The following is a 57,671-nucleotide window of genomic DNA, read 5'->3' on the forward strand; positions in this document are numbered from 1 at the left end:
ACCTCGCCGCGCGGAAGTGGAACACCCTGGGCGCCATCGCCCGCCGTGAGGGCATCAAGCTCTACACCCACAACCACGACAGCGCCTACGACTTCCTGCTCGACGGCGGCCCGCTCGACGCCCAGGGCCGGCCGACCCGGAGCTCCGGTATCCGGAAGCTGGAGTACTTCCTGAAGGTGACGGACCGCAAGAGCGTCTATCTGGAGCTGGACGTCTTCTGGGCGCACGTGGCCCAGTACAAGTTCCACACGTACACCGCCCACGACGGCTCGCGGCGTGAGAGTGTCTTCGACCCGGCCGGACTCGTGGTCCGCAACACCAACCGCTTCCCGCTCTTCCACGCGAAGGACGGCGTGGTCAATCAGCAGAGCGGCCTGGGCTACGACATGGTGCCCTTCGGCACGGGCGACATCGACTACCGGCGGTTCTTCACACGGGTGGGTGCGAAGAACTACCACAACCCGATGGTCGAGCAGGACACCGCACCGAGCGCGAGCGTTCCCGGTCAGTCCCTGGAGTATGCCCGGATCGGCTACAACAACCTCGCGGCCCTGCGCGCCCGTAACTGACGATGCGTCATGCACATGGCCCGCTCGGCGAGTTGGCGCGGGGCGAGCCCTGGGTGCCCGAAAAGACATGAAATGCAAGGGCGAACTTTCATTGAAAAGTTTGAGACTTTGTCCTTGACGAGTTGAAAGTGGGCGCTCTAGCGTCCAGCTCACGCATTTTGCCTGCGCTTTCACCCGCTAGGCCGGACCAAAGGAGTTCTGAGTGCGCAACAGACGGATCGTCACCCTCGTGGGGGCGGCTGCGTTGGCCGGAGCCGTCGGGCTCCTGCCCCTCTCTCCAGCCCAAGCCGCCCCAGACCCCGTGCCGCCGGCTTCGTCGGACTTCCAGAAGGTCACCCTCAACGATCGCCCGGGCGAGCCCATGGCCCTGGCAGTCCTGCCCGACCGGCGAGTGCTGCACACGGCGCGTACCGGAGAGGTCCGCATCCACGACCCCAAGAGCGGCGTGAACTTCCTCGCCGCCGACATGAAGAAGAGTCCCGCCGGGCTGTACCAGCACGACGAAGAAGGCGTGCAGGGCATCGCCGTCGACCCCGACTTCGCCAAGAACCACTGGGTCTACCTCTACTACTCGCCCCGCCTCGACACCCCCATGGACGACCCGGCCACCCCCGGCGTCAACGAGGGTGACGCACCGCAGTCCGGCACGGCCGAGGACTTCGCCGAGTACAAGGGCGTCACCCGGCTGTCGCGGTTCAAGCTCGCGGGCAACAAGCTCGACTACGCCACCGAGCAGAAGATCATCGACGTGCCGGCGGACCGCGGCCTCTGCTGCCACGTCGGCGGAAAGATCGACTTCGACCACAAGGGCAACCTGTTCCTGTCGACCGGCGACGACACCAATCCGTTCTCCTCCGACGGCTACGCCCCGCTCGACGACCGGCCCGACCGCAACCCGGCCTATGACGCGCGGCGCACCTCGGGCAACACCAACGACCTGCGCGGCAAGGTCCTGCGCATCAAGGTCAAGCGCGACGGCGGCTACGTCATACCGGGCGGCAACCTCTTCGCGCCGGGCACCCCCAAGACCCGTCCGGAGATCTACGCCATGGGTCTGCGCAACCCGTTCCGCTTCGGGGTGGACGACAAGACGGGCGCGGTCTACGTCGGCGACTACTCACCCGACGCCAAAACCGCCAGCCCTGACCGCGGCCCCGCCGGCCAGGGCCGCTGGATGGTCATCGACCGCCCCGCCAACTACGGCTGGCCGTTCTGCGTGACTCGGGACCAGCCGTACCAGGACTACGACTTCGCCACCAAGACCTCCAGCGGCGCGTTCGACTGCGCCAAGCCGGTCAACGACTCGCGACACAACACCGGCCGGAGCGTGCTGCCGCCGGTCACGGACGCGGAGATCGTCTACGGCTACGACGCCTCCCCGACGTTCCCCGAACTCGGCACGGGCGGCATCGGTCCCATGGGCGGCCCGGCGTACCAGTACGACCGGCGGAACAAGGCCCAGAACCGCTGGCCCCAGTACTTCGACGGCAAGCCGCTCTTCTACGAGTGGACCCGCGACCAGATGAAGGCCATCACCCTCGGCAAGAAGAACGAGGTCCGGAAGATCGAGGACGCGATCCCCTCGATCACGACGGACGGCCCGATCGACGCCGAATTCGGCCCGGACGGCGCGCTGTACGTCCTCGAGTACGGCACCGGGTACTTCGCGGAACTGCCCGAGGCCCAGCTCTCCCGCATCGACTTCACCCGGGGCAACCGCACACCGGAGCCCAAGGTCGCCGCGGACGTGGTCAACGGCACCAGCCCGCTGACGGTCCAGCTCTCCAGCGCCGGCACGAAGGACGCCGACGGTGACGCCCTCCGCTACGCCTGGGACTTCGACGCCGACGGCACCGTGGACTCCAGGGAGGCGAACCCGAAGCACACGTTCACCGAGAACGGCGTCTACGACGCCACGCTGAAGGTCACCGACAGCACCGGGCGCTCGGCCTCCGCCTCCGTTCCCGTCGTCGTCGGCAACAAGGCACCGGTCGTCTCACTCACCACCGACCCGGCTCCGCACGGCGGCACGCCGTTCCACTGGGGCGACACGGTCACCTGGCTGGTCACCGTCACCGATGACCAGCCGGTGGACTGCTCGAAGGTCAGCGTCTCGTTCATCCTCGGCCACGACTCGCACGGCCACCCGCTGTCGACGAGCAACGGCTGCTCCGGATCGTTCAAGACGTTCGTGGACGGCGGTCACTCCGGTGCGGACAACCTGAAGGCGGTCTTCAACGCCACCTACACGGACACGCCCCCGGACGGCCTGCCGCCCCTCTCGGGCAGCGCCGAGGTCGCACTGACCCCGGCCGACTGACCGGCAGCGGGGACACCGCGGCGGGGCGCCACCTGGACTGCCCCGTTGCGGTGGCACCGCGACCCGATCCGGGCGGCCTGTCAGGGCCAACTCCTTTGCGATCACAGTGATGTACCGGGCTCGGCTCGTTGTGTCCGGCAGTGCGTCGGCCGATGTACTCGGGTGTGGCATCGGAGAACTGCGATCAGCACGGGTCGCGGTCACCGCCCGCGCGGAACGTGTCCGGGAGGCGTGGCCGCCATCGGGTGCCGCGCTTCGTACAACGGCGCCCGGCCCGCGCAGGTGGTCAAGTTTTTACCCGTGGCCGGTTCCCGGCGGGGGTCCGCCCGGGCGGAGGGGGCGCGGCGGGTTTCGCGCAGGCCAAGTGCGGCCGAAAACCGCGCCCGGAGCAGCCGTTGCCCGTGACGTCCTTGTTGACCGGGCCGATCGCCGGGCGCACCCTCGCAAGTAGATGGCGATAGCACCTTTTTCGCGGGATCGCTTCCTTGACGGGAAACAGCGGGTGGGGGCGGGAACCGCGGGGGCGCACCTGGCGCGGGAGGTAACACATGTGTGGCATCACCGGCTGGATATCCTTCGAGCGCGACCTGGGTTCCGCGGCAGCCGTGTTGGACGCGATGACCGAGACAATGTCCTGCCGGGGCCCCGACGACCGCGGCACCTGGGTCCAGGGCCCAGCCGCCCTTGGGCACCGCAGGCTCGCGATCATCGACCTGCCCGGCGGCCGGCAGCCGATGACCGCCGACACCCCGTACGGGACCGTCGCCCTCGTGTACTCGGGGGAGACCTACAACTTCGAGGAACTGCGCCGCGAACTCATCGGCAGGGGGCACCGGTTCAGCACCTCCTCCGACACCGAGGTGGTGCTGCGCGGCTACCTCGAATGGGGTGACGAGGTCGCCGAACGCCTCAACGGCATGTACGCGTTCGCCGTCTGGGACGGCCGCCGGGACACGCTCGTCCTGATCCGCGACCGCATGGGCATCAAGCCCTTCTACTACCGGCCGACACCCGACGGCGTCCTCTTCGGCTCCGAACCGAAGGCGATCCTCGCCAACCCGCTGGCCCCCGCCCGCGTGACGCTCGACGGACTGCGCGAACTGTTCACCATGGTCAAGACACCCGGCCACGCGATCTGGGACGGCATGGCCGAGGTCGAACCCGGCACCGTCGTCACCGTCGACCGCGAGGGTGTCCACCGCCGGGTCTACTGGGAGCTGGAGACCCGGCCGCACACCGACGACCGCGACACCACCGTCGCCACCGTCCGCTCCCTCCTCGACGACATCGTGCGCCGCCAGCTCGTCGCCGACGTGCCCCGCTGCACCCTGCTCTCCGGCGGCCTCGACTCCTCCGCGATGACCGCCATCGCCGCCCGTCAACTCGGGCGGCATGGCGAGAAGGTGCGCAGTTTCGCCGTCGACTTCGCCGGCCAGACCGACCGCTTCGTCGCCGACGAACTCCGCGGCACTCCCGACACCCCCTTCGTCCACGACGTGGCCCACACCGCCGGGACCGACCACCAGGACATCGTCCTGGACGCCCAGGCCCTCGCCGATCCCGCCATCCGCGAGAAGGTGATCCGGGCCCGCGATCTGCCCGCCGGATTCGGCGACATGGACGCCTCGGTCCTTCTGCTGTTCCGGGCCATCCGTGACCAGTCCACCGTCGCGCTGTCCGGCGAGTCCGCCGACGAGGTCTTCGGCGGCTACCTCCAGTTCTTCGACGAGGAGGCCCGCCGTGGCGGTACCTTCCCCTGGCTGGTGCGCTACGGCCGCCACTTCGGCGACGACGGCGAGGTGCTGAGCCCCGGCCTGCTGGCCTCCCTCGATCTTGACGCGTACATCGCAGACGGCTACCGCACCGCCGTATCGGGCGTCCGGCGCCTCGACGAGGAGAGCGACTTCGAGTACCGGATGCGCCGCGTCTGCAACCTTCACCTCACCCGGTTCGTGCGCATCCTTCTCGACCGCAAGGACCGCGCGAGCATGGCCGTCGGCCTGGAGGTCCGGGTGCCGTTCTGCGACCATCGGCTCGTCGAGTACGTCTACAACACCCCGTGGACACTCAAGTCCTACGACGGCCGGGAGAAGACCCTGCTCAGGGAGGCCACCGCCGACGTCCTCCCGCGGTCCGTCTACGACCGGGTGAAGAGCCCCTACCCGTCCACCCAGGACCCCGAGTACGGGCTGGCGCTCCAGGACCAGGCCAAGGACCTGCTGGCCAGGACCGGCCACCCGGTCTTCGACCTCGTCGACCGCGACCGGCTGCACAGCGCCGCGCACCGTGACCTGTCCGTCCACACCCCGGCCCAACGCCGTGGGCTGGAACGCGCGCTCGACCTGGCCCAGTGGCTCGACCTGTACCGCCCCGAGGTCGTACTCGCCTGACCTCTGGCCCTGGCTGTCGGCGCTCGTCGCCGTACCCGCCCGGACCTGTGGCGGGTGATCGAGCAGCGCGCCGACCGCAGTGTGGTTGTCGAAGTGGGCCACCGGGGTGGCGGCCGACAACATGCGTGACTCTGCCCGGCCACGGTAACCACCGACAGCTGGGGGGAACGCTCGGAGGCCGGTTGCACCTCTGTTTTGCTGACCAGCGGAAGGCCCTGAAGGTGGGGGGCGGACGCCTGGGGACGTGTCATGGGGGTGTGCCGACCGGCTGCGGGGGTGGGGTCGTCGCGGTGCGCCGATACGCGCTGGGGCTGATGCCGCGGACCCGTTTGAACGCCGCGCTGAAAGCGAACGCGTCGGAGTAGCCGACGGTGCGGGCGATCTCCGCGACAGTCGCCGTCTCGCGTTCGGTCAGCAGGTCCGCCGCGAGCGTCATGCGCCAGTGGGTGAGGTAGGTCAGCGGCGGTTCGCCGACGAGGTCGGTGAACCGCTTCGCCAGCGTGGCCCGCGACACCCCGGTCCGGTCGGCGAGCGAGGCAACCGTCCACGGCGCTGCCGGTTCCCCGTGCAGCAGGCGCAGCGCGCCGCCCACCACCGGGTCGCGCCCGGCGGAGTACCAGCCCGGCGGAGTGCCGCCGGGCCGGTCGAAATACTCGCGCAGGGCGCACACCAGCATCCAGTCCAGCAGCCGGTCGAGGACGACCTGCTGGCCCGGCGTGTCGGCGGCGACCTCGGCGGCGAGATGGTCCCACACGGGGTCGGGCCCGCCGCCGGATCCCACGCGCAGTACGTCGGGCAGCGCGTCCAGCAGCCAGCGGCTGATCTCGCCGTGCACCGGGTAGGCGCCGATGACCAGGGTCGTCGTGTCCTCCCCGCCGGTACCGGCGTCGTGCCAGCCGAGCCGGTACCTGGTCCCGCCCTGCTCGGGCGTCGAGCAGAACGCGCCGCACGCGACGGGTTCGGCCCGGGTGCCCACCTCGTCGACGAAGAGGAACGGCGCGGGGCCTCGCACGATCACTGTCTCGCCGGTGTCCAGACGCTCGGGCGGGCGGCGCTCCGGCACGATCCAGCCGCCTCCGGAGAGGACGGTGCACAAGGTCAGCGGCGCGCCGTCCACGAAGTGCAGCGACCAGGGCGGGTTCAGGGTCGAACTGCCGAACAACGAGCCCTGGGCCCGCAGTCCGCGCAGAAGGTCACCGAAAGCATCCACCCGCCAAGGCTAAACGATTCAGACGATTACCCAGGTGATCTGGCTTGTCGCCTATGGAATCGTCCGGGTGCGTGCCGTTGAATCGCTTTCGTGAGCAACGACATCCGAGGACTTCGTCCCGGGGGCCACGGCAGCGGGAAGCCTGGCGGCGCTGAACCCCGCGGGCCCCGGCCCGGCGTACCGGACTCCGGAGGCGGAGCACCGCACGCCATCCTGCCCACCCACACCACCGGTTGACATCCGTCCGTCACGTAACTGGAGCCATCGATGCATACCCTGCTGGTCACCGCCAACCCGGATCCCCGGTCCCTGACGCATTACGTGCTGGGAAGACTTGAGGCAGCGCTGCGACCCAGTTCGGTCGAGATCGCCGACCTCTCCGAGGAGCGGTTCGACCCCCGGTTCACTCAGGCGGATCGGCGGGCGTACCACGAGGGCGGCAACTATCCGGCTGACGTCATGGCTGAGCACCGTCGTCTTGAGCGTGCCACCGATCTCGTGCTGGTCTTCCCCGTGTACTGGTGGTCGATGCCCGCACTGCTGAAGGGGTGGATCGACCGTGTCTTTGTCAACGGCTGGGCCTTCGAGCACTCCCCCGCTTCGGGCCTGCGCCCGCGACTGCAGCACCTCACCACGCATCTTCTGCCCATCGCCGGCGACGACTCCGGTGCGTACGAGCGCCACGGATACGAGAGCGCGCTGCGGACACAGATCGAGCACGGCATCGTCGACTACTGCGGCAGCCGGCGCGGCTCCACAGCGTTCATCCACGAATCCGAACAACTCTCCCCCGAGGCCACGGCGCGAAATGTTGACCGTGCGGTACGGACCATCAGTGAAGCCATCCATGCCCGCGTCGCGGAGTGAGGCGGATCGGACGCCCGTCCCACCGGTGAGATGGCCTTGCCCTGGGCGGCCTCACCGGGCCCGAGTTCCTCGACCGCGTCGCAGGGCTCGGCTGCCGCCTTGACCGACGGGACCTCGTGATGATCGTCCTGAACAAATCCCCAGGTCAGGAGTCACGCGCCGCGCAGCCCGCCCGCGCCACCCAGCTCGGCGCGATGCGGGCCGACATGGGCGACTACTACGTAGTGGTCACCACGGGAGCCGTCTGGCGGAGCGGGGCGGCCGTCGCCCCCGAACACACCGCGCACGGAGGCGGCATCAGCCGCAGCGTCGAACCCGCCATGCTGCCCACCGCCCTCACCCAGGCCCGCAGCGCCGCCGCGGTGGCACGCTCCATGGGCAGCCCGCGCGTGCTGCGCTTCGACGAACTCGGCGTCGAGCGGCTGCTGGTCTCCCTGGCCCAGGGGCCGGAGCTCGCCGGGTACGTCCAGGACGAGCTGGGCCCGGTCCTGGCGCGGGACGCCCGGTCGGCCACACCGCTCCTGCCCACCCTGCGCGTGTACCTGGAAACCGACGGAAACAAGTCGCACGCGGCGGCCACTCTGCACATCCAGAGGCGTACGTTGTACAACCGGCTCGACCGGCTGTCCGCCCTGCTGGGGCGTTCCCTCGAGGACACCGCCACCCGGCAGGCGCTGTTCCTGGCCGTCAAGAGCCTGGCAGAGGACGCTCGGCCTCAACGGCTGGTACACCGCGGGCCCCGACAACGAAGTCCCTCTGGGCAACCTGCAGATGCTCGGCAAGCTCCAGGCCGCCCACGTCAAGGGAGCCCGCTCCTGGGCGCCCACCCTGGCACTGAAGGCCTTCACCGACCGCAGCCTGGACATCTACCTGACCACGGAGGACCTGACCATCGCGGCCAACGCGGTGCGCGTCGCCCCGCACATCGCGGAGGCCTGCCGCTGACACGCACCACCGCATCCACGACCGGACGGCGGGCGGCGGTCGTCCCCGCACCCCACGTCGGTGTTGCCCGCACCCCGGTGACAACCGCGTCCTCGTCACCACCGCCCGGTACGGGTGAAGAGCCCGACAGCGGCCTCCGGCGCGGTGCTCGGCATCCCCGTACCGGTGAAGGGAACGGCGGCCTGCTCCCGGCGCGGCCGACGCTCATGGTGCGAGGACCCCTGAAACCCTCTGACGGGTCAAGTCCGACGGGCTAAGGTGGCGAATGGAGACTGCTTCCGATGCCCTTGGACCTGGCGTCGGTCCGAGGGGAGGGCGAGGTGCCTCGTTGCCGGATGGTCCGCGACGGTGTGCGGGCTCATCTCCGTCCCGCTCCTGAGCGGGGTGTTCGGCTCGACCGCCGCCACGGGCGTGTGTCCGGCCGGTCGGCGTCCGAGGTGCTGCCCGCGTCGCTGCGCGTGTGGCTCGGACTGATCGCGGTCGTCGCCGCGTCGTTGGTCGTCGTGCTCGGGGGCCGGTACGCCGACGACAGCGAGCCCGGCGCGGTGGACGCGCGGATCTGGGCGGCGGTGGACGGTGCGGGGCCGCTGTGGCGGGACGTCGCCCTGGCCACGGACTTCTTGGGGGAGCCCGTGGGAGCGGCGACGCTGGTCGTGGCCGCGGTGACGGGCTGCCTGTTGCTTCGGCGGCCTCGCGCGGCGGTGCTCGTCGTCGCCGGTGCCGGTGTGAGCGTGGGCGCGGCGACGCTGCTCAAGCAGGTGGTGGGTCGTACCATCCACGGCGACGGCAACCTGTCCTATCCGAGCGGGCACACCGCCTTCCTCACCGCGCTCGCCCTCGTGGCGGCGCTGCTCGCGACCGGCCGGCTCGGCCTCGGCAGGGCGGCCGGCGCGCTGCTCGTGCTCGCCGCGGCGCTGGCCGCCGGCGCCGCCATGGGCTGGGCGCAGGTCGTCCTGGGCGCGCACTACCCGACCGACGTCCTCGGCGGCTGGTGCACCGCGCTGGCGGTGGTACCAACGACCGCGTGGCTGGTGGACCGGACGGCCGACGGGACGGCCGACCGGATGACAGGCGCCGGTCGGCCGGAGCGCCGCTGACGGAACGTCAGGTCACGCCAGGCGACGGAACACCGGCTTCACCGGTCGCCCGCCCAGCCAGGGGGTGGGATCGGCCGCGTCAAGTGCCTTCCGGTACACCGCACATGCCTGGGCCACCACGTCGACGGTCCGATCGATGTCGGCGTCGTCGAGCGCGCCGCTCACCACGAACGAGGGGGCCAGCACCCCGCCCGCGAGGAGCCGGCGCAGGAACAGGGTGCGGTACCGCTGCGACGGCCGGCGGTTCTCGTCGAGGGTGGCGAAGACCAGGTTGCTGGCCCGGCCCCGGACGACGACGTGGTCGCCGACGCCCATGCTCGCCGCGGCGTCGCGGACACCGGCGGCCAGCCGCTCGCCGAGGGCGTGCAGTCGCGCGGTGACGCCCTCCTCGACGTAGGTGGTCTGCACGGCCATCGCGGCGGCCAGCGAGTGCGTTTCCGCACCGTGCGTGGTGGACAGCAGGAACACCCGGTCGCCGGGGTGACGCAGGCCGCCGCGCTCCATCAGGTCGCGGCGCCCGGCGAGCGCCGAGACGGCGAACCCGTTGCCCAGCGCCTTGCCGAACGTGGAGAGGTCGGGGACGACGCCGTACAGGCCCTGGGCGCCCGCCTCGGACCAGCGGAATCCGGTGATCATCTCATCGAAGATCAGTACGCAGCCGTGCCGGTCGGCCAGCTCGCGCAGGCCGGCCAGGTACCCGGGAGTGGGGTCCGTCGTGCCCGGACGCGGTCGCAGGCCCGGGGGAGGCCCGGTGTGCGTGGCCGGTTCGAGGATCAGGCAGGCGATCTCGTCCCGGTGCCGGGAGAGCAACTCCTCCGTGGCGGCCAGGTCCCCGTACGGGAACGTCACGGTGAGCTCGTTGGTCGCCGCCGGAACGCCGGCGGACATCGGCGTGGTGCCGATGAACCAGTCGTCGACCGAGAAGAACGGATGGTCGGCGCAGACGGCCACCCGCGGGCGCCCGGTGGCGGCGCGGGCGAGGCGTACCGCGGCGGTGGTGGCGTCGGAGCCGTTCTTCGCGAACTTCACCATCTCCGCGGTCGGCACCGTGGCCAGGAAGCGTTCCGCGGCCTCGGCCTCCACGATGGACGGCCGGACGAAGTTGCTGCCGCGGTCGAGTTCCCGCCGCACGGCCTCGATCACGCGCGGATGGGCGTGACCGAGGCTGACCGAGCGCAGGCCGGAGCCGTACTCGATGTAACGGTTGCCGTCGACGTCCCACACGTGGGCGCCGCGGCCGTGGCTGATGACCGGGGCCAGGTTCTCGGGGTACTGGTCGTCACCCTTGGCGTAGGTGTGCGCGCCCCCGGGGATCACGGCGTGCAGCCGCTCGTTCGCCGCCCGCGACCGGGGGAGGAGGAACTCTCCGGTGTCTTCGGTGTCCACGCCGACCTCAACTCTCTTTCCGCCGCAGGGCATCGGCGAGGCTCGGCGCCTCCCGGTCCCGCCGGGACATCGATGTGACCGGCAGCGGCCAGGGAATGGCGAGCTCCGGATCGTCGAAGGCGATCGTCACGTCCTCCGCCGGGTCGTGCGGGCGGTCGATCCGGTACGAGGTGTCGGCGGTTCCGGTCAGCGACTGGAAGCCGTGGGCACACCCCGCCGGGATGTACAGGGTCGCCTGCGTCTCGCCGGACAACTCGAAGAAGGCCCGCTCGCGGTAGGTCGGCGAGTCCGGCCGCAGGTCCACGACGACGTCGAAGACGCGCCCGTACGAGCACCGCACCAGCTTCGCCTCGCCGTCGCCGGAGCGCAGGTGCAGGCCGCGCAGCACGCCCCGGGCCGAGCGGGACACGCTGTCCTGGACGAAGGCGTTCGGGTCGAGGCCCACCGAGCGGACCACGTCGGCGTCGAAGGTCCGGCAGAAGAAGCCGCGTTCGTCGGCGTACGGCGTCGGCTCGAACAGGTAGGCGCCGGCGATGGCCGGGACTTCGGTCGCTCTCATTCCGGGCGCGTTCATGGAGCCTCCCGCAAGGCGTGGGTGTGGTCGGTCGCCGGGAACAGTGCCGCGGTCAGGGCGGTGAACTGGTGCTCGAGTCGCCTGGCGGCGGCCAGGTTCCGCTCGGTGAGGGTCCGCCGCAGCTCCGCCGAGCGCCTCTCCAGCGCCCGGAACTGCTCCAGCAGCCGGTCGGCGTCGACCTCGCGCGCCGGGTGGCGGTACGCGGCGAGGCCCATGCGCTCCATGAGCGCGTCGCTCTTCGCCGCATAGCTGAGGGCGAGCGTCGGTGTGCCGGCCTTCAGCGCGCAGATCAGGTTGTGGTAGCGGGTCGCCACCACGGTGTCGGCGGCCGCCGTCTCCTCCATCAGGTCGGCCAGCGAGGCCGCCTCCGCGGCGGTGACCAGGGGCGAGTCCACCGCGTCGAGGATCGCGGCGACCACCGGGGCGTCGCACGCGTCGCCGGTGAGCAGCCGGACCGGTCTGCCGTCCTCGACCAGCGCGCGGACGAACCGGGTCGTCCCGTCGAGGTAGCGCCGGTGGATCTCCCCGGCCCGGGCTCGGTCGTCGTCGCCGCCGTGGAAGTCCATGACGCCGACACAGACCGGGCCCGGCGGGCCCGGGGCGCCGCGCGGCGACTCCGCCCGTGGCGTCGGCAGGGCGAACGCGAGGTCCGGGTAGACCTCGTCGCGCGCGGTGTCCACGCCCATCTCCCGCATCGCGTCGCGGGACGGGGTGTCCCGGTACGAGCGGTAGGCCGCCAGCCGCGCCGACCAGCGCACCAGGGCGCGGGTCGACCGGTTGCCGATCGCGGCGGCGCCGACGCCGACCAGCGCGACCGGGGTGCGCAGCAGCCGGCCGCTCGCGCAGAGCAGGAACAGCGCGTACGGGAAGCCCCACGGCCGCAGCGGCAGCGTGGCCTCCAGGACGCCCATGCCGGGCACGAGCACCACGTCGTGCCTGCGTACCCAGGCGGCGGTGCGGACGGCGTCGACGAGTTTGCCCAGCCCCTTCGCCGCGATCGCGCCCGCGCGCGACGCGGTCCGGTACTCCCCGCGGTACCAGTGCAGCCGCGTCGCGGGGATCCCGTACCGTGCCGTGACGACCTCGGGCCCGCCGCACAGCGCGTCCACGACCGCCCCCGGGTGCTCGGCGCGGAGGTACCCGAGCACGGCCTCGAGCGACCCGTCGTTGCCGAGGTTCCCGGACCCGAGCAGGCCGAACACCCCGACGCGCACCGGAGTATCGTCCGCCGGCCTCATGCCGGCCCCCCGGCACGGCCGCCGCGACCGGCGACGAGGGCGTCGACGGAGACGGTGAGCTCGGCCGGGTCGACCGGGGCACGGTCCTCGACCCGCTCGCCGGCGCCCGGCCGGGCCCGGCTGGCCAGCCACGCGGCCAGGTGGCGGTAGCACGCGCGCCGGTCGGCCGGGGACAGCGGCGCCCGCCGGATCGCCGAGACGAAGCCCCAGACGTACTCGGCGAGCAGCCGCGGCGTCGGGTGCAGCGGGCCTGCCCTGCGCGGGTCGAGGTTGACGCACCGGGAGCGCTTGCCGGGGTTCGCCCGCTCGGCGCGGGTGGGGTGGTCGCGGCGGAAGTACAGCAGCTCCGGCACCTGGTGGAAGGGCCCGTGCAGGCCGATCTCGGCGACGAACGTGCGGTCCGCGTGGTGGTAGCTGTCGTGCGGCCTCACCCGGCGCAGCACGTCGGCCCGCATGACCCCGTAGAAGTCGTCGCCGCCGGGCTCGAACAGCATGCTGCGGAAGCGCTCGGGCGCGCTCGGCGATCCGGTGGCGAGACCGTACTCGTACGGGACCCTCACCCGGCCGTCGCCGTCGATGACCGCCTGGTCGGCGTGCGCGAGGATCACCTCCGGCCGCTCGTCCAGCGCCTGGACGCAGCGCCGCAGCAGGTCGCGGGCGTACAGGTCGTCGTGGGAGGCCCACTTGAACAGCTCGCCGCGGCACTCGGTGAACACGTAGTTGTGGTTCGGCGCGGCGCCGATGTTCTTCGGCAGCCGGATGTACCGGATGCGCGCGTCCCGAGCGGCGTACCGGCGGCAGATGTCCCGCGTTCCGTCGGTCGAGGCGTTGTCGGAGATGACCAGCTCGAAGTCCTCGTAGGTCTGGCCGAGCAGGGCGTCGAGCGACTCGGCGAGGTACTCCTCGCCGTTGTACACGGGCAGGCCGATGCTCAGCCGGGGTTGCGCGGTCATGACGTCCTCACTTCGGGAATGGGGTTCTGGTGGTGCTCGCGCAGGGCGGACCGCAGCTGCAGCCACCACACGGCGGAGGCGGTGACGGTCGCGGCGGCGACGCCCCAGGCCGAGCCGGCCGTGCCGGCCACGGCCGCCCCGCCGAGCCCGCCGATGACGTAACAGGCGGAGGCGAACAGCTGGCTGCGCAGGCTGCGCCGGGCCGCGGCGAGCGCGCGCAGCCCGGCCGCGGCCCCGGTGCCGAGGCCGGCGCCGGCGACGCCGAGGGTGACCGGCACGACGAGCGCCGAGGCGGAGCCCCAGACGTCGCCGAGCACGAGCGCGCCGAGCCGGTCCGGCACCAGCAGCAGCGCCGCGCCCCAGAGCAGCGCGGCGACGGCCTGCGCGCCGCCCAGCAGGAGGCAGAACCTGCCGAGGCGGTGCGGGTCCCTCCGCAGTACCCGTGCCGCCTCCGCGACGGTGACCAGCGAGAGCCCCATCAGCAGCGCCAGGAACGGGCCGAGGAGGAGTTCGGCGCCCCGGACCACACCCACCGCGCCGACCCCGACGATCGCGCCGAGCCCGTACGCCCGCAACTGGCTGGCGCCGCTGACGCCGACGTTCTCGACCAGGTACCGGTAGCCGAGGTCGCGGTGGTCGCGAAGCCACGCGCGGACCCCGGCCGGCCGGGGCCGGATGCCGGACTGGACGCAGCCGTACACCGCGGCCACCGCGGCGGACCCGCCCCAGGCGAGCAGATACGCGGCCACGCTGCCCACACGGGCCGCCACCACCAGGGCGGGGACGAGCGCGACGCCCCACACCAGGTCGTTGAGGAACGCCTTCCGCCCGGTGCCGGCCGCGAAGAACGCGTACCGCCAGGCGTCCTGCAGCAGCAGCCCCGGCAGCAGGACGCCGAGGCAGGCGAACGCGGGCCCCACACTCCCGCCGAGAGCGAGCCCGACCGCCAGGCACGCCGCGCCGACGGCGGCACCGACGCCGAGCGCGGTACCCGACGACCGGGCCACCGCCCCGCGCCAGGACGCGTCCGGCACGCCGCTGAAGCGCACCACGAGCGGGTCGGTGGCAAGGCCGCGGGCGACGCTGAGCACCACGCCGTAGGTCACCCAGGCCAGGCTGAACACGCCGAACGCGGCCGGCCCCAGCGAGCGGGCCACGTAGATCCCCACCACGAAGTTGGACAGGCTGGAGGCCGCCTGGTCGGCCAGTCCCCAGGACAGCCGGCCCGCGAGGGCCCGCCGGGCTGATCCGGCCGGCGGCGCCGGTGTCGTCGTCTTCTCCTCCTCGGTGGTCATCGGCGTCATGCCTTGATCAGCCCGGCAGCGACCAGGGCGTCCGCCGCGGCGGCGACGGCGTCGAACGGCAGCCCGGACCGCTCGGCGACGTCCAGCAGGCCGTGCTCGCCGTCGGAGAGGCTGAGCACCCAGAGCAGGGCCATCTGGGCCTGCTTGGTGTCGCTGCGGCCGCCGAGCGCGTCGTACAACCCCCGTCGGCCCAGCTGCGGTTCGCCGTAGGGGCTGAGGTTGACGTACCGCCGGTTGCGGTCGAGGACGGCGAACGCCTCGCGGCAGACGGAGAGGGTGTCCGCCATCGCCTCCGGGGAGACGAGGTCCAGGTTGTCCGCCGAGGTGTGATATTCGGGGTAACCGGCGTACGGGGTCCGGCTGAGCGAGCCCACGCCGAGATCGAACCCGGGCGAGCAGAACTGCCGCTCGTCGTAGCCGTACGGAGTGAACTCGGTGACGCGGTGCGGGCGTTCGGACGCGGCCAGCACGTGCCGCATCACCCGGTCGATCTCCGCGTCGCCGCGCCTGCTCTGCTTGTACGTCAGCTGCCCCGGGTCGCCGGCGCAGGCCAGCACCAGGCCGTGCTCGACCTTTCCCCGAGCTCTCGTCTCTTCCCCCGGCCTTCGGCCGGGAGACGCCCCCGGCGCGGGAGACACCCCGTTCACCCGATCCGCGTTGCGGGCCAGCCAGGTGATCGCCCCGATGGTGCCCGGCGCGAAAATGAACCGGTAGGTGTAGTACGGGGCCCGCTCCGCCAGCGCCCGGGCCAGGAACGTCGCCACCGCGATGCCGGCCAGGTTGTCGTTGGCCAGCGACGGGTGGCAGACGTGGCAGGAGACGATCACCTCGTCGGCGACCTGCCCGGGGACCACGTGCTCGGCGTAGGTGAGGTGGCCGTCGGCGAGGGTGGAGTCGATGCACACCTCGTACTCGCCGTCCGGCAGCGCGTCCAGGGTCTCCTGGGCCAGGCAGAACCCCCATTCCGGCTTGTAGTAGCTGGTGCGGTACGGCACCCAGGACGGGTGGTCCGGCAGTGTGTGCAGGTGTTCGCGCAGCTCGGCCAGCGGCATGGTCGCCGACACCGGCACGCTGTAGCCGAGCACGTGCAGACTGGACGCGGCGAAGTCGACGACCCGGTGGCCGGCGGCGTCGGCGATGTACGCGTCCCGGATGTTCCACTCCTGCGGGACCGTCCAGTCGAGCACCTGTGTGCCGGTCGGCACCTCGTGCACGCGCAGTGGGACGTACTCGCCGACGATCTCCAGGGTGGCGCGCACACCGTCGCCGGTGATGCTCCGGCACAGCGGGTACAGCCGCTCCACCAGCGCGTGCATCTCCTCGCCGACCTCGGTCACCGGCGCCACCGGAGGGTGTCGTCGACGGCGCCGGCCCCGGACGCCGCGCGCAGCACGGCGAGCCGGGTGAAGCGTCGCTCGAAGTCCTCGCGGGTCAGGCCGAACTTACGGTACGCCTCGGCGAGTTCGAGCGCGCCACGCTTCACCGTCCACTCGCAGTCGAAGCCGGGTATCGCGGCGCGGAACCGGGAGAAGTCCACCCGGTACGACCGCGGATCGGCCCCGGTCTCCCCGGTGACCACCACCTCCGCGCCGGGCACCGCCTCGGCGACCTGCTCGGCGATCTCCGCGACCGTGACGTTGTTGGTCTCGCTGCCGATGTTGAACGCCCGGTCGTGCACCGCTTCGCGCGGCGCGGTCAGCGCTGCCGTGAACGCCCGTGCGATGTCGGCGGCGTGCACCAGCGGGCGCCAGGGGGTGCCGTCGGAGAGCACCAGGACCTCGCCGGACAGCAGCGCGTGACCCACCAGGTTGTTCAGCACGATGTCGGCGCGCAGCCGGGGCGAGTAGCCGAACGCGGTGGCGTTGCGCATGTACACCGGGCTGAAGTCGCCGTCGGCCAGCGCGTGCAGGTCGTCCTCCACCCGCACCTTGGACTCCGCGTACGGCGTCACCGGGCGCAGCGGCGCGTCCTCCGTCACGAGGCCGTCGCCGCCGGCGGCGCCGTAGACGGAGCAGGTCGACGCGTACAGGAAGCGCCGCACTCCGGCGTCGCGGGCCAGTCGGGCCAGGCGTACGGACGCGTGGTGGTTGATGTCGTAGGTGAGTTCCGGGGCCAGCGATCCCAGCGGGTCGTTGGACAGGGCGGCCAGATGGATCACGGCGTCCACCCCGGCCACGTGGTCGGCCGTGATGTCACGCAGGTCCACCGGCGGTCCCGGAGGGTCCGCGGGCGCCGGGCCGAGGACGCAGTCGGCGAACAGGCCGGAGTCGAGTCCGACGACATCGTGTCCGGCGGCCGTGAGGACCGGGGCCATCACGGTGCCCAGGTAGCCCTGGTGCCCGGTGAGCAGTACGCGCAAGGTTCATTCCCCCAGGTCGAGAGTGAGTTTGGTGACGGCGAACGCCTCGGCGTAGCGCGCGTGGCATTCGATGCCGCGGATCCGCGCCAGACCGAGGAAGGCCTCCCGGTCGTACCAGGGCCGGTGCCGCTGCGAGGGGTAGTGCTCCTGCAGCAGCCGCGCCTTCTGTTCGGCGATCTCGGGCGACAGCGGCTGGTACGCCGCCGGACGGCCGAGATCGCCGTCCCACTTGACGATCTCGTAGCCGAGCACCAGGTGGTCGCGGAACGCGGTGGGTATCAGTCGCGCCAGGCCGCGGTGATCCTGGTGCGCGTCATCGGTGCGCGGCGCCAGCACGAGATCCGGCTCCGTCCGCGCACGCAGCTCCTCGACTGCGGCCTTGGCCTCGTCCCAGTGCGTGGGCAGCCGGCCGTCCGGCAGCTTGAGCACGGTCGGCCGCAGGTCGGCGCCCGGGCAGAAGGCGGTGAGCGCGGCCCGCTCCTCCTGCTCGCGCTCACCGCCGCCGCCGGAGAGCACCAGCGCGTCGACACGGACACCCGGCCGCGCCAGGCACAGCGTCAGCAGCGTGCCGCCGGCGCCGATGGCGATGTCGTCGCAGTGCGCGCCCACCGCGACGATCCGGTCCAGGGGCCCGGCACCGAGGCGGATCACGCGCTCGCCCCGGCGGTCGCCCCCGCGCCGTCCCGTTCCCACACGGCCCACGGGCGGTCGCCCCGGGCGTAGGCGGCGTCGAGCGCGGCCCGCTCCTTCACGGTGTCGGTCGGCTTCCAGAAGCCGCGGTGCTGATGCGCCACCAGCCGCCCCCGCTTGGCCAGTTGGGCGCAGCCGTCGGCGACCAGGTCCCCGTTCTCCGGTATGTGGTCGAATACTTCCTGGCGGAGCACGAAGTATCCGCCGTTCTCCCACAGCGGCAGGTCGCTCACCGCGGTGATGCCGCCCACCAGGCCGTCCTCGCCCAGGTCCACGCAGTGGAACGAGGACTGCGGCGGCACGACCATCATCGACGCGCCGGCGTCGCGCCGGGCGAACCGGTCGATCATCTCGTCCAGCGGGGCGTCGGTGAGCACGTCGGCGTAGTTGGCGAGGAACATCTCGTCGCCGTCCAGGTGGTGCCGCACCCGGCGCAGCCGCTCCCCGATCGGTGACTCGATGCCGGTCTGCGCGAACGTGATCGTCCAGTCCGAGATGTCCGCGGACAGCAGCTCGGTCCGCCCGCCGCGCAGCACGAAGTCGTTGGACGTCGTCTCCTCGTAGTTGAGGAAGAAGTCCTTGATGTGGTGCGCCCCGTAGCCGAGGCACAGGATGAACTCCCGGTGCCCGAAGTGCGCGTAGTAGCGCATCACGTGCCAGATCAGCGGTCGCGGTCCGACCATCGCCATCGGCTTGGGCATGTCGTCCGCGGCACCGCTCCGCATCCGCATCCCGTAGCCGCCGCAGAACAGAACGACCTTCATGCTGTGACCTCTTTCACGACGCGACCTCGACAATGCTCAGTTCCGGAATGGGAAAGACCAGCCGGCCGCCCCAGTCGTGGATGAAGGACAGTTGCTCGACCAGCTCGGCCCGCAGGTTCCACGGGAGGACGAGGACGTAGTCCGGCCGGTCGGCGGCTATCCGCTCGGGCGGCAGGATCGGGATGCGGGTGCCCGGGGTGAACCTGCCGTGCTTGTACGGGTTGCGGTCGACGGTGTACGGGAGCAGGTCGGGCCGGATGCCGCAGTGGTTGAGCAGGGTGTTGCCCTTGCCCGGGGCGCCGTAGCCGACGACCGTCTCGCCGCGGTCGGCCGCCTCGATGAGGAACCGCAGCAGGTCCCGGCGCACCGTGGCCACCCGGGCGGAGAACTCGCTGTACCCCGACAGTTCCAGCAGTCCGGCGGCCTTCTCCCGGGCCAGTACGTCGGCCACACGGTGGCCGGGCTCGCCGGCCGCCTCGGCGGGCCGGGCCCACAGCCGGACGGAACCGCCGTGCGTGGGCAGCGACTCGACGTCCACGAGCGCGAGTCCGCCGCTCTCGAGCGCCCGGATGGCGGACGCGACCGTGTAGTACTGGAAGTGCTCGTGGTAGATCGTGTCGTACTGGTTCTCCTCGATCAGGGTCAGCAGGTGCTGCACCTCGATGGAGACCCAGCCGTCGTCGGCGACCAGGGCACGCAGTCCCTGGGTGAACCCGACCACGTCGGGGATGTGCGCGTACACGTTGTTGGCCACGACCAGGTCCGCCGGGCCGTGCTCGGCGCGGACGCGCGAGCCGGTCTCCGGGGACAGGAACTCCGTGAGCGTGGGCACCCCCGCCTCCCGCGCCGCGGCGCCGACGTTCACCGACGGCTCGATGCCGAGGCAGCGGATCCCCCGGTCCACCATGTGCCTCAGCAGGTACCCGTCGTTGCTCGCGACCTCGACCACGAAGGCGTCGGGGCCGAGAGAGAGGCGCTGTACGGCGCCGGCGACGAACGTGCGCGCGTGCTCCACCCAGGAGGTGGAGTAGGAGGAGAAGTACGCGTACTGCGTGAACGTCTCCTCCGGCGTGATCAGCGGAGGTATCTGGGCCAGCCAGCAGTCGGTGCAGACCCGCAGGTGCAGCGGGTACGCGGGCTCCGGCTGATCCAGTTGGTCCGCGGTGAGAAAGCTCTCGCACGGTGGCGTCGCCCCGAGATCGACGACGCTCGCCAGCGTCGCCGAGCCGCAGAGTCGGCATCGTGTCATCTACTGCCCCCCATTGATTCCGTCCGACCCGCGATCGCGGAGCGGTACTCGTCCTCCAGGCGCTCCAGGCCGACGGCCGGGCTGAAGTACTGCTCGTAGCGGCGCCGGGCCGCCTCGCCCATCTCCCGGTTGCGGGCCCGCTCGGCCACGATCCGGCGCACGCGGGACGCGAGCGAGGCGGGCTCGCCCGGCCGGTGCAGCAGCCCGGTCACCCCGTCCTCGACGAGTTCCACGAAGGCGCCGTGACCGGCGGCGACGGCCGGGACCCCCGCCGCCATCGCCTCGGCGACCACCAGGCCGAACGTCTCCCGGGCCATGGAAGGAGCCACCACGGCGACCGACCGCGCGACGGCCCGCCGGCACTGGGCCGGGTCGTACAGGCCGACGTACCGCACGTCGTCCCGGCCCGCCGCCCAGGCGGTCACCTCGCCCTCCAGCGGCCCCGCGCCGGCGAGCACGAGCGGTACGCCCACACCGCCGTCCGCCGCGATCTCGTCCCACGCGGCCATGAGCAGCCGCACTCCTTTGGCCTCCGCGAGCCGGCCGAGGAAGAGCAGGTGTTCGCCGGCGCCCGCTCGGCGGGTGCCGGGCTCCGGCACGAAGTTGTGCTTCACCACCAGCCGGTCGGCCGGCATGCCGGACCGCGCCAGGATGTCGCGCTGCGCCGCGGAGATGCAGAAGAACCGCTCCACGCCGGACCACCACCGCCGCCGGTTGACCGTCAGGCCGACGGCGAGCGGCACCGTCGCGAGGCGGGAGTTCCGGTAGCAGCCGTGCCGGACGGCGGGCAGCGCCGCCGCCGACCCGACGCACTCGGTGCACGACCGGCCGTCCCGGTGCAGCGTGCCGGGCGGACAGACCTGGGTGTAGTTGTGCAGCGTGGCGACGACGGGTACGCCGACGTCGGCGCAGGCGGCGAGGACCGCCGGCGACAGCAGCGGGAAGACGTTGTGGACGTGCACCACGTCCGGCCGCTCGGCGCGCAGCCGCGCGGTGAGCTCCGTACGGACCGCCGGGTTCCACGGCACCAGGAGCGGCACCGCGGCCTTGCCCCACAGGGACCGGGCGGCGATGTCGTCGCTGCGCCGCTCGAACACCTCGACCCGGTGGCCGGCCGCGCGCAGCAGCCCCACTTCCTGGTCGACAACCCTGTTCTCCCCGCTCGGCTGCGCCGAGGAGTAGCGGTTGTGCGCCACGAGAACGTGCATGCTCAAGGTCACCTCCGGGCCCATAGCGGGATACGTCGTCGAGGAACCGCCGCCGTTGTGAGGGGCGTGGCCGTCGGCCGTGGCGTGGCCGCGGCGGGTGCCGCGAGCAGCGAGGCGGCCAGGGCCAGATGCAGCAGATACGGCGAGGCGTCACCGAGGCCGGCCTCGGTGTACGACGAGATCCCGACGTAGCTGATCAGGAAGATCGCGCAGGCCCGTGCCGGGGAGGGGGGCCGCAGCAACGCGACGCCGCCCAGCACGAGGATGAACGCCGCCACGAGGGCGACGCCGATGAGACCCTGCTCGTTGTAGACGGCCAGCCAGCTGTTGTCGATCGGCAGCCCGCCGAACGACTTGTCGCCCAGGCCGACGCCGAACACCTGCTCCGAGCTCGTCCGGGGCGCTGCCAGCAGGGCGTCCCAGACCTTGGCCCGGCCGGTGAGGCTGGACAGGTTCTCCTGGCTCTGTCCGCGCAGGAACCACGCCTGCAGCGCGGAGCTGAACACCACCGCGGCCACCGTGGCGCACAGCACCGCCCAGGCGAAGAACCGGCGGGCGGCGGCGCTGGCCAGCATGAGCGAGCCGATCGCCAGCACCAACCCGATGAGCAGGCCGAGCGTGGCCGTCCGGGTATGGGTCAGCGCGAGCAGGACGAGTGACGGCACGATGATCACCGCCGCGCCGGCCCCGGTGGTGCGGCGGCCCAGCAGGAGCAGCACGGTGAGCCCGATGATCACCGCGGAGTACTGTCCGATCTGCGGCGGGGTGAGCGGCCACAACGCGCCGACGAGGCGGCCGCCGTAGTACTCGGGCAGGGCCGTGCCCGGTGAGACGACCAGCCCGGCGGCCACCAGCCCGAGCACCGCGAAGTACATCCGGATGTGGTACCGGACGAACGTCAGGCTGCCGTCCCACCAGCGGCTGAGCAGCCACAGCGTGCCGACGAAGAGAGCCAGCCGGGCGCAGCGGAACAGCGCGCCGAACCCGACTTCCAGGTTCGCGCTGGAGATCACGCTCGGCACCAGCAGCAGGGTGAGCAGGAACACGAAGGCGCTGGACCGGACGCGCAGCCGGAGATTGACGGCGAGCGCCAGCGCGAACGCGGCGCCCAGCGCGCCCATGGTCACCATCTGGATGAGGGAGCGGGGCAGCGGGACGATGGTCTTCGCCCCGGCGGAGCCGAGCGTGTTGAGGGCCAGCAATCCCCAGACGATCCCGACGGTCTTCGGTGTGCCGGCGGGGCGCGGTTCGGCGCCCGGCGGCGCGCCCGCCGTATCGGCTCCGCCCGGCGGCCCGCCGCGCGCCAGGTACCCGCTCATCTCAATCACCGGCCCGTGACCGGAAGGTGCTGCCCGCGTCCTGCTGGTACGGCGTGCCCTGCCACTGCGCGAAGTCGAGCGTCCGGTCCGTGTCGGTGGCGACGAAGCTCCATGGTCCGGCGTAGACGTTGTCGTACCAGCGGTTGCGCTGCTTCAGCGTGATCGCCTCGGCCACCCGCTTGCCCTTGTACGGCGACCAGTCCGGATAGGTGCCGTAGTTGGCGAGGACCGCCATGCGGCCGCACTCCTCGTCGCAACGGACGACGGACGTGTCCAGCAGGAAGCGGTTGTCGTGGATGTCCACCCGCTGGGTCCGCCACCGGCAGTCGGCGTAGAGCGGCGCGGTGGCGATCGCCGGACGGGCGCAGCGGTCGGTGTCCCGCACCAGCAACGTGCAGTAACCGGTGGAGGTGTTGGCCGGGCTGTTGCAGAACCGGTCGGCGTTCTCCCACAGGGTGATCCCGGACCAGTTGTCCTCCAGCAGGTTCCCGTAGATCTCGATCTTGTCCGTACGGGCCCGGACCCGTGGTTCGCCGCCGGACTCGGACACGTAGAGGGTCGCGTACGGGAAGGTGTCGCCGCGGTCGGCGTACGTGCGGCCCTCGACCCAGTTGTTCCGCCGGATCGTGTTGTTCCGGATGACCGCGTTGTAGCTGGTCTCGTACATCAGCGCGGCACCGTCGTTGGCCTCGAGCAGGTTGCCCTCGATACGGAAGTCGTTGTTGTTGTTGTCCGCCCACAACCCGGCCCCGCGGTTGTCGTGCACCCAGTTGCCGCGGATGTCGGCGCCGTCGACGGCCCAGAACTTGACGCCTCCCGTGCAGCCGCAGCCCGGCTTCCGCCGCTCCCAGTCGTCGGTGTTGTTGCCCACGATCTCGTTGCCCTCGACCACCAGGCCCCTGATGGAGTCGCCGGCCTTGTAGGCGTTCATTCCGTACTGCCCGTTGCCGCGCAGGCAGCTGGCGCGGACCCGCTGGCGGGCACCGGCCATCAGCCCTGCGCCGGAGTTGTACTGGATCCTCGCGTGCTCGATCACCCACCCGTCGGCCATGTCGTGGTTGACCACGCCCTCGTTGTTCGGCGCGACGAAGCGCTGCACGGTCAGGTGGCGGATGGTGACGTCGCGGGCGGTGCCGCTGAACGCGTAGTTGTTGGTCCTCCCGCCGTCGAGCACCGCGCCCGGCGCGCCGAGGTAGCGGTTCCCCTCCTTGGCGATGACCTGGGCGTAGCGCTCCGGTTCGAGCCTGTGCTTGCCCGGTCGGAGCCAGAACGTGGTGCCCGGTGGGCTGCTCCTGGTCTTCTCGGCCAGGTCGCCGACCACCGCGGGGTCGACCGTCACCGCGTCCGCCGGCGCCTCCGTCGGCCCGGCCGGGGGCTCGGCGCACACCCGGGCCACGGACGTGGCCGACGCGGCGGTCGGCGCGGGCCGCGCGTCCGGCGGGCTCTCACAGCCGGTCGCCGCCAGCAGGGTCAGTGCCAGCGGTGCCGCCGGAAGCACCCGGCGCAGCCACTTCGTCACGTATCCTCCCTCCCCTGGTCGCGGAACCCGAGCACGGTGGTGAACCCCTCCGCGCCGTCGGCGAATCCGGTGCCGACCAGCGTGGTGGCGGGTTCCTTGCGGCCGAAGCCGGCGGAGTACCAGCCCAGCGGAGGGTCGCTCTCGCCGCGATGCGCTCGCCAGCTCAGCTGCCCGGGCAGGTCGAGCACCGCGGAGCGGTCCTCGCCGTCCCGGGTCCAGGTGAGCTCCGCCCGGTCGCCCGCCAGGTTCGCGGCGATCGCCGGGCCGAGGTGGAACGCCAGCCGCACGGCCCGGCGCGGGCCGCGCACCTCGTCGACCACCCGCAATTCCTTGCTCGCGGCGATCAGCTCCACCCGGCGGCGGTGCACGGAGGGCCGGTAACCGTCGTGCTCGGCACACCAGCGGACAACGCCCCTGTCGGAGGCGCCGGACGCGTCCACGGCCAGGACGCGGCTGCGGGCGTGCCGGGTCCACAGGAACGGACCGCCGGAGACGGACTGGTCACCGCCGTCCAGCCGCAGGGTGTTGTGGCCCAGGGTCGACCGGAAGTACTGCCGCCACTCGGGCTGCCCGTGGTAGCAGAACGTCCCCGGGTCGGCGAGCACGTCGACCCCGTCGTGCCGGACCTCCACGGACAGCGCGTCCGCGTGGGCGTGCGCGGCGATGGACAGGAAGCCGTGCGGACCACCGTCGCAGCGGCACCAGATCTCCGCGGGACCGCGCAGGATGGTCAGCCCCGCGTCGGCGAAATGGGCCGGCCGGCTCCGAGGGCGGGACACGGCCGGTGCCGCCTCGCTCTTCGAGTACGGCCGGATGAGCGCGGCGAGCAGCGGGGTGCGCACATCGGTGCCGGTCACCTCCGGCCACCAGGAGAGCCGGCCGAACACGGCGTCCCCCGTGGCGAGGAGCGAGGCCCAGCGGTCGGTGCCCGCGCCGTCGACGACCAGACCGTGCCCGTCGTCCGCGTCGCCCTGGCGCGGCGGCCGTAACCGGTTGTCCACGACGGCCGCGAGCGCGTCGGTCATCCGCAGCAGGACCAGCCGGACCGACGCGGGGACCGGCACGCCGGCTCCGTCCGCCTCGGCCACCGCGGCCAGGCCGAGCTCGAGGACAAGTCCGTGGTACTCGGTGGCCAGCTCGCGGTTGAGGCCGGAGCGAAAGGTGTTGCCGCGCAGATGGAGCTCCAGCGACCTCAGCGCGTCGGCTCGCCAGCGCGCCGAGGAGGGGAACCACCCGAACGCGCAGGCCGCGGCGAACTGCCCGGCGGCCTCGGCGATGACGTGGTTGTTCGCCGACGACCCCCGGCTGGGGAAGGCGGCAAGCCACCGCTGGTGGTGCCAGATCTGGTTCAGCGCCACCGGGTCGCCCTCGAAAAGACCGGCCGCGCCCGGCCAGCCGTCGAGCAGCCGGCGGATCCACACCCAGGAGAGGAGCCGGATGCCCAACTCGATGCCGCTGGTCCAGTGCACGCCGCGCAGCGGTGGGTTGGCCGCCCACCACGACCGCAGGTGCTCGGCGACCCGCTCGGCGTACCGCTCGTTCCCGGTGACCGCGTACGCGGCGGCGAGCACGGTGAGGTACTGATGCCGGGACAGCTCCCAGATCTGCTTGATGTCCCCGACCGCGTCCTCGTTCCGGTACGGCACGTCGAAGGCGTAGCCCGACGGAGCCCGGCGCCCGGTCCTCGGGTCGCGCCACCAGTCCGGGTCGGTCAGGTCGTCGCGGACCACCCCGAAATACTCGGCGTGCCCGTGCATCAGCCGGTCCGCCTCGGTGATGAGGCGTTTCGCGGCGTCCGGGGGCACGGCGGCGATCGTCCCGGCGGGCAGTGCCGCGGTGAAACGGGCGCCGGTCACCGCCGGGCACGCGGGCGGCGCCGACCGCCACCGCCGCCTGCGCACCGCGTCGCCCACCCGGCCGCCGACCTCCCGCGGTCCCATCCGGGACAGCCGCCGCAGGTACCAGCCCGGACTCCCCGGGTTCACCGTCATCGCGCCCTCGCCAACGTCACCGGCGCGCCGCCGGCCAGGCCGGCCCGGACGGCGAGGGTGGCCGACGTGGTGGCGACCAGCGACTCCAGCGGCACCGGCATCGGCCCGCCGGTCCGCACGGCCTTGACGAACGCGGCCAGCTCGGCGGACTGGCCCTTGTCCCGGGCCTTGGGCAGCCGCGAACTGACCCACCGCTTGCGGCGGCCGTCGTACACAGCGGCACGGACGAAGTCGTCGAGCCGCAGCACCTTGCCGTCCGCGACGAGGTCCAGCGTCTCCTTGGGGAAGCCGGGCGCGCCGGTGGTGACGTAGCTGATGGTGGCGGTGGACCCGTCCGGGTAGTGCAGCACCACCTGGACGTCACCGCTGCCCTCGTTGCCGGACGCGGCGACCGCGTACACCGAGACCGGGTCGGCGTCGAGCAGCCAGCTCGCCGTGTCGATGAAGTGCCCGCCCTCGCCGGCGAAGCGCGAGCCCTCGGTGCCCTGGTGGAGGTACCAGCTGCCGTGTTGCAGCCGGCCCGCGTTGACGAGGTAGCGCAGGCTCGCCGGACCGGTCCGGACGCCGAACCGCTTCCTGGCCTCCCGCAACAGCGGCGCGAACCGGCGGTTGAAGCCCACCTGCAGCCGGTCGTTGCCGGACTCCTCCACGGCCGTGAGCACGCCGGCCAGCTCGTCCTCGGTGAGGGCCAGTGGCTTCTCCACGAACACCGCTTTGCCGGCCCGTAGTGCTTTCTGGGTCAGTTCGGCGTGCGAGCTGTGCCGGGTGACCACGAACACCGCGTCGATGGAGGTGTCGCCGAGCACGGCGTCGAGATCGGTGGTCGCCTCGGCGAAGCCGAACTTCCGTCGCGCGTTGGCCGCGGACAGCGCCGTCGTGGTGACGACGGCCGACAGCTCGACGCCGTCGCGCTGTGCCAGGTGCGGCAGCAGCATCGAGGTCGCGTAGTTCCCCGCGCCGACGAACGCCAGCCTCACCGGCGCCTTGGCGGACCGGGCAGGGGCGGTCGCTCCGCCGCCGCGCCGTACCGCGGGCACGGTGACCGCCGGGGCCTCCGCCGCTCCTTCCGCCGCCGCTCCGTCCGCCGCGGGTCCCGGGTACCGGAACAGCACGGCCACGGCCTTCAGGCCGCCGTCCTTCAGGCTCCGGTACGTCTCGACGGCGTCGTCGAAGTCGGCGACGTGGGAGACCAAGGGCTCGACGTCGACGCTGCCGCGGGCCAGGAGATCGAGGACGCACGCCAGGTTGCGGCGCTCGGTCCAGCGCACATAGCCGATCGGGTAGTCGCGCCCTTCGAGCTCGTACTCCCGGTCGTAGCGCCCGGGGCCGTAACTGCGGGAGAACCGGACGTCGAGCTCCTTCTCGTAGTACGCGTTCCACGGCAGGTCCAGGCGGGTCTTGCCGATGTCGACGACCCGGCCGCGGTCCCGGCAGAGCCGGGCGGCCAGCTCGACGGGCTGGTTGCTGTCGCCGCCGGCGGCCAGGTACACCTGGTCCACGCCGTGACCGCCGGTGAGTTCGGCGACGGCGGCCTCCACGGCCGCGGCCGCGGGATCGCCGCAGGCCGCGGCGCCCAGCCGCTCGGCGAGCTCGCAGCGTGTCGGGTCGGGGTCGACGCCGAGGACGCGGACCCCCGACGCGGTGAGGAGCTGCACGACCAGCTGCCCGATCAGGCCGAGGCCGATGACCAGCGCCACGTCACCGAGTTGTGGCTCGCCGCGCCGGACGCCCTGCAACGCGATCGACCCGACGGTGCCGAAGGCCGCGTGGCGCGGCGCGAGACCGTCCGGCACCCGGGCGTAGAGGTTCTTCGGCACCCAGTTCAGCTCGGCGTGCAACGCGTGCTCGTTGCCGGCGCAGGCCACGAGGTCGCCGACCGCCACATCGTCGATGCCGGTGCCGACCTGCTCGACCACCCCGCACAACGAGTAGCCCAGCGGTGTGTAGGAGTCCAGCTTGCCCATCACCTTGCGGTAGGTGGCGGGCACCCCGTTGGTGGCCACGCTCTGCATGACCTTGGCCACCTGGTCGGGACGGGAGCGGGCCTTGCCCAGCATCGACATGCCGGCCTCGGACACCTTCATGAGCTCGGTCCCGGTGGATATCAGCGAGTAGGCGCTGCGGACCAGCACACCGCCCGGCTTGCACCCCGGCACCGGCACGTCGAGGACCGCCAGCTCGCCGCTCTTGTAGTTCTGCACAACCTGTTTCACCCAAGTCCCCTTGTTTCTGAGCCGTCTTCCATGCCGCCGGGCGAGTGCTCCGGCCGGACTCCGGAGGTCGCGTCGCGGTACCAGTACTCGAGGGTCAGCACATGCCACAGATGCTTGGAGAAGTCCCGCTGCCCGGCGGCGTCCTCGGCGACCATGCGCGCCAGCGCGTCGCGGCGCAGCAGCCCGGAGCTGACGAGCACGCCGTCGTGCACCACCTCGCGGACCAGCGGTGCCAGATCCCGGCTCATCCAGGCGCGCAGCGGCGCGCTGAACAGGCCCTTGGGCCGGTAGACGATCTCCCGGGGCAGGATCGAGGTGGCCGCCTCCTTGAGGACGGCCTTGCCCTGCCGCCCGGCGATCTTGCGTTCGCCGGGCACGGCGAACGCCGCCTCGACCACCTCGACGTCCACGTACGGCACGCGCACCTCGGTCGACGCGGCCATGCTCGACCGGTCGGTGTACGCGAGGTTCAGGCCCGGCAGGAACATCCGGGCGTCGGCCAGGCACATGCGGTTGACGAAGTCGTCGAGGTCGTTGTCCTGGTAGACGTCCGCGTGCTCGGTCAGCACGTCCGTGACCGTCCCGGCCAGGTCCGGATCGACCAGGGCCAGCAGCTCGTCCTGGTCGTACATGGTGTAGCTGCGCCGGAACGCGGTCTCCTCCGGCAGGTCGGCGAAGGAGAGGAACCGCTTCGCGAAGCGCACCGAACGGTACCCCCGGCGGGCCGTCGCGACCGGCAGCCGGTCCACAGCCCCGGACACCCCGCGCCGCAGCGGCCGCGGGACGCGCTGGTAGCGCAGCGCGAGCAGGTTGGCCAGGTGCTTGCGGTAACCGGCGAACAGCTCGTCGGCACCCATCCCCGAGAGCATCACCTTGACCCCGGCCTCCCGGGCGGCCGAGCAGATCAGGAACGTGTTGATCGCGGCGGGGTCGCCGATCGGCTCGTCCAGGTGGTACGTCATCCGCGGCAGCAGGTCGAGCACGTTCGGAGCGATCTCGATCTCGTGCAGGTCGACACCGAACCGCTCGGCCACCTGCCGGGCGTAGCGCAGGTCGTCCGGCATCGCCTCGAACTTGGCGTCCTCGGGGCGGAATCCGATCGTGTAGGCGGAGATCCCGGGTCGGTGGCGGGCCGCGAGCGCGGTCAGGTAGCTGGAGTCGAGGCCGCCGGAGAGGAAGGTCGCCACGGGTACGTCGGAGAGCAGGTGGCGCCGGGTCGACTCCTCGACGACGGCGGCCAGGTCCGGCTGATCGCCGGTCCGGGCCCGCTCCCGGCCCTCGGCGGCGACGTCCCGGAGGTTCCAGTAGGTGCCGCGCTCCACCCGGCCGTCGGGCCGGCACCTGAGCCAGCTCCCCGGCGGCAGCTTCTCCGCCTCGCGGAACGCGCAGCGCGAGTCCGGCACCCAGTAGTACAGCAGCGAGGCCACCAGCGCCCCGTGGTCCACCTCGAGCGACCCACCGGTCGCGGCGGCGAGCGCCTTGAGCTCGGAGGCGAACACCAGGCCCGCACCGCGCCGGAGCAGGAACAACGGCTTGATGCCGAGCTGGTCGCGGGCGAGCACCAGGTCACCGGTTCGCTCGTCGAAGATCCCGAACGCGAACATGCCGCGCAGCCGGGGCAGACAGCCCGTGCCCCAGCGCCGCCAGGCCTCGAGCACCACCTCGGTGTCGGAGGTCCCGCGGAAGCGCGCCCCGGCGGCCGCCAGCTCGGCACGCAGCTCGGGCGCGTTGTACAGCTCGCCGTTGTACGTCAGGGCGAGGCCGCCCGAGACCATCGGCTGGGCGCCGGTCCCGGACAGGTCGATGATGGCCAGCCGGCGGTGCCCGAGGTGCACCTCTCCGTCACCGGCGGGATGGCTGTACCGGCCCGCCCCGTCCGGACCGCGGTGGGCGAGGGTCTCGGTGAGCCGGTCGGTCACGGCCTTCCCGTCCGGCCACCGGTACGTGCCCGTGATGCCACACATGTCCTACCGCGCCTCCTGGTCGATGTCCGGGACCCGTGTCCATGACGGCCGCTCCGTCCACGCCCGGCCCGGCGCGTTCTCCCGGGCCGGCCGCTCGTGGTGGCCGCGCAGCGCGGTGTGCAGCCCGTCCCACAGAGTGCCGTCGGTCCGGTCCCACGGGTCGGGGTCGATCAGCACCACACCGATCACCGCGACGCGCTGGTCCGCGAGTTGCCGCGCCACGGTGTGCAGCCATGCGGCACTGCCGTGTCCGGCCCGCACGACGAGCACGGTCCGCGTGCCGAGGTACTGGAGGTCGGTCCACGCCGTGCCGGGCGCGACCGAGCCGACACCGAGCCGGCGCTCCTGATCCGACACGGCCGCGGCACGCTCGCCGCTGACCACGGTGGGGTCTCCCGGTTTCGGGCGGCGCCTGGCGAGCTGCGGGCCGGGCAGGCCGTCGACGACGACCAACGGCCCCTCCGCCGCCAGCGCCCCGGCGACGTCCAGGGCGATCACGCTCGTACCGCGCGCACAGCCCAGCTCCAGCAACGACACCGGTTCCGCGGAGCCGCGCACGGTACGGGCCAGGCTGGTGGTGAGCCGCTCGCGTGCCACCCGGGTCCGTCGGCGCCGCCACAGTCCGCCCGACCGGTGGGGCAGCTCCGCGATGACCGAGGCGCCCAGGTTCGCCGCGATGTCCCGGCGGAGCACGGGGCGGTCCGCCACCACCGTGTGGACCGCGGCCAGCGCGAGCCCGAGGACGAGCCCGAGGACGAGTCCGATCGCGGCGTCGGTGGCGGCGGCCTTGGGCAGGGAGTGCCGCACCGGGCGCGGGGCGTCCACGATCTGCGTGCCGGCGACGACCTTGGGCGTGCCCGTCCGGGCCTCCGCGGCGCGCTGGTCGAAATCGGCGATCCGCGAGTTGAGCTCGGCCCGGCGGGCGAAGAGCGTCTCGACGCCCGCCGACTCCCTCGGGTCGCTCTCCGTCTCCGGCGACCGGACGCCGATCTCCTTGTTGACCTCGGCGAGTTCGTCCCGCATACGGTCACGCTGGTCGAGCAGGGCCTTGGCCTCGGCCGCCGCGGTTTCCCGCATCCGCCGCACATGGTCCGCGACGAACGCGTCGGCCAGCGCCTTGGCGCGGGCCACCGCGTCCTCGTCGCTGGAACCCGCCACATCGATCTGCAACAGGTTGTTGGTCAAGCCGGTGCCCCGGTAGTCCCGCAGGAAGTCCTCCGGGGCCTCGGAGGACTTGAGGGACCGCAGGGCCTTGTCGGCGATCCGCGTGGTCCCCAGCACGGCGACGTCGGTGCGGATCAGCGTTCCCATGTCGTTCGGCTGGTCCTCCGCGTGCGCGACCAGCACCTTGGTCACCGCGCTCGGCGGCGGGGGCAGCAGGACCGCCACCGCCACGCCGGCCAGCAGTCCCAGGAGCGCCAGGGAACACCAGAGGCGGCGGCGTCTGCGCACCGCCACGACCAGCGACCGCAGGTCCAGCAACGGAGCGGCGGCCGACGACTCCGGCGTCGTGCTCGTCGTCACCCTGAATCTCCCGTCGCGCGACCGTGAACCGCGAGCGCCACAGTGGGGTGGTCCTCAGTGTGGTCGGCGGACCGCGTCGGGCGGGCCCGGACCGGGCCGGCGACGACAACGCCGACGACCTCGTGCCTGCCGTCCGCGCACGCCTCGGCGATGCCGCCGACCTCCTCCGCGGTCCAGTTGCCCGCGCTGAGGACGACCAGGGCGCCGGACTCCGGGCCGCGGTCCGGCACCGTCGGCCGGTCCACCGGGACCTCCACCACCCGCAGCACGGGGTACCCCCTGCCCGCAGAGGCCGGCGAAGGCTCGCTCCTGGCCTCGGCGACGAGCTGCCCGGCGGCCCGGCGGGCGATCTCGTCGCCGTCCGGTACGACCACCAGCAGCCGCCGCGGGGCCGGCAGCTGTTCCCGGAGGCGCGCGCAGACCCGCCGGTAGCGGATCCGCCTGCCGGCCTCGTCGCGGGACCGCTGCGGGGCCGGTGTGTCCCACCGGGTGTCGACGCCGAGAAGCCGCCGGATCCGGGCCCGCGGGCCAGGGGCTCCCGGCTGGTGCGCGCCACGTTCCTCAGGTACGTCGACGGTGCCGAGGAGCACCGAGCCCAGCGCCGCGGCGATCTCCGGTCCGGCGCGCAGCCGGCGATTCATCCGCGCGGCGGTGAGATGGCCGACGACCGCGACCAGGAAGAACAGCAGCGCCCCGCCGACGACGAGCTGCGTCGTCGTCGGCGGCGCCTCGTCGCCCGGCCGGGCCGCCGGTCCCATGACGACCATGCCCGCCTTGTTGTTCGCGGGGGCGGCCTGGTCCAGCTTCGTCATGGCCTCCTCCAGCGACGTGCGCAGCTTCTCGAGCGCGGTGCGGGCCTGCACGCCCTCCACGGTCCGCCCCGGATCGGCCGCGTTCGCCAGGTCGGTGATGCGGCGGCTGGTCTCGTCGACCTTCTTCCGCAGCGCCTCGGGCGCCGCGGTGGCTTCGGAGCCGGTGCCGCCGCCGGTGATCCGCGCGGCGAACTCGACGAATTCCCGGGCCGCTTGGTCGGAGAGCCGCTGCGCGCGCTCCGGGGTGTCGGCCGTACCCGAGATCTTGATGATGTTCCCGTCGGCGGCCTCGGCCGTCACCCGGTCCCGCAGCTCGTCGCCGCCGACTCCGCTCCAGCCGAGCTCGGCGGCCGTGCGGTCGGCGACCGACGAACTGGTCGCGATGTCCACCTGGGTCAGCAGCTCGCGCTCTTCCCACTGCCCGAGCAGCAGTACCGACGCCGACGCCGTGTACCGCGGCGGGAACAGCACCGCCGACGCGCCGTAGCCGACGAGCGCGCCCAGCACGGTGAGGACGGCGAGAAGCCGCCAGCGCAGGCGGAGGATCCGCCCGATGGTGGCCAGGCGGATCGTGTCGTCGTTCAACGCCGCGGCCTCTTCCCTGGTCGGCCCGGATCGCCCGCCGACACCGGAGCCCGGTCACCGCAGGCAGCGGCGTAGGCGGCGAGCAGCGACGCCTGCGAGTTCCGCCAGGACAGCCGCCCGTTGATCCGCTCCTGGCCGATCCGGCCCATCCGGGCCCGCCTCTCCGGATCGTCGAGGAGCAGCGCGATCTGCTCGGCGAACGCGGCCTCGTCGTTGGCGGGCGCGTAGACGGCGGCGTCACCGGCGGAGACGCGCGCCTCCCGGAGGTCGAACGAGACGATCGGCCGGCCCATCGCCATGTACTCCAGGACCTTGTTCATGGTCGACACGTCGTTGAGCGGATTGCGCGGGTCGGGGGACAGGCACACGTCCGCGGTGGACAGGTAGCGGATCAGGTCGGCGTCCGGAACGCGCCCGGTGAACCGCACCTGCCCGGAGAGCCCGAGCCGCCGGGACAGCTCCACCATCGCGTCGAAGGCGTCGCCGGCGCCGACGAACACCGCGTGCCAGTCGGTCCGCCCGAGCTCGTCGCGCAGCTTCGCGAGCGCCCGCAAGGCGTAGTCGACGCCGTCCTGCGGGCCCATGACGCCGAGGTAACACAGCAGATGGGGCTTGCCGCGCTTCAACTCCGGTTCCGGCGGCACCGGTCGGAACCGGTCGGTCTGGGGCGCGCTGCGCACCACGAACACGTCCTCCGGCCGCCGGCCGCCACGGCGCACCGCGACGTCCCGGTAACTCTCGTTCGTGGCGAGCACGACGTCCGCGGCCCGGTACGTCAGCCGTTCCAGCGCGCACACGGCGCGGTAGAGCAGGTCCTCGCCGCGGCCGAACCGGGAGAGGTACAGCTCCGGCACCAGGTCGTGCTGGTCGAAGACGAACCGCGCGCCGCGCCGCTTCAGCCACCGTGCCGGCAGGAACAGCAGGTCGGGCGGGTTGCAGGCGTGGACCACGTCGACCGGGCCGATCCCGCGGGCCAGCCGGACCGTGTGCCACAGCGCCGATCCGTACTCCCGCAGGTAGCCGGCCGGTCCTCCGGTGGCCGCACGCAACGGGTAGCGGTGGATCCGCACCCCGTCGATCTCCGCCTCCGGCTCCGTGTCCCGCTTGCTCCCCCGGGGACAGATGACGTGCACCGTCCAGCCCGCGTCGCGCAGCGTCGTGCACTCCTGCCACACCCGCCGGTCGAACGGCACCGACAGGTTCTCCACCAGGATCAGCGCACGCCGGCCCTGCCGCTCGTCGCCGGCCGTGTCGCCGAACGATGTGTCACCAGGCAAGGCCCACGTACCCCGGTTCGGCCCGGCGCGCCTCGGCGTCGGGAAGGCGGACGAGATCGACGATCACCGGGCCGCCGCTTCGGGGCAGCGCCGACAGTACGGCCGGGTCCCTGGTCCCGACCAGGCACACCTCGGCGTGGTCGAGCACCTCGTCGACGGAGTCCGCGAGCAGCTGCGCGAGGTGCGGCAGCCGGGTCTCGATGTACTCGCGGTTCGCGCCGATCAGCCGGGACAGGCTCACGTTGGCGTCGTGGATCCGCAGGTCGTACCCCTTGCCGAAGAGCCTCTCCGCCAGCTCGACGAGCGGGCTCTCGCGGAGGTCGTCGGTGCCGGGCTTGAAGGACAGCCCGAACAGGCCCACCCGGCGCCTGCCGGTGCGCTCGACCAGGTCCACCGCGCGCTGCAGATGGTCGGAGTTGGAGGCCAGCACGTGGGAGAGGATGGGCACCGAGACGTCGGCCCGCCGCGCCGCGTGGACCAGGCTGCGCAGGTCCTTGGGCAGGCAGGAGCCGCCGAAGGCGAAGCCGGGCCGCAGATAGGCGGGACTGATGTTCAGCTTGCGGTCGGCCAGGAACACGTCCATCACCTGGTGCGAGTCCACCCCGAGCGCCTGGTACACCGCGCCCAGCTCGTTCGCGAAGCCGATCTTGAGGCCGTGGAACGCGTTGTCCGCGTATTTGATCGCCTCGGCCGTCGGGACCGGCACCCGGAACACCTCGCCGGGCAGGCCGTCGTAGAGCGCGGCCACCGCGTCGCCGCTCGCCGGGTCGAGCTCGCCGATGACGGTCTTGGGCGGGTCGAAGAAGTCCCGCACGCTCGTGCCCTCGCGCAGGAACTCCGGGTTGACCGCGACCCCGAAGTCCACCCCGGCCGTGCCGCCGACGTACTTCTCCAGAATCGGTACCAGCAGGTTCACGCACGTGCCCGGGAGCATGGTGCTGCGGAACACGACGGTGTGCCGCACCCCCCGCTCGGCCCCCTCGGCCAGCGCCGCGCCGATCTGCTCGGTGACCCGCTCCAAGTACGTGGTGCACAGGCTGCCGTTGGCCTCCGACGGTGTGCCCACGCAGACCAGCGACACGTCGCTGCCCATGATCGCCTCGCGGACGTCGCCGGTGGCGCGTAACGCCCCGGTCCGCGCGACCTCGGCCGTGAGCTCGCCGATCCGCTCCTCGACCACCGGGGCCTTGCCGTCGTTGACCAGGTCGACCTTCACCTGGTTCACGTCCACCCCGATGACCTCGTGACCCAGGCTCGCCAGGCACGCGGCCGACACGCAGCCCACGTAGCCGAGCCCGAAAACGCTGACTCTCATGACTCGTTCCTCCCCCCAGACAGGCCCCTCTGGCCTGTGGTCCGTGCGCCGACCGGACAATTCCCCCCGCGTATCAGTAGGCCCCCCGCCCCTGGAGCACCGCACGCAGCGTCTTCCACAAGATCACTGTGTCGAGGGCGAGCGACCAGTCCTCCACGTACCGCAGGTCGAGGCGGACGGCCTCCTCCCACGGCAGGTCGCTGCGCCCGCTGATCTGCCACAGTCCGGTGAGCCCGGGCTTGACGAGCAGCCGCCGCCGGATGTCCGGGCCGTACGCGGCGGACTCCTCCGGCAACGGAGGCCGCGGACCGACGAGCGACATCGATCCGGTGAGCACGTTGAAAAGCTGCGGGAGCTCGTCGATCGAGTACCGGCGCAGCACCGCTCCCACCCGGGTCACCCGCGGGTCCCGGCGGAGCTTGAACAGCAGCCCCGCGCCCTCGTTGCGGTCGGCCAGGACGGCGCGTGCCCCGTGCGCCCCGGTGACCATGGTGCGGAACTTGAGGATGGTGAACTCGCGGCCGTCCTTGCCGACCCTGCGCTGGCGGTAGAACGCCCCACCCCGGCTGTCCGCCAGCACGAGCAGCCCGACGACCACCATCAGCGGCGCGAACAGCATCAGCAGGATCGCCGCGCCGATCCGGTCGACGACCTCTTTGACCGCCCGGCGGCCCCCGGTGAAGGCCGGCATGCTGACCCGCAGCAGCGGGATCCCGAGCACCGCGTCGATGTGCAGCCGCGGGCCGGCCACCTCCATCAGAACCGGGGCCACGACCATCTCGGCGTCACTGCCCTCCAGGTTCCAGGCCAGCCGTTGCAGCCGGTCCGGTGACCAGTGCGGGTCCGGTGTGACCGCGACGACCCGGTAGCCGTCGCGGCGGACGTGGCCCGCGACGTCCGCCAGCGGGCCGACGACCGGCACGCCGTCCAGTTGGTCACCGTCGATCCCGAGACCGTCCGTCGTGCACACGGCGTCCACCCGCCAGCCGAGGTGCGGGAACTTGCGGGTCCGGGTGATCAGGTCGTGCACGGTGGCCGGGCTCCCGGCGGCGAGCACCGGTCTCAGGCACCGTCCTTCCTTCCGCTGCTTGTGCAGCCCAAGGCGCAGCAGATACCGCGAGGTCATGGTGACGAGCGCGATCGCGGGGACCGCGACGAAGATCCATAACTTGATGTTGCGCGAGGTGAGGGCGATCCCGCCGAGGGCCAGTACGACGGTCGCCGCGAACAGCGAGCGTCCGAGCCGGCGGAATTCCTCGGCTCCCTGGCCGAGCACGGCCGGAGCCCACGCCCGGCTCACCGCGAGCGCCCCCAGCACCAGCAGCTCGGTGCCGAATGCGAGGATTCCCCACTTCTCGTGCCAGTTGGCCGCGTCCCGGGCCCCGAAGAAGTTGCCGATCGTCGCCACCACGAAGGCGGTGGCCACGGTATCGCTGGTGATCACGGTGCGCTGGTACCGCTGCTCCCAGTCGATCGCGGGCCGGCTGCTCGCCCCGTCCGCCAGACGCCCGCGCGCCGACGGAAACGGGCTGACTAATCCCCCTTGCCGCACAGAACCCCCCAAGGTCCCCAGTGGTTCGACGTGTTCGCCTCACACTGTTCTGCTCGGGAGGCCCCCGCCCCCCGCACCGCTCCTCCCCTCGGGAGGCCCCCACCCCCCGGCCGCACATGACAGACCGGCCATCGCAGAGCTACCTGAACACCCGCCCCGGCGGCGGCGGACTCCCCTGCCCCGCCAGGCTTTCGTGGTGCGCGGGAACCCGCCGGAACCCGGGGTGCTCCCCGCACCCAGGGCCCGCTCTCGGGCTCCGAGAACTGATCACCCCGACATCTGGCGCCGGGGACGCGACAAGCTGGCTTTACATGGTGTCGGACCCATAGATCATCATTGGTCGCCTCATGTCCGAACAGCTGAAGCACGGTCAATCTAGACCATCGGGACCCGAATGAAGAGAGGGTGTGTGGAATTTGTGCTCAAGCTTTGAGGCTTGATCCACCGATTGGTGAAGACGTGCGGGCGCCTTGCCGTCACCGCGCCCCCAGCAGTCCGCCCGGCCCCTGGGTGGATGACATACGTCAATCTGGTACATACGCTAGTCTTGGTACATGTCCATGAAGCGAACCAATGTCTACGCCGACCCGGAAGACCTGGCCATCATCAAAGAGGCGGCCAAGCGGCGCGGTATAAGCGAGGCGGAGATCATCCGTGAGGGCATCCACCTCGCGGCCATGGCCAACCGCGTCTGGAGCGAGCCTCTCTTCTCCCGCACCTTCGAAGGGGCCGGTCGCACTCTCGGCAAGCGCAAGGTGCGTGACACGGTCGCCGACGCCGTACTCGCCGAGACCGATACGGGTACCGCCTCGTGATCATCGTGATCGCGGACACGTCCGGGCTCCTCGCGGCGCTCGACTCCACTCATCCTGAACACCAGGCGTCGAACGAAACGATCATGGCTGCGGGCCTCCTGGTGATGTCCCCGCTGCTGCTCGCCGAGATCGATCACGTCGCCACCCGTGAACTCGGCCGGGATGCGGCGCTCAGCGCGGTCGACGACATCCGACACTGGATGCGCCGGGGGCGAATCGCCGTGCCCGAGATCACAGAGGACCACTTGGGCGTCGCCCAGTCCGTACGCGCGCGCTACCGCGATCTTGACCTCGATCTCACGGACGCGGTGAATGTCGCCCTCGCCGCTGATTACGACACCGACGCCGTGCTGACTCTCGACCGTCGCGACTTCCGGGCTGTGCGGCCACTGGGACGCCACAAGGCATTCCGGGTTCTGCCCGACGATCTTCCGCTCTGATGCCGACGGTGTCCGGTCGTGGCCGGCGCGGTTCGAGGCGGAGGGTGGACTCGCGGGCGAGGACGTCACGACCGCCGGCGCGAGCAGGACGGCGGAGCCGGCCAGAGCCGCTCGTCGAGCGGGCGGCGATGTGGGCGGCCGCGTGGCCGGTGGAGGCGGCGATGGCGGTCAGGGGCACCAGGTGCTTGCCGGCCCGTTTCCCCCGGACGTCGAGGAGCGGCGATAGCCCAGGGCGCCGCCGAGACCGCTGATGGTGCCGAGCGTCAGACCGTCCGGGGACCAGGACGATGTCACCCACGTGCCCCTGCAGCAGGTCGATGAAACCGAAGAACGCGCCGCCCAGCGTGGCGATCACGGCGGTGCTGAACGGCGGCAGCTGCCCCCGGCGTACCGACCGGCAGACGCTCTCGTGGCAGGTCTTCAACGGCGCGGCCACGGTGTGCGCCGTGCAGCGGACGAACTGACGCGCCCGCCGGCACAGCGCACTGGCCGTTCCGCGCCGACCGGGGGATCGGTCCGCGTCCCAGGTGACCGGCAGGCGGTGCACGCCGTAGATGTTCATGTCGGTCCGCAGCGGCACCTCCTCGGGCGGTACGGCGAGACGCAGCGTGGGGAACCGTTCGAGCAGCGCGGGCAGGGCCACCGTCAGCTCGACGCGCGCCAGTTGCCGTCCCAGGCACTGGTGGATGCCGTGTCCGAAACCCAGGTGTCCCGTGGCCCTGCGGCGCAGGTCGAGGACGTCGGGGGAGGGGAACCACGCCGGGGCGCGCACCAGATTGGCGCCGTGACTAGTGCCCCTCCCGGCAACGTTTGCCCCGTCGCGACGCCCGGCACGCGCGCTCGCCGCGTTGGCCAAAAGCCCAGGTAGCTCCGCTACATGGACTTCTGACCGCCTTGCGATCACACGCACCGGACGCCGCTCCTTGACGGGCAAACCTTGCCGGTCGCGGCACTAGTGTGATGCGCCAGAAATCCTGATGGTTAGTAAGTACCCTGTTGGCATGTCGCATTCGGGGCCTTCTGCTGTGGCGGTCACGTTGTCCGAGGCTGAGCGCGCCGAGTTGGTGCGCCGGACGAAGATGCCGCACCGGCGCTCGGCCGAGAAGGCCCGCATCATCCTGGCGTGTGCTGACGGCATGTCGAACGCGGGTGTCGCGCGGCTCGTCGGTGTCCAGGCCAAGACGGTCGGCAAGTGGCGTCGTGCTTTCGCCGCAGAGCGGATGGCGGGGCTTGAGGACGCCGGCTGGGTCGGCCGGCCGAAGGCCGATCTGATCCTCGACGATGCTGAGCGCAGGCAGCTGCAGCAGTGGGCCCGGCAGGCGAAGACCGCCCAGTTCCTCGCGTTACGGGCCAAGATCGTGCTGCGCTGCGCGGAGGGCGGGACGAACCAGCAGGCCGCGGCCGACCTCGGTATCGACAGGTCAACCGTGGACCGCTGGCGGGCCCGGTTCATCGCGAAACGCCTCGATGGCCTGCAGGACGAGCCGCGCTCGGGCCGGCCGCCTTCGATCCTCCTCGACCAGGTCGAGGAGGTCGTCGTGGCCACCCTGGAGTCGCTCCCGGGCCGGGACACGCACTGGTCACGGGCCTCGATGGCCCAGCGCACCGGCCTGTCGAAGTCGACGATCGGGCGGATCTGGAAGCGGTTCGACCTCAAGCCTCACCTGCAGGACTCCTTCAAGCTGTCCACCGATCCGCAGTTCGTCGCCAAGGTCGTCGACGTTGTCGGCCTGTACCACCACCCGCCCGAGAAGGCGGTCGTGCTCTGCGTGGACGAGAAGAGCCAGATCCAGGCGCTGGACCGCTCCCAGCCAGTGCTGCCGATGATGCCGGGCATGCCCGAACGCCGCACCCACGACTACCTGCGGCACGGCATCACCAGCCTGTTCGCAGCCTTCAACATCGCCGACGGCACCGTCATATCGGCACTTCACCGCCGCCACCGGGCGATCGAGTTCAAGAAGTTCCTGATCCGGATCGACAAGGCGGTGCCCGCCGGGCTCGACGTGCACCTCGTCTGTGACAACTACGCCACCCACAACACTGCCGAGATCAGGACGTGGCTCGGCAAACACCCCCGCTTCCACGTCCATTTCACCCCCACCGGCTCCTCCTGGATGAACCAGGTCGAGCGGTGGTTCGGCCTGCTGACCGACAAGCTCATCCGCCGCGGCGTCCACACCTCCGTGAAGGCACTGGAGAACGACATCACCGCGTGGATCGACACCTGGAACGAGAAACCGCGCCCCTTCACCTGGACCAAGACAGCCGACGAGATCCTCAAATCCCTCGCCGACTACCTCACCAAGGTCGGAACCACCGCCCCGAAAACAGAGCAGAACTAACCATCAGGATTTCTGGCGCATCACACTAGTCGCTGTGGCGCCATGTGGTGTCAGGTGGTGGGGCGTGGTGGCGTTGGCGAGGGAAGCCCGCCGATGGTTCGCCGTGATCGTCTCGCCCTGCGGGGCGGGCCGATACGCTTGCCCGCCTCACCGCGAGTGCCGCTGAAAGGAAGCCCCCCCATGACCGCCGTACGAGGAACAGCCGTGGAGGTCCCCACTCAGGACGGCGTGGCCGACGCCTACCTGGCGCACCCGGACGACACCGCCCGCCACCCGGCCGTCCTGCTCTACATGGATGTCTTCGGGATCCGGCCTCACCTGCGGGGGATGGCCGACCGTCTGGCCGGGGCCGGTTACACCGTGCTGGTGCCGAACGTCTTCTACCGCGACGGCGCCGCCCCGCTGGTGGAACTGCCCGAGTTCATCGAGGCCGGGACGCGTCCGGACATCTTCGAGAAGCTCATGCCGATCGCGGGAGCGCTCACCCCCGAACTCGCCATGCGCGACGCCGGCTCCTACCTCGACTGGCTGGCCGCCTGTCCGCGGGCCACCGACGGACCGGTCGGCATCACCGGTTACTGCATGGGCGCGGTCCTGGCGTTGCGTACCGCGGGCACCTACCCCGAGCGCATCGCCGCGGCGGCCGGCTTCCACGGTGGGAACCTGGCCACCGAGGCGCCGGACAGTCCCCACCGGGTCGCCGACCGGGTCACCGCCGAGCTGTACTTCGGACACGCGGACCAGGACCAGTCGCTTCCCCCCGAGCAGATCCGGCGTCTGGAAGCGGCCCTCGACCAGGCCGGTGTCCGTCACCGCGCGGAGGTCTACGCGGGCGCGCACCACGGCTATACGCAGGCCGACACCTCCGCGTACGACGCCAAGGCCGCCGAACGCCACTGGACGGCCCTGCTCGATCTTTTCGGCCGTACCCTCTGACCCGGGACGGCGGCGACGGGCACGCCGCCCATGTCGCGGCCACCGTCCGATTCCCTGGAGTGCGCCGTGGAGTCCGGCCGGCGAGGCCGAACGGCCGGGGCTCCTCGGCGGGTTCGCGCCGACGGGCCCCGGCGAAGGGGATACCTCGCTACGCCTCGGCCTTGGCGGCCTCGGCCGGCTCGGCGGGGCCCGGGGCCGCCGGCGTCGCCGTCGCCTGTCCGGCGCTCCGGCGCGGGATGAAAGCGGCGAGGGTGAAGGAGAGGAGCGCGGCGCCGGCGCCGAGGGCCAGGACGGTGCGGAAACCGTTCTGGGACGGCACGGACACGGGGCCGAGCGTGGTGGTCATCTGGGCCAGGATGACGCCGGCCAGCGCGCTGGCGACCGAGGTGCCGATCGACCGCATCAGCGTGTTGAGGCTGTTGGCGGCGCCCGTCTCGGACCGGGGCACGGCGCCCATGATGAGCGCCGGCATCGCACCGTAGGTGAAGCCGATACCGCAGCCGATGACGCAGGAGACGAGCACCAACTGCCAGACCTGGTCCATCAGGACGATGTTCAGGCCGTAGCCGGCGGCCACGATCAGCGCACCGGTCATCAGTGTGATCTTCGGGCCCTTGGCCTTCGAGAGGGCGGCGGAGACCGGGGCGATGGCCAGCATCACCAGCCCGGAGGGCGCCATGACCAGGCCGGCCGCGAGCAGGGACTGCCCCAGGCCGTAGCCGGTCGCCTCGGGCAGCTGGAGAAGCTGCGGAAGCACCAGGGACATCGCGAACATCGAGAAGCCGAGTGCTATGGAGGAGAGGTTGGTGAACAGCACCTGGCGGCGGGCGGTGGTGCGCAGGTCCACCAGCGGCTGAGGCGTGCGCAGTTCGAACAGGCCCCACACCAGCAGGATGACGACGGCCGCCGCGAAGAGCCCGAGCGTGGTGCCGCTGCCCCAGCCCCAGTCGGCGCCCTTGGAGATCGCCAGCAGCAGGCAGACCAGCCCCGCCGCCATACCGATGGCGCCGACCAGGTCGAAGCGCCCGCCGGTGCGCACCTTGGACTCCGGTACGAGGGTCAGCACGAGCACGGTGGCGACGGCCCCCAGACTTCCCGAGGCCCAGAACAGCGTGTGCCAGTCGAAGTTCTCGGCGATGAGCGCGGCGGTGGGCAGGCCGAGCGCGCCGCCGACGCCCAGGGACGCGCTCATCACGGCGGTGGCGGACGCGAGCCGTTCGGCGGGCAGTTCGTCGCGCATGATGCTGATGCCGAGCGGGATCACGCCGCCCGACAGGCCCTGGAGGAGCCGCCCGACGATCAGCACGGGCAGGGACTCGCTGAGCGCCGCGGTGACCGACCCGGTCACCAGCAGGACCAGACTGATCAGGAGCAGGCGGCGCTTGCCGAACATGTCGCCCAGCCGCCCCGCCATCGGGGTGGCGACGGCGGCGGCGAGCAGGGTGGCGGTGACGGCCCAGGCGGTGTCCGACGCGGGCGCGTCGATCAGCCTGGGGAGTTCCGGGACGATCGGGATGACGAGGGTCTGCATCGTGGCGACGACGATCCCGCTGAAGGCCAGGACCGCCACGATCGCACTCGACCGCGGCGCCGACGCCGCCTCGTCGGGCGGTCCGGAATGGGTGTGGGACATGGTCGGGCCTCCGTGTGGGCGATCACTGAGTGGCAGAGAAGAGATAACCCAATTGTTTGACTTAAGCAAGTTAAGTCAAATCCGGCGGGTGTTCGGTGCGGCTTTGGCGCTGATTGTCCATCGCTTCGCTGCGGCAGTTGGCGTCCCGCCAGGACAGTCGACGTGCTGCCGCGTTCCTCACCCACGGGACCCTCACCGGCGGCACCCGCGGAAGCGCGTGCTCCCGTTCACCGGGTGCCGAACCAGTCGGTGAGCGCGCCCTCGAGGTCGTCGCCGTCGGCGGCCCAGCCGACGTAACCGTCCGGTCTGACCAGCAGCGCCTCGCTCGGCAGCGCGGTTTCCGCCCGTACGCGCACGGTGCGCAGGGTGTCCGGCCGGCTCTCGGCCGCTGTGGCGAGCGAGGCGTCCGCGTCGGACGCGAGCAGCAGCAGGGGGCGGCCGTCGCGCAGGAGGCGGATGACGTCCGTGGGGCCCTCGTCCTCCGTGACGAGCGGCAGGTTGGGCAGGAAGCGGCCCTCCCACGCGGAGGATTCCGGCGAGCGCGGCCGGTACGAGGTCTCCTGGGCGCTGATCATGCCGCTGAGCAACGCGCGGCCGTCCTCGGTCTCCAGAACCTCGGCCATCAGGGACCGCAGTGCGTCGGTCTCCGGCCCGGGGCGCATGAGCGCCAGTTGGGCACGGGTGTTGTCGACCAGTCGGGACGCGACCGGGCGGCGTTCGGCGTCGTAGGTGTCGAGCAGGTGCTCACCCGCCCGGCCGTGTACGGCGTGCGCCAGTTTCCACGCCAGGTTGAGGGCGTCCAGGAGCCCGGTGCTCATTCCCTGGCCGCCGACGGGGAAGTGCGTATGGGCCGCGTCACCCACCAGGAAGACCCGGTCCTGGCGGAACCGCCGGGTCAGGAGCGAGAAGTCGCTGAACCGGGTGAGCCCGAGCGGGTCGTCCATGCCGATGTCGGCGTCCGCTATCCACGCCACCTCGCCGCGCAGTTCCGCCAAGGTGACCGGGGCGTGCCGGTCGGGGTGGGCCCGGGTGCAGTCGAGGGTGCGCACCAGGTGGCGGCCGTCGGCGTCGGGCCGGCTGATGATCCAGCCGCGGGGCGTCCGCTGCCAGCCGGGCTCCGGGCGGGCGGGGCCGGTGAGCCGGACGAGGCCCATCAGCGCCGAGACGGACGCCGGTGAGGTGTCGACCGGGAAGCCGCACCGCGCGCGTACCGTGCTGCGGGCACCGTCGGCGCCGATGAGGTACGCGGCGTCGAACGTCCGGACGCCGTCGGGCGCCTCGGCCGTGACACGGACACCGCGCGGGCGAGGTGTGAGGTCCACGACGCGGTGGCGGCGCAGTATCCGGGCGCCCCGGGCGACCGCGGCAGCCTCGAACTCCCGCTCGTACGCGGCCTGGGCGCGTTTCAGCACAGGGGCCGGTTCGCCGTCGGGGGCCTCGATGGACAGCCCCGGGATGCCGGCGAAATGGAAGGGCTGCCTCGTGGCGCCGGCCGGCCGGGTGCCGCTCCGATAGCCGCGCCGCGCGAGGGATTGCGCGGCACGGGCGTGCACCGTGCCGGCCTTCGGCTGCTCGTCGGTGGCTTCCTTGCTCTCCAGCAGGAGCGTGTCGACGCCGAAGCCGGCCAGCTCCGCGGCGAGCAGCATGCCGACCGGCCCGCCACCGACGACGATGACATCGGCGGCGATGGCATCGACAGGGGACATCATCGGTCCCATACGTCCTCCTCGGCCGGCCCGGCCTGCCGGATCGTTCCATCGACCGGCATGGACGCGACCATCGTTCCCCGTGATGTCGTGGCCGGACAGGCGCGGCCGACGCGGAAAAATACGTACCGGCGGGTTTGCTTTACCGATCGGAGTAGGGTCTGTGAAGCGAACAAAGCGCCACTTTTCCAACGTAGTTGAGGTTCATGGAGGGGGCTCCGCGCCGTGAGAGATACGGAAAATAGAACACAGGTGGGCTGGTTCTACCCTGAGGTACGCAAGAAATGAGTCATGCGCGCCCATGGTCGAGCCGGCGTAGAGGGACGGGACGGTACGCCCAGTGGTGAAACAGGACCGAGCGATTCGCACCCGCCGGGCGATTCTTGAGGCAGCGGCGGCCGTCTTCGACCAGAAGGGATACGAGGCCGCGAAGCTCACGGACATCCTGGACCGGGTCGGCATGACGAAGGGAGCCCTCTACTTCCACTTCGCGAACAAGGAGGCGCTGGCCGCCGCCGTGCTGGAGGCCCAGGTCAGGGAGACCCCGGTGCCGGCGCCCCAGGCGTACAAGGTCCAGGAGTATGTGGATACTGGCCTGATCTATACGCATCTGCTGGCCACGGACCCGCTGCTGCGGGCCAGCGCCCGGCTCTCGCTGGATCAGGTGCACGGGCTCAACCGCAGCTACCCGTACATCGACTGGGTCGAGCGGAACACCAAGCTGCTGAGCGAGGCCAAGGACCGCGGCGAACTCCTGCTCCACGTCGACCCGGCGGAGACGGCCCGGATCACCGTCGGGGCGTACGGCGGCATGAACGCGATGGTCGCGGCGCTGACTCCGCGGCTGAACCTGGAGCGCGAAATACTCGCTCTCTACCGGCACTTGCTGTCCGGGATCGCCGTACCCGCGGTGCTGATGGAGCTGGATGTCCGCCCGGGCCGGGGCAAACGGGTCCTCACGGACGCTGTGCGGGCCAACTCCGCGGACGACCGGAGTACCTGACCCGCCAGGCCGCGGCCACGCGCCGGCTCGCGCCCGGACCCGCCCGGTCAGGGACCCGGTCCGGGGCCCTGCTCCGGGCTTGCGGCTCCCGTCCCGGCCCCGGCGTCGGTCCGGCGTCGGCCCGGCCCCGGTCCGGCTCCGGGCCGGCTCCGGATCAGGTGTCGGTTCAGCGCACGAGACAGGGCCGTTTGCCGTCGAAGGTCCAGTCGGGGATCAGGTACCGCATCCCCACCGCGTCGTCCCGGGCGCCCAGGGCCTTCTCCCGGTAGAGCTCATGCGCCGCCAGGAGCCGGTCCATGTCGAGCCGTACCCCGAGGCCGGGCGCGTCGGGAACCGCGATCCGGCCGTCGACGATCCGCGGCGGGGCGGTGGTGAGCCGTTCCAGACCCTCCTGCCAGATCCAGTGCGTGTCCAGGGCGTTGTACTCACCGGGGGCGGCGGCCCCGCAGTGGGTCACCATGGCCAGCGAGATGTCGAAGTGGTTGTTGGAGTGGCATCCCCAGGTCAGGCCCATCGCCTCGCACAGCTGCGCCACCCGTACCGAGCCCCGCATGGTCCAGAAGTGCGGGTCCGCCAGCGGGATCGACACCGACTGCAGGGCCAGCGCGTGAGTCAGCTGCCGCCAGTCGGTCGCGATCATGTTGGTCGCCGTGGGCAGGCCGGTGGCGCGGCGGAACTCCGCCAGGATCTCGCGGCCGGAGTAGCCCGCCTCCGCCCCGCACGGGTCCTCGGCGTAGGCGAGCGTGCCGACCAGCGGCCGGCACAGCTCGACGGCCTCGCGCAGCGACCAGGCGCCGTTCGGGTCGAGTGTGATCCGGGCCTCCGGGAAGCGCTCCTTGAGCGCCCGCACCGCCCGGACCTCCTCACGGCCCTCCAGGACACCGCCCTTGAGCTTGAAGTCGCGGAAGCCGTACAGGTCGTAGGTGGCCTCGGCCTGGCGGACGATGGCCTCGGGGGTGAGCGCCTCCTCGTGCCTGATCCGGTACCACTCCACGTCCGACTCCGGCTCGCGGGTGTACTCCAGGTCGGTGCGGCCGGGGTCGCCCACGTAGAACAGGTACCCCAGCACCCGGACGGACTCGCGCTGCTGCCCGTCGCCCAGGAGCGCCGCCACCGGCACGCCGAGGTGCTGGCCCAGCAGGTCGAGCAGCGCCGACTCGACCGCGGTGACGGCATGGACGGTGGTCCGCAGGTCGAAGGTCTGCGCGCCGCGTCCGCCCGTGTCGCGGTCGGCGAACCGGCCCCCGATCTCGCGCAGGACGCGCTTGTAGTCGCCCACGCTCGCCCCGACGACCAGGGGCTCGGCGTCGCGCAGGGTCTGCGTGATCTTCTCCCCGCCCGGTACCTCGCCCAGGCCCGTACGGCCCTCGGAGTCCGTCAGGACGACCACGTTGCGGGTGAAGTAGGGGCCGTGCGCGCCGGAGAGGTTCAGCTCCATGCAGTCCCGGCCGGCGACCGGATAGACGGAGAACGCGGTGATGGTCGGCTGGCTCATGGCTCGAGACGTCCTTGGTCCGTGTCGGTGGGGAGGGCGGTCATACGTTGAGCGCTTCGAGCGCGGCCTCGACGGCGAGGACGCCGCCGAGGCCCAGGACCGCGAGAGCGGTGGTGTAGGTGGTGCGCGCCTTGATGGCGTCGAGGACCGAGAGGTTGAAGTACTCCTTGAACATCCAGAAGCCCGGGTCGTTGACGTGGGAGAAGGCGATGGACCCGCAGGAGACGGCGAGGACCATCAGCTCGGGGTGGACTCCGCTGCCGTCCAGGAGGGGCTGCACCACGCCGGCCGCCGTCACGACGGCGACCGTCGCGGAGCCGAGGGCGATGCGGAGGATGGCCGCGATGAGCCACGCGAGGAGGATCGGGGAGATGGACCAGCCGGAGGTGAGGTCCTTGATGTAGTCGGAGATCCCGGCCTCGACGAGCACGCCCTTGAAGGCGCCGCCGGCCCCGATCACCAGCAGGATCATGGCCATCGCCTGCGCGGCGGAGGTGCAGGACGCGCTGACGTCCGCCAGCGACCGGCCGATGCGCGGCCCGAACGCCCAGATCGCCAGCAGCAGGGCCAGCAGCAGGGCGATCGGCCCCGCGCCGATGAAGGTGACGAACGGCAGCGCCGGGTTGGACTCGGACACGGCCATCTCGTACACCGCGGAACCGGCGATCAGCACGACCGGGAACAGGGCCACCGACAGCGACCAGGCCATGCTCGGCATCTCCTCGTCGCTGAACGTCCGGTCGGAGACCAGGCCCTTCGGCAGCGAGGGGTTCATCTTCCTGACGAACGGCAGCCGCGGCCACACCAGGGCGATCAGCGCGCCGAACGGCACGGCGAAGAAGAGGCCGTAGAACAGGGTCCGGCCGACGGAGGCGTCGAAGGAGGCGGCGACCGCGGTGGGGCCGGGGTGCGGCGGGAGGAAGCTGTGCATGGTCGACAGGGCGATCGACATCGGCAGCCCGACCCACAGCAGGTTCTTGCCCGTGACCCGGACGATCGTGAACGCCACCGGGACGATGATGACGAAGGCGACCTCGTAGAACATGGTCACGCCGATGAGCATGGCCGTGACCACCATGGCCACCTGGACCCGGCCCACCCCGAAGCTGTCGATCAGCTTGTCGGCTATTCGCTGGGCGGCGCCGGAGTCGCCCATGACGCGGCCGACCATGGCGCCGATGCCGACGACGAGCATGGTGTCGCCGATCTGGCCCCCGACGCCGTCCGCGAGGACTTCCGGGATCTTCTCGTAGGAGACTCCCTCGACCAGCGCGACGCCGACGGCCACCAGGAGGAGGGCGATGAAGCCGTTCAGCTTCAGCTTGGTCATGAGGAACAGCAGGATCAGGACGCTGATTCCGACGATGACGAGAGGCATGTGTCAGTTCCCCTTTGAACTGCGTGTGAACCGCGCTCGGACAGCGGCCTTGTCGGGGTGTGCGCGCCGCGGCCCTCGTCGGTGAGGGCCGGTACGGCGCGGGGCCGGACGGTGTGCGGGTGCGCGGGGCCCGGCCCCGGCGGGAGGTGTGCGGCGGGGTGGGTTCGGCCCGTGGCGCGTGCCACGGTTCAGTCCGTGGCGTGCACCCCGCGGTTCAGCCCGTGGCGCCCACCAGTTCCAGCCCGTCGGCCAGCAGCTTCTCCAGGTCGGCGAGGTCCTCGGGGCCGGGTTCGACCAGCGGCGCGCGCACCGGTCCGACCGGCCTGCCGCGCAGCCGCGCGGCGGCCTTGACCAGCGATACGGCATAGCCCGGCACCCGGTCGCGCAGCTGGACGAACGGGACGTAGAAACCGCGCAGCAGGGCGTCCATGCGCGCGTCGTCGCCGTTCCGCATCGCGGTGAAGAACGCGTCGGCGATCTCGGGCGCGAAGGCGTGCACGGCCGAGGAGTAGGCGGGCACACCGACGGCGGCGTAGGCGCGAGCCTGCACCTCGGCGGTGGCGGCCCCGTTGAAGAACAGCAGGTGCTCCGGAGCGGCGAGGGTCAGGCGCTGGAGCCGGTCCAGGTCGCTGTGGCCGTCCTTGAGGCCGATGACCGTGGGGATCTCCGCGATGCGCCGCAGCCCGTCGACGGAGAACGCCACCTGGTCGCGCTGGTAGGCGATGAGCGGCAGTCGCGTGCCCGCGGCGATCCGGCGCACCTGCTCCACCAGACCGTCCTGCGGGACCTTGAGCAGGTAGTGGGGGAGGACGAGCGCGGCGTCCGCGCCGGCCTCCTCCGCGCGGCGGGCGAACCGCAGCGCCTGCGCCCAGCCGTAGCCGATGCCCGCGACCACCGGTACGCGGCCGTCGGCCACCTCCACCGCGGCGGCGACGACCTGGCCGTACTCGTCCTCGTCCAGCGCGGTGAACTCCCCGGTGCCGCACGCGGGGAAGATCGCGCCCGGCTCGGTGGCCAGCTGACCCGCCAGGTAGGCGCGGTAGGCGTCCAGGTCGAGACCGCCGTCCGGCCGGAAGCTGGTGAGGGGGAAGGACAGCACTCCGCGCGCCATGCCGTCGGCCAGCCGCCGGGCCGTGTCCTGGGCCGCCTTGTTCAGATTCATGAACGGATCTCCATTGACATGTTTATCGTTCATATATGGGAACCGAGATTAGAGGGGTGACCCCGAAGGGTCAATGGGTGTGCGCGGGCCAGGACGCACGCGCGGGGGAAGGCGTACGCGGGGGAGGCGTACGCGGGTCAGGAGCGGGCGTGGGTCAGGAGCGGGCGTGGAACGCCTGCTCCTCCCGCGTCCAGGCGCGGGCCTGCTCGCTGAGGGTGATCCCGAGCCCCGGCCGGGAGGAGACGTGCATGCGGCCGTCACTGATGCGCAGGCGCTCGTTGAACAGCGGCTCCAGCCAGTCGAAGTGCTCCACCCACGGCTCCAACGGATAGGCGGCGGCCAGATGGAGATGGATCTCCATCGCGAAGTGCGGTGCGAGCTGCACCTGCTGATGCTCGGCCAGGGCGGCGAGCTTGAGGAACTGGGTGATGCCGCCGATGCGCGGCGCGTCGGGCTGGATGATGTCCGCCGCGTCGTGGCGCAGCAGCTCCCAGTGCTCGGCCACGCTCGCCAGCATCTCCCCGGTCGCGACCGGGGTGTCCAACGAGGCCGCGAGCGCGGCGTGGCCCTTGGCGTCGTACGCGTCCAGGGGCTCCTCGATCCAGACCAGGCCGAACTCCTCCAGGGCGCGCCCCATGCGCTGCGCGGTGGCCCGGTCCCACTGCTGGTTGGCGTCCACCATGAGCGGCACGTCGTCGCCCACGTGCTCCCGTACGGCGGCGAGGCGGCGCAGGTCCGCCTTGCCGTCCGGCTGGCCCACCTTGATCTTGATGCCGCCGATGCCCTGGGCCAGCGAGGCGGACGCGTTCTCCAGGACCTGCTCGGTGGGCGTGTGCAGGAAGCCGCCGGAGGTGTTGTAACAGCGGACGGAGTCGCGGTGGGCGCCCAGCAGTTTGGCCAGGGGCAGGCCGGCCCGGGTGGCCTTCAGGTCCCACAGGGCGACGTCGAAGGCCGCCACGGCCTGGGTGGCCAGCCCGCTGCGGCCGACGGAGGCGCCCGCCCACACCAGCTTCGTCCAGAGCTTGGCGATGTCGCTCGGGTCCTCGCCGAGCAGAGTGGGCGCGATCTCCTTGGCATGCGCGAACTGCCCGGGGCCGCCGGCGCGCTTGGAGTAGCTGAAGCCGATGCCCCGGTGGCCCTCGGCCGTGCCTATCTCGACGAAGAGGAACGCGACCTCCGTCATCGGCTTCTGCCGTCCGGTGAGGACCTTGGCGTCGCTGACGGGCGTCGCCAGCGGAAGGAAGACCGACGACAGTCTGATCTCGGCTATCTCGTCCAGAGTCGCCTCACCCCGCTGGAGAGCGGCGGGTGTCGTCGTGTTCGGTGTGCTCACCACTTACGGCTCCTCTGTACGGGCGGAGCGACGGCCCGCCCTTCGCGGCGGCCCTGTCGCGGTGTCCCGGCGGGCGAAGCTCTCCCGGCCGTCCCTAGAAGCTAGGTGGTCGAACGATCTCCGTCTAACATAAAATTTGGATGGATTGATACGGGAAGGGCATCACGGGGGCATGGTCGGAGCACCGCCGGGAGGGCGCCGTTGTTCACGCTCACCCAACTGACCAGCTTTGTGGCGGTCGCGGAGGAACTGCACTTCACGCGTGCCGCCGCGCGGCTGAAGATGACCCAGCCGCCCCTCAGCCGACAGATCCAGCTGCTGGAGAACGAGCTGCGGGTCCAGCTCCTGGACCGCACGAACCGGTCGGTCCGGCTGACCCCCGCGGGCCGTGCCTTCCTGACCGAGGCCCGCCGGATCCTGCGCCAGTCCGAGGACGCGGCCCTCGCCGTCCGGCAGGTCTCGGTGGGGGAGGCGGGGACGATCGCCATCGGGTTCACCGCGGCCAGCGCCCACTCGATGCTGGGCGCCCTGCTGGAGGCCACCCGCGAGGCCGTGCCCCGGGCGGAGATCGTGCTGCGGGAGATGGTCACCCGCGACCAGTTGGAGGCCCTCACGGAGCACCGCCTGGACCTGGGCCTCGGCCGGCCCTCGGTGACCGGCCCCGACCTGACGTCCCGGCCGGCCGGGAGGGAGGGGCTGCTCGCCGCGCTGCCCCTGGGGCACGCGCTGACGGAGCGCCCGGGGCCGCTGAGCGTCGCCGACTTCGACGGACAGCGGTTGCTGATGTACTCGCCCACCGAGGCCCGTTACTTCAACGAGCTGCTGATCAGCATCTTCAACGCCGCCCGGGTCGCGCCCGTCTTCTCCCAGTACCTGAGCCAGGTCCACAGCATCCTGGCCCTGGTCAGTTGCGGCCTCGGGGCGGCCCTGGTCCCGGAGGCCACGGCGCGGCTGCGCTACGCCGACATCGTCTTCAAGCCGGTGGAGCTGCCGATGCCCGAACCCGTGGAACTCAGCCTGGTCTGGCGGAAGAACAACGACAACCCGGTGCTGGGCACACTGCTGGAGCACCTGAGCCGGACGTGGGGGGAGTCCTGACCGGCGCGTCGGCCGAAGTCAGCGACGGCCGTCGGGCATGTGTGACAGGAAGCCGGCCCACGCGCCAGGAGCGAGGGCGAGCCGCGGACCCTGCGGCACCTTGGAGTCGCGTACGTGGACCGTCCCGGTCCGGCCCGTGGCGTGTATGGACAGGGCCACTTCGACGCAGTCGCCGTCGCCACCGCTGCTGTAACTGCTCTTGAACCAAGCCAGTTCCGACGTGCTCACAGTTCCCCTCGCATGCGCCTCAGCAGGCTCCAGGAGTCATCCAGGGACAGGGCCTGCGAGCGCATCCTGGCATACCGCATTTGAAGGACGCTGACCTCCCTCGGCGCGGAGGTGAACAGGCCGCCTCGCTGCCCCTCGCAGTACCCGAACCACATGTGCGTCGGGTGCTCCAGCAACTGGATCGGCCCGTCCAGCCCCGCGTGGGCCTCCCGCACCAGAGGCATGATCTGCACCTCCACGTTGCGCAGTTCGGCGATCTCCAGGATGTGGTCGATCAGCCCTCGTGTCACCTCCGCGCCGCCCGTGCGCCGCAGCAGTGTGTGCTCCTCCAGGATGAAGCTGAACGCCGTGTTCGGCCGGTCCCGCAGCAGTCGCTGCCGTTCCGCGCGCGCCGCCCACTGGGCCTCGATCTGCTCGTCGCCCAGGAGGGGCAGTTGGTTCACGAAGAGCGTGCGCGCGTAGGGCTCCGTCTGCAAGAGGCCCGGGATCAGGCGGCATTCGTACGTGTACAGGTTCACCGCCTCTGTCTCCAGCAGCGCCCACTGCCGGAACCAGCTCGCCAGCCCCGGCTGCCGCGACAGATGCTTTGCCGCTCCCCGCAGCGCGCCGAACGCGTCCAGCACCTCCTCACGTCGCTTGTCCATCGCTACCACTCGTACGGTGACGCTTTGTACGGGTGGCCGATCTGTCGCGTCCCTGGGCGGAGCGCATGGTTTCGGCCAGGTCGGCCGGCTGCTCGCGGCCGCTCGATCGCTCTCCCGGATTGAGCCGGGCCCTCGAACCTCACGCAAACCCCTCATCGGAAATTCCGCTTCCACGCCGACGGCAGTCTTTCGGGATGGTGAATCCTTTGGTGTTGTCGCAGTCGCGCTTATGCTCGTCGCCGACGGCATCCGATCTGGCTCGATCTCGACTGCGGGCACGCCTTGTGTCGCCTTGACAATGGCCCGGCCGCACCCCGCCATCGTTCCGGTATCCGCCGCATGCGCGTTACGTCGCCGACATATGTCCAGGTGGCACGGTTGACGCCCGGTTTCCGGTGGAGTTCGGCTCGACTTCTGCTGCAATTCCAGTGAATCGCCTGTGTGATGTGTGACACGCACTATTGGCATCGGGCAGCTGTGTACTCCCGCTATGTCGACGGTGATAATTGAGCGCAGCCTTCGGTTTGCCGAGATAAGGGTGGCAAAATGACGCAACTACACCTTCCGGACGGCGTCGGCGTAACGGCTCTGATGGCCGCATATGCCCGTGCCCAGGAAATGCGGCGGGAAGCGCCGCTGTTCGTGGACGAGCTGGCGGCACAATTCGTGGGCGATGCCCTGGGAATATCCACGCGGGACGGCTCGGAGTTGCCCAGACTCGGGCCGGCCCGGGACGACGGGTCGTCGGATCTGTGGAACAGCCTCGGCGGCTCCTTCGTGGCCAGGACTCCCTTCTACGACAGGTACCTCCAGGAGCGCGTGGCCGCCGGGTGCCGGCAGATCGTCCAGCTCGGGGCGGGACTCGACGCCCGGGCCTTCCGGCTGCCCCTCGGTTCCGACGTGGCGATGTACGAGTTGGACACCCCCGCGGTGCTGGACTACAAGGACGGCGTCCTGGCCCGCCACGGAGCCGAGCCGGTCGTCAAGCGGGTCCCGGTCGGCGTCGATCTGCGGGAGGACTGGGTCGCCGCGCTGCGTGTCGCGGGGTTCTGCCCGGACCAGCCCACCGCCTGGATGGCCGAGGGACTGTTCATGTACTTCACCGCGGAGGAGGCGAACGGCCTGCTCAGGGACATCACCGCCGCGTCCGCCCCCGGCAGCGCCCTGGGGGGTGAGTACCTGAGCCGGCGCACCCGGATCGACGACGTCGCCGCGGCCGACGAGGACGAGCGGGCCCTGATCGAGCTGAGCGTGGCCTCCGACCGGGGCGGCCCCGGGGTGACCCCGGACATCTGGCTGAAGTCCCACGGCTGGCGGGGCGAGTACCACCAACTGGTGGACGAACTGGCCGCCGTGGGCCGCCCCGTCCCGCCGCTGTGGGATGTCGAGAAGCCCGATCCACTGCGCGTCTGGCTCTTCACCGCGACCCTCGCCTCCGCCTGACGACCGGTGACAAAGGCTCGGCACCGGCGACGGGTGCCGAGCCGTTTTTCCTGCCCGCACGCGTGTCCGCACGCCCCGGGCTGGGGACGGAGGACGGGGGACGTTGTGTCGTACGGTAATCCCATCACTCAGGATGTCGTCGGGGAGGTCCAGTGATACGCGTTCTCTTCGCCGAGGACGAGCACTTGATACGGGGCGCGCTCATCGAGCTGTTACGGGGCGAACTGGACATGCGTGTCGTCGCCGACACCGGCGAGGGCCGCCAGGTGTTGCCGCTCGCTCTGGAGCACCGGCCCGACGTGGCCGTGCTGGATGTGAACCTGCCGGACCGTAACGGGATCGAGGTCGCGGCGCTGCTGCACGAACACGTACCGCGGTGCCGCACTCTCCTGCTGACGAGTCTGGGCCAGCCGGCCACGGTGCGCCAGGCCATGGAACACCATGTCGGCGGCTATCTGATGAAAGACGCCGCACCCGGCGAACTGGCCTCGGCCATCAGGAGGGTGGCCTCCGGCGGGCGGGTCATCGACCCCGAGCTGATGCTCGCGGTCTGGGAGACCAACACCAATCCCCTCACCCCCCGTGAGACGGAGATCCTCACCTGGGCGGCGAAGGGGTACGCGGTACGGGACATCGCCAGAGCGGTGTCCCTCTCCACCGGCACGGTCCGCAACTACCTCAGCAGTTGTGTCACCAAGCTCGGAGCGCGCAGCCGGCTGGACGCGGTGCGCCTGGCGCGCGAGGCGGGCTGGCTGCCACCGTTGGACAGGGCCCCGCAGCCAGGCGGTTGACGCCGGCCGACGGGCCCCGCCCTGTGTCCTGCTCGCCGCCTTACTCGCCGTCCTGCTCGCCGGTGGCGGCGACGATGGTGCGGTAGGGGGCGCAGCGGGTGAGTTCGGGACCGGACACCAGCCCGGGAAGGGCCTGCATCTCCCGGCCGAGCGCCGCCCGGTCCGTGTCCGTCTCGAAGAACTCGTCGTAGCTCGCCTCGTCCTTCCAGTCGGCCGTCAGCACGACCCGCGTGCCGTCGGTGCTGAGGTGGACGGTGGCGGAGATGAAGCCCGTGCGGTGCCGCACCCAGCCCTCGGCGCCCTTGAGGAAGAGGTCCGCCACGGTGCGCTGGGTCTCGGGGCCGTCCACCCGCGTGGTGACGACGGCCGTGAAGCCCGCCTCGGTCCGGGTGGTCATCACGCCTCCCGGGCTTCGGCGGCCAGCCGGGTCAGCTGGGCGGACAGCGACTCCATCGGCATCCCGGCGCTCAGCGCCCACTGGCGGTCCACCACGACCGTGGGCACCCCCATGACGCCCATGCGCATGGCCAGTTGCTGGTCCCGCGCCACCTCGTCGGCGAACTCGTCACCGGAGAGGACCTCTCGCGCGCGCTCCGGGTCGAGACCGGTCTTCTCTGCCATCTCCACGAGCGCGTCGTGGTCGGCGATCGGCAGCCCCTCCGTCCAGTAGGCGGAGTAGAAGCGCCGCGCGATCTCGGTCTGCCGGTCCGGGGCCTCGGCCCCGGCCAGGTGGATCAGCCGGTGGGCGTCGACGGTGTTGCCCGGACGCGCCTTGTCCGCGTGGAAGGGCAGGCCGTCGGACTTGGCGATGGCCCCGATCATCTCCATGGCCGCCCGGCCCGCCTCACGGCTGCCGTTGAAGCGCGCCAGGTAGTCGTACAGATCGCCCTTGGGGCGCGCCTCGGCGGGCCGGGGGTCGAGTTCGAAGCTGCGCCAGCGCAGCTTGAAGACATCGGGGTCGGGCTGCTGGGCGACCGCGTTGATCACTCGGAGGGTGCCGTAGTAGCAGTGCGCGCAGACGAAGTCGGACCACAGGTCGAGGTCGATCGTCCGGGTCTTGGACGTGTCGTTGCTGACGGACTGAGAGCTCATGATTCGACCGTAAACTCCATGGCTAACTATGAGAAAGGGCCTACCTGAAGGTAAGCTCAGTGCATGCTGAATAGTTCTCAGCTCACGGCGGGCAAGCCGCGAGACCCGTGTGACGCATTCAACAGTGACTGTCCCGGCCGGGAGGTGCTCAACCATCTCACCAGCCGCTGGGGCCTGTTGGTCCTCGTGGCGCTCCGGGACGGACCCCTGCGCTTCTACGAACTGCGCACGCTCATAGACGGCATCAGCGAGAAGATGCTGGCGCAGACCCTGCGCACGCTCGTACGGGACGGACTGCTCTCCCGGGAGGTGCTGCCCACCGTGCCGCCGAGCGTGCGCTACGAACTGACGCCGCTGGGGGAGGGCGCGGCGCTGCCGCTGGAGGCGATGCTCGCCTGGGTGCGGCAGAACGCGCTCACGGTGTTCGCCGCGCAGGAGGAACACGACCGCCGCACCACCGCCGGGCCGTGAGGCCACGGCCGGGCGGGGTGCGGTGACCGGCGTGGGCGAGGCATACACCTGACGACCCGTCACAAGCGCGGGCCTCACCCCGCCACGCCCGACTGCTCCAGCGCCGCCGCGCAGTCCTCCAGGATGGCCAGCCGCCCCTCCACCGTGGCCGCGGCGGCCGAGACCATGACGCCCAGCGTGGTCACCCCCGCCGCGGCGTACTCGGCCAGCCGCGCCGCGATCCGGGGCACGGGCCCGATGAGCGCCGTCCGGTCGATGAGGTCGAGCGGCAGCGCCGCCGCGGCCCCCACCCGGTCGCCGGCGGCCAGCCGCGCCCGCAGTTCGTCGGCCGCGTCCCCGTACCCCATGCGGCGGGCCATCGCGCAGTAGATGTTCCGCTCGGCGTCACCGATGCCCAGCAGGTACACATACTGGCCGCGCAGCTGGTCCGCGGCCGTGGCGGGGTCCGGACCGACTGCCGTGGG

The 57,671-nt window shown here is 71.6% G+C and carries 48 protein-coding genes and 4 pseudogenes (2 of these 52 running past the window's edge); 17 read left to right on the forward strand and 35 right to left on the reverse strand.

From position 1 onward, the window contains the following. The 3 genes from ACU6P3_RS26355 to asnB (ACU6P3_RS26365) form a co-directional block, all read left to right on the forward strand. On the forward strand, positions 1–569 hold the 3' portion of the coding sequence (locus tag ACU6P3_RS26355; RefSeq protein ID WP_447194386.1) for a sugar phosphate isomerase/epimerase family protein. The gene continues 595 nt to the left of window position 1, outside the view; 569 of the gene's 1,164 nt are visible here — the last part of the coding sequence; its start codon lies off the left edge, out of view; it ends in the stop codon at positions 567–569. A gap of 202 nt (positions 570–771) precedes the next feature. Next, positions 772–2,889, forward strand: a complete 2,118-nt coding sequence (locus ACU6P3_RS26360) for a PQQ-dependent sugar dehydrogenase (RefSeq protein WP_447194387.1) — start codon at positions 772–774, stop codon at positions 2,887–2,889. A gap of 548 nt (positions 2,890–3,437) precedes the next feature. Further along, the gene (gene asnB / locus ACU6P3_RS26365) at positions 3,438–5,279 is read left to right on the forward strand and encodes an asparagine synthase (glutamine-hydrolyzing) (protein WP_447194388.1); all 1,842 of its coding nucleotides are present in this window, start codon (positions 3,438–3,440) and stop codon (positions 5,277–5,279) included. A 247-nt stretch (positions 5,280–5,526) separates the two neighbouring features. Here the strand turns inward: asnB (ACU6P3_RS26365) and ACU6P3_RS26370 are convergent, their stop codons facing one another. Then, complete coding sequence (locus ACU6P3_RS26370; protein ID WP_447194389.1) at positions 5,527–6,489, reverse strand: AraC family transcriptional regulator; 963 nt, start codon at positions 6,487–6,489, stop codon at positions 5,527–5,529. A 267-nt stretch (positions 6,490–6,756) separates the two neighbouring features. Between ACU6P3_RS26370 and ACU6P3_RS26375 the strand changes: the two genes are divergently transcribed. Then, positions 6,757–7,356, forward strand: a complete 600-nt coding sequence (locus ACU6P3_RS26375; RefSeq protein WP_447194390.1) for an NAD(P)H-dependent oxidoreductase — start codon at positions 6,757–6,759, stop codon at positions 7,354–7,356. Between the two features lie 217 nt (positions 7,357–7,573). Here the strand turns inward: ACU6P3_RS26375 and ACU6P3_RS26380 are convergent, their stop codons facing one another. Continuing rightward, positions 7,574–7,870 carry a hypothetical protein gene (locus ACU6P3_RS26380; RefSeq protein WP_447198196.1) on the reverse strand — a complete coding sequence of 99 codons (297 nt, stop codon included), beginning with the start codon at positions 7,868–7,870 and terminating at the stop codon, positions 7,574–7,576. Between the two features lie 16 nt (positions 7,871–7,886). Here ACU6P3_RS26380 and ACU6P3_RS26385 point away from each other — a divergent pair. The 3 genes and pseudogenes from ACU6P3_RS26385 to ACU6P3_RS26395 form a co-directional block, all read left to right on the forward strand. Beyond that, positions 7,887–8,036 (forward strand): annotated as a pseudogene (locus ACU6P3_RS26385) (helix-turn-helix domain-containing protein); the annotation flags it as partial. A 91-nt stretch (positions 8,037–8,127) separates the two neighbouring features. Continuing rightward, positions 8,128–8,301: a hypothetical protein gene (locus tag ACU6P3_RS26390; protein ID WP_447198197.1), complete on the forward strand. Its 174-nt coding sequence runs from the start codon at positions 8,128–8,130 to the stop codon at positions 8,299–8,301. 413 nt (positions 8,302–8,714) lie between these two features. Continuing rightward, on the forward strand, positions 8,715–9,398 hold the full coding sequence (locus ACU6P3_RS26395; protein WP_447194391.1) for a phosphatase PAP2 family protein: 684 nt from the start codon (positions 8,715–8,717) through the stop codon (positions 9,396–9,398). 12 nt (positions 9,399–9,410) lie between these two features. On the opposite strand, the gene ACU6P3_RS26400 is transcribed toward ACU6P3_RS26395, so the two are convergent. The 21 genes and pseudogenes from ACU6P3_RS26400 to ACU6P3_RS26500 form a co-directional block, all read right to left on the reverse strand. Beyond that, a complete protein-coding gene (locus tag ACU6P3_RS26400) occupies positions 9,411–10,784 on the reverse strand; it encodes a glutamate-1-semialdehyde 2,1-aminomutase (protein WP_447194392.1) in 1,374 nt (457 codons plus the stop codon). 7 nt (positions 10,785–10,791) lie between these two features. Next, positions 10,792–11,343 (reverse strand): dTDP-4-dehydrorhamnose 3,5-epimerase family protein, encoded by a 552-nt coding sequence (locus ACU6P3_RS26405; protein WP_447194393.1) that lies wholly within the window; start codon positions 11,341–11,343, stop codon positions 10,792–10,794. An 11-nt stretch (positions 11,344–11,354) separates the two neighbouring features. After that, positions 11,355–12,596, reverse strand: a complete 1,242-nt coding sequence (locus tag ACU6P3_RS26410; RefSeq protein ID WP_447194394.1) for a polysaccharide pyruvyl transferase family protein — start codon at positions 12,594–12,596, stop codon at positions 11,355–11,357. Then, positions 12,593–13,549, reverse strand: coding sequence for a glycosyltransferase family 2 protein (locus ACU6P3_RS26415; RefSeq protein ID WP_447194395.1), 957 nt, complete (start codon positions 13,547–13,549; stop codon positions 12,593–12,595). Before ACU6P3_RS26415 ends, ACU6P3_RS26410 begins: the two co-directional genes overlap by 4 nt. After that, entirely contained in the window at positions 13,546–14,844 is a 1,299-nt protein-coding gene (locus tag ACU6P3_RS26420; protein ID WP_447194396.1) for an MATE family efflux transporter, read from the reverse strand. Before ACU6P3_RS26420 ends, ACU6P3_RS26415 begins: the two co-directional genes overlap by 4 nt. 5 nt (positions 14,845–14,849) lie before the next feature. Continuing rightward, positions 14,850–16,199 (reverse strand): DUF4910 domain-containing protein, encoded by a 1,350-nt coding sequence (locus ACU6P3_RS26425; protein ID WP_447194397.1) that lies wholly within the window; start codon positions 16,197–16,199, stop codon positions 14,850–14,852. Next, positions 16,187–17,212: an NAD-dependent epimerase/dehydratase family protein gene (locus ACU6P3_RS26430; RefSeq protein WP_447194398.1), complete on the reverse strand. Its 1,026-nt coding sequence runs from the start codon at positions 17,210–17,212 to the stop codon at positions 16,187–16,189. Before ACU6P3_RS26430 ends, ACU6P3_RS26425 begins: the two co-directional genes overlap by 13 nt. A gap of 3 nt (positions 17,213–17,215) precedes the next feature. Continuing rightward, the gene (locus ACU6P3_RS26435) at positions 17,216–17,863 is read right to left on the reverse strand and encodes a PIG-L deacetylase family protein (protein ID WP_447194399.1); all 648 of its coding nucleotides are present in this window, start codon (positions 17,861–17,863) and stop codon (positions 17,216–17,218) included. Next, a complete protein-coding gene (locus ACU6P3_RS26440; RefSeq protein ID WP_447194400.1) occupies positions 17,860–18,666 on the reverse strand; it encodes a glycosyltransferase family protein in 807 nt (268 codons plus the stop codon). The genes ACU6P3_RS26435 and ACU6P3_RS26440 overlap by 4 nt, the downstream gene beginning before the upstream one ends. 13 nt (positions 18,667–18,679) lie before the next feature. After that, the gene (locus ACU6P3_RS26445; RefSeq protein WP_447194401.1) at positions 18,680–19,915 is read right to left on the reverse strand and encodes a class I SAM-dependent methyltransferase; all 1,236 of its coding nucleotides are present in this window, start codon (positions 19,913–19,915) and stop codon (positions 18,680–18,682) included. After that, positions 19,912–21,123 (reverse strand): glycosyltransferase, encoded by a 1,212-nt coding sequence (locus tag ACU6P3_RS26450; protein WP_447194402.1) that lies wholly within the window; start codon positions 21,121–21,123, stop codon positions 19,912–19,914. The genes ACU6P3_RS26445 and ACU6P3_RS26450 overlap by 4 nt, the downstream gene beginning before the upstream one ends. A gap of 8 nt (positions 21,124–21,131) precedes the next feature. Further along, positions 21,132–22,442, reverse strand: coding sequence for an O-antigen ligase family protein (locus ACU6P3_RS26455; RefSeq protein ID WP_447194403.1), 1,311 nt, complete (start codon positions 22,440–22,442; stop codon positions 21,132–21,134). Position 22,443: 1 nt separating this feature from the next. Continuing rightward, positions 22,444–23,961, reverse strand: a complete 1,518-nt coding sequence (locus ACU6P3_RS26460; RefSeq protein ID WP_447194404.1) for a right-handed parallel beta-helix repeat-containing protein — start codon at positions 23,959–23,961, stop codon at positions 22,444–22,446. Then, a complete protein-coding gene (locus ACU6P3_RS26465) occupies positions 23,958–25,952 on the reverse strand; it encodes a heparinase II/III family protein (protein WP_447194405.1) in 1,995 nt (664 codons plus the stop codon). The genes ACU6P3_RS26460 and ACU6P3_RS26465 overlap by 4 nt, the downstream gene beginning before the upstream one ends. Next, positions 25,949–28,165: a bi-domain-containing oxidoreductase gene (locus tag ACU6P3_RS26470; protein ID WP_447194406.1), complete on the reverse strand. Its 2,217-nt coding sequence runs from the start codon at positions 28,163–28,165 to the stop codon at positions 25,949–25,951. Before ACU6P3_RS26470 ends, ACU6P3_RS26465 begins: the two co-directional genes overlap by 4 nt. A gap of 31 nt (positions 28,166–28,196) precedes the next feature. Next, a pseudogene (asnB, locus tag ACU6P3_RS26475) lies at positions 28,197–30,129 on the reverse strand (asparagine synthase (glutamine-hydrolyzing)); the annotation flags it as partial. A gap of 3 nt (positions 30,130–30,132) precedes the next feature. Further along, positions 30,133–31,653, reverse strand: coding sequence for a Wzz/FepE/Etk N-terminal domain-containing protein (locus tag ACU6P3_RS26480; protein WP_447194407.1), 1,521 nt, complete (start codon positions 31,651–31,653; stop codon positions 30,133–30,135). Further along, positions 31,650–33,050: a YveK family protein gene (locus tag ACU6P3_RS26485; protein ID WP_447194408.1), complete on the reverse strand. Its 1,401-nt coding sequence runs from the start codon at positions 33,048–33,050 to the stop codon at positions 31,650–31,652. Before ACU6P3_RS26485 ends, ACU6P3_RS26480 begins: the two co-directional genes overlap by 4 nt. Beyond that, entirely contained in the window at positions 33,047–34,327 is a 1,281-nt protein-coding gene (locus ACU6P3_RS26490; protein WP_447194409.1) for a glycosyltransferase family 4 protein, read from the reverse strand. The genes ACU6P3_RS26485 and ACU6P3_RS26490 overlap by 4 nt, the downstream gene beginning before the upstream one ends. Beyond that, positions 34,317–35,642 carry a nucleotide sugar dehydrogenase gene (locus ACU6P3_RS26495; protein ID WP_447194410.1) on the reverse strand — a complete coding sequence of 442 codons (1,326 nt, stop codon included), beginning with the start codon at positions 35,640–35,642 and terminating at the stop codon, positions 34,317–34,319. The genes ACU6P3_RS26490 and ACU6P3_RS26495 overlap by 11 nt, the downstream gene beginning before the upstream one ends. 73 nt (positions 35,643–35,715) lie before the next feature. Continuing rightward, the gene (locus tag ACU6P3_RS26500) at positions 35,716–37,194 is read right to left on the reverse strand and encodes a sugar transferase (RefSeq protein WP_447194411.1); all 1,479 of its coding nucleotides are present in this window, start codon (positions 37,192–37,194) and stop codon (positions 35,716–35,718) included. Between the two features lie 554 nt (positions 37,195–37,748). Between ACU6P3_RS26500 and ACU6P3_RS26505 the strand changes: the two genes are divergently transcribed. The 3 genes from ACU6P3_RS26505 to ACU6P3_RS26515 all read left to right on the forward strand — a co-directional run bounded on the left by ACU6P3_RS26505 (position 37,749) and on the right by ACU6P3_RS26515 (position 38,913). Further along, on the forward strand, positions 37,749–38,009 hold the full coding sequence (locus tag ACU6P3_RS26505) for a ribbon-helix-helix domain-containing protein (RefSeq protein WP_447194412.1): 261 nt from the start codon (positions 37,749–37,751) through the stop codon (positions 38,007–38,009). After that, the gene (locus ACU6P3_RS26510; RefSeq protein WP_447194413.1) at positions 38,006–38,449 is read left to right on the forward strand and encodes a PIN domain-containing protein; all 444 of its coding nucleotides are present in this window, start codon (positions 38,006–38,008) and stop codon (positions 38,447–38,449) included. The genes ACU6P3_RS26505 and ACU6P3_RS26510 overlap by 4 nt, the downstream gene beginning before the upstream one ends. A gap of 317 nt (positions 38,450–38,766) precedes the next feature. After that, positions 38,767–38,913: a hypothetical protein gene (locus tag ACU6P3_RS26515; protein ID WP_447198198.1), complete on the forward strand. Its 147-nt coding sequence runs from the start codon at positions 38,767–38,769 to the stop codon at positions 38,911–38,913. A 56-nt stretch (positions 38,914–38,969) separates the two neighbouring features. On the opposite strand, the pseudogene ACU6P3_RS26520 reads toward ACU6P3_RS26515, so the two are convergent. Beyond that, positions 38,970–39,218, reverse strand: a pseudogene (locus tag ACU6P3_RS26520) (cytochrome P450); the annotation flags it as partial. 256 nt (positions 39,219–39,474) lie between these two features. On the opposite strand from ACU6P3_RS26520, the gene ACU6P3_RS26525 reads away from it, so the two are divergent. Continuing rightward, positions 39,475–40,794 (forward strand): IS630 family transposase, encoded by a 1,320-nt coding sequence (locus tag ACU6P3_RS26525; RefSeq protein ID WP_447198078.1) that lies wholly within the window; start codon positions 39,475–39,477, stop codon positions 40,792–40,794. A gap of 180 nt (positions 40,795–40,974) precedes the next feature. Next, complete coding sequence (locus tag ACU6P3_RS26530; protein ID WP_447194414.1) at positions 40,975–41,730, forward strand: dienelactone hydrolase family protein; 756 nt, start codon at positions 40,975–40,977, stop codon at positions 41,728–41,730. A gap of 148 nt (positions 41,731–41,878) precedes the next feature. Here ACU6P3_RS26530 and ACU6P3_RS26535 read toward each other — a convergent pair whose 3' ends face one another. Together ACU6P3_RS26535 and ACU6P3_RS26540 are read right to left on the reverse strand one after the other, a co-directional pair. After that, on the reverse strand, positions 41,879–43,363 hold the full coding sequence (locus ACU6P3_RS26535) for an MFS transporter (RefSeq protein ID WP_447194415.1): 1,485 nt from the start codon (positions 43,361–43,363) through the stop codon (positions 41,879–41,881). 227 nt (positions 43,364–43,590) lie between these two features. Further along, complete coding sequence (locus ACU6P3_RS26540) at positions 43,591–45,081, reverse strand: FAD-dependent monooxygenase (protein ID WP_447194416.1); 1,491 nt, start codon at positions 45,079–45,081, stop codon at positions 43,591–43,593. A 331-nt stretch (positions 45,082–45,412) separates the two neighbouring features. Here ACU6P3_RS26540 and ACU6P3_RS26545 point away from each other — a divergent pair, with 331 nt between their 5' ends. After that, entirely contained in the window at positions 45,413–46,072 is a 660-nt protein-coding gene (locus ACU6P3_RS26545) for a ScbR family autoregulator-binding transcription factor (protein WP_447194417.1), read from the forward strand. A gap of 166 nt (positions 46,073–46,238) precedes the next feature. On the opposite strand, the gene ACU6P3_RS26550 is transcribed toward ACU6P3_RS26545, so the two are convergent. From ACU6P3_RS26550 to ACU6P3_RS26565, 4 genes are all read right to left on the reverse strand, one after another. Beyond that, on the reverse strand, positions 46,239–47,567 hold the full coding sequence (locus tag ACU6P3_RS26550; protein WP_447194418.1) for an enolase C-terminal domain-like protein: 1,329 nt from the start codon (positions 47,565–47,567) through the stop codon (positions 46,239–46,241). Between the two features lie 40 nt (positions 47,568–47,607). Beyond that, a complete protein-coding gene (locus ACU6P3_RS26555; protein ID WP_030744987.1) occupies positions 47,608–48,945 on the reverse strand; it encodes a gluconate:H+ symporter in 1,338 nt (445 codons plus the stop codon). 214 nt (positions 48,946–49,159) lie between these two features. Continuing rightward, entirely contained in the window at positions 49,160–50,107 is a 948-nt protein-coding gene (locus tag ACU6P3_RS26560) for a 5-dehydro-4-deoxyglucarate dehydratase (RefSeq protein ID WP_447194419.1), read from the reverse strand. Positions 50,108–50,261: 154 nt separating this feature from the next. Further along, complete coding sequence (locus ACU6P3_RS26565) at positions 50,262–51,443, reverse strand: L-talarate/galactarate dehydratase (protein ID WP_447194420.1); 1,182 nt, start codon at positions 51,441–51,443, stop codon at positions 50,262–50,264. Positions 51,444–51,641: 198 nt separating this feature from the next. Here ACU6P3_RS26565 and ACU6P3_RS26570 point away from each other — a divergent pair, with 198 nt between their 5' ends. Next, entirely contained in the window at positions 51,642–52,538 is an 897-nt protein-coding gene (locus ACU6P3_RS26570; protein ID WP_447194421.1) for a LysR substrate-binding domain-containing protein, read from the forward strand. Positions 52,539–52,556: 18 nt separating this feature from the next. Here the strand turns inward: ACU6P3_RS26570 and ACU6P3_RS26575 are convergent, their stop codons facing one another. After that, the gene (locus tag ACU6P3_RS26575) at positions 52,557–52,766 is read right to left on the reverse strand and encodes a DUF397 domain-containing protein (protein ID WP_447194422.1); all 210 of its coding nucleotides are present in this window, start codon (positions 52,764–52,766) and stop codon (positions 52,557–52,559) included. Then, a pseudogene (locus tag ACU6P3_RS26580) lies at positions 52,763–53,404 on the reverse strand (DUF5753 domain-containing protein); the annotation flags it as partial. The pseudogene ACU6P3_RS26580 and the gene ACU6P3_RS26575, both read right to left, overlap by 4 nt. 552 nt (positions 53,405–53,956) lie before the next feature. On the opposite strand from ACU6P3_RS26580, the gene ACU6P3_RS26585 reads away from it, so the two are divergent. Together ACU6P3_RS26585 and ACU6P3_RS26590 are read left to right on the forward strand one after the other, a co-directional pair. Beyond that, on the forward strand, positions 53,957–54,853 hold the full coding sequence (locus tag ACU6P3_RS26585; protein WP_447194423.1) for an SAM-dependent methyltransferase: 897 nt from the start codon (positions 53,957–53,959) through the stop codon (positions 54,851–54,853). A 152-nt stretch (positions 54,854–55,005) separates the two neighbouring features. Further along, entirely contained in the window at positions 55,006–55,644 is a 639-nt protein-coding gene (locus tag ACU6P3_RS26590; RefSeq protein WP_030744973.1) for a response regulator transcription factor, read from the forward strand. Between the two features lie 40 nt (positions 55,645–55,684). Here ACU6P3_RS26590 and ACU6P3_RS26595 read toward each other — a convergent pair whose 3' ends face one another. Further along, positions 55,685–56,041, reverse strand: a complete 357-nt coding sequence (locus ACU6P3_RS26595) for an antibiotic biosynthesis monooxygenase (RefSeq protein ID WP_447194424.1) — start codon at positions 56,039–56,041, stop codon at positions 55,685–55,687. Next, positions 56,041–56,736 (reverse strand): DsbA family oxidoreductase, encoded by a 696-nt coding sequence (locus tag ACU6P3_RS26600; RefSeq protein WP_447194425.1) that lies wholly within the window; start codon positions 56,734–56,736, stop codon positions 56,041–56,043. Before ACU6P3_RS26600 ends, ACU6P3_RS26595 begins: the two co-directional genes overlap by 1 nt. Positions 56,737–56,799: 63 nt before the next feature. On the opposite strand from ACU6P3_RS26600, the gene ACU6P3_RS26605 reads away from it, so the two are divergent. Continuing rightward, the gene (locus ACU6P3_RS26605) at positions 56,800–57,207 is read left to right on the forward strand and encodes a winged helix-turn-helix transcriptional regulator (protein ID WP_030744967.1); all 408 of its coding nucleotides are present in this window, start codon (positions 56,800–56,802) and stop codon (positions 57,205–57,207) included. A gap of 74 nt (positions 57,208–57,281) precedes the next feature. On the opposite strand, the gene ACU6P3_RS26610 is transcribed toward ACU6P3_RS26605, so the two are convergent. Further along, positions 57,282–57,671, reverse strand: the 3' portion of a protein-coding gene (locus tag ACU6P3_RS26610) for an LLM class flavin-dependent oxidoreductase (protein ID WP_447194426.1). Its footprint extends 633 nt past the window's final position; the window shows 390 of its 1,023 coding nt (coding positions 634–1,023); its start codon lies beyond the right edge, outside the window; it ends in the stop codon at positions 57,282–57,284.

This window comes from Streptomyces hebeiensis (genome assembly GCF_052983195.1).

What these genes read in the sequence shown, in the direction of transcription:
- asnB (WP_447194388.1), top strand. Translation starts at nt 3,438, where the DNA reads ATGTGTGGCATCACCGGCTGGATATCCTTCGAGCGCGACCTGGGTTCC.
- ACU6P3_RS26375 (WP_447194390.1), top strand. Translation starts at nt 6,757, where the DNA reads ATGCATACCCTGCTGGTCACCGCCAACCCGGATCCCCGGTCCCTGACG.
- ACU6P3_RS26390 (WP_447198197.1), top strand. Translation starts at nt 8,128, where the DNA reads ATGCTCGGCAAGCTCCAGGCCGCCCACGTCAAGGGAGCCCGCTCCTGG.
- ACU6P3_RS26405 (WP_447194393.1), bottom strand. Translation starts at nt 11,343, where the DNA reads ATGAGAGCGACCGAAGTCCCGGCCATCGCCGGCGCCTACCTGTTCGAG.
- ACU6P3_RS26410 (WP_447194394.1), bottom strand. Translation starts at nt 12,596, where the DNA reads ATGAGGCCGGCGGACGATACTCCGGTGCGCGTCGGGGTGTTCGGCCTG.
- ACU6P3_RS26415 (WP_447194395.1), bottom strand. Translation starts at nt 13,549, where the DNA reads ATGACCGCGCAACCCCGGCTGAGCATCGGCCTGCCCGTGTACAACGGC.
- ACU6P3_RS26420 (WP_447194396.1), bottom strand. Translation starts at nt 14,844, where the DNA reads ATGACCACCGAGGAGGAGAAGACGACGACACCGGCGCCGCCGGCCGGA.
- ACU6P3_RS26440 (WP_447194400.1), bottom strand. Translation starts at nt 18,666, where the DNA reads ATGAAGGTCGTTCTGTTCTGCGGCGGCTACGGGATGCGGATGCGGAGC.
- ACU6P3_RS26445 (WP_447194401.1), bottom strand. Translation starts at nt 19,915, where the DNA reads ATGACACGATGCCGACTCTGCGGCTCGGCGACGCTGGCGAGCGTCGTC.
- ACU6P3_RS26450 (WP_447194402.1), bottom strand. Translation starts at nt 21,123, where the DNA reads ATGCACGTTCTCGTGGCGCACAACCGCTACTCCTCGGCGCAGCCGAGC.
- ACU6P3_RS26455 (WP_447194403.1), bottom strand. Translation starts at nt 22,442, where the DNA reads ATGAGCGGGTACCTGGCGCGCGGCGGGCCGCCGGGCGGAGCCGATACG.
- ACU6P3_RS26465 (WP_447194405.1), bottom strand. Translation starts at nt 25,952, where the DNA reads ATGACGGTGAACCCGGGGAGTCCGGGCTGGTACCTGCGGCGGCTGTCC.
- ACU6P3_RS26495 (WP_447194410.1), bottom strand. Translation starts at nt 35,642, where the DNA reads ATGAGAGTCAGCGTTTTCGGGCTCGGCTACGTGGGCTGCGTGTCGGCC.
- ACU6P3_RS26505 (WP_447194412.1), top strand. Translation starts at nt 37,749, where the DNA reads ATGTCCATGAAGCGAACCAATGTCTACGCCGACCCGGAAGACCTGGCC.
- ACU6P3_RS26515 (WP_447198198.1), top strand. Translation starts at nt 38,767, where the DNA reads ATGAAACCGAAGAACGCGCCGCCCAGCGTGGCGATCACGGCGGTGCTG.
- ACU6P3_RS26530 (WP_447194414.1), top strand. Translation starts at nt 40,975, where the DNA reads ATGACCGCCGTACGAGGAACAGCCGTGGAGGTCCCCACTCAGGACGGC.
- ACU6P3_RS26535 (WP_447194415.1), bottom strand. Translation starts at nt 43,363, where the DNA reads ATGTCCCACACCCATTCCGGACCGCCCGACGAGGCGGCGTCGGCGCCG.
- ACU6P3_RS26540 (WP_447194416.1), bottom strand. Translation starts at nt 45,081, where the DNA reads ATGGGACCGATGATGTCCCCTGTCGATGCCATCGCCGCCGATGTCATC.
- ACU6P3_RS26550 (WP_447194418.1), bottom strand. Translation starts at nt 47,567, where the DNA reads ATGAGCCAGCCGACCATCACCGCGTTCTCCGTCTATCCGGTCGCCGGC.
- ACU6P3_RS26555 (WP_030744987.1), bottom strand. Translation starts at nt 48,945, where the DNA reads ATGCCTCTCGTCATCGTCGGAATCAGCGTCCTGATCCTGCTGTTCCTC.
- ACU6P3_RS26560 (WP_447194419.1), bottom strand. Translation starts at nt 50,107, where the DNA reads ATGAATCTGAACAAGGCGGCCCAGGACACGGCCCGGCGGCTGGCCGAC.
- ACU6P3_RS26585 (WP_447194423.1), top strand. Translation starts at nt 53,957, where the DNA reads ATGACGCAACTACACCTTCCGGACGGCGTCGGCGTAACGGCTCTGATG.
- ACU6P3_RS26595 (WP_447194424.1), bottom strand. Translation starts at nt 56,041, where the DNA reads ATGACCACCCGGACCGAGGCGGGCTTCACGGCCGTCGTCACCACGCGG.
- ACU6P3_RS26600 (WP_447194425.1), bottom strand. Translation starts at nt 56,736, where the DNA reads ATGAGCTCTCAGTCCGTCAGCAACGACACGTCCAAGACCCGGACGATC.
- ACU6P3_RS26605 (WP_030744967.1), top strand. Translation starts at nt 56,800, where the DNA reads ATGCTGAATAGTTCTCAGCTCACGGCGGGCAAGCCGCGAGACCCGTGT.